48 protein-coding genes, 2 tRNA genes and 2 pseudogenes are annotated in these 52,355 nt (G+C 68.1%); 18 read left to right on the plus strand and 34 right to left on the minus strand.

Translation table 11 applies throughout. From position 1 onward, the window contains the following. Positions 1-176: pseudogene (locus tag DQP57_RS16305) on the minus strand (DAK2 domain-containing protein); the annotation flags it as partial. A gap of 178 nt (positions 177-354) precedes the next feature. Next, a complete protein-coding gene (locus DQP57_RS16310) occupies positions 355-1,017 on the minus strand; it encodes a hypothetical protein (RefSeq protein WP_240631784.1) in 663 nt (220 codons plus the stop codon). A gap of 461 nt (positions 1,018-1,478) precedes the next feature. Between DQP57_RS16310 and rpmB the strand changes: the two genes are divergently transcribed. After that, positions 1,479-1,673 (plus strand): 50S ribosomal protein L28, encoded by a 195-nt coding sequence (gene rpmB, locus DQP57_RS16315; protein WP_046185726.1) that lies wholly within the window; start codon positions 1,479-1,481, stop codon positions 1,671-1,673. Positions 1,674-1,760: 87 nt separating this feature from the next. Here the strand turns inward: rpmB and DQP57_RS16320 are convergent, their stop codons facing one another. Next, positions 1,761-2,582, minus strand: a complete 822-nt coding sequence (locus tag DQP57_RS16320) for a mycofactocin-coupled SDR family oxidoreductase (protein ID WP_112633888.1) — start codon at positions 2,580-2,582, stop codon at positions 1,761-1,763. 2 nt (positions 2,583-2,584) lie between these two features. Beyond that, the gene (locus tag DQP57_RS16325; RefSeq protein ID WP_112633889.1) at positions 2,585-3,475 is read right to left on the minus strand and encodes an SDR family NAD(P)-dependent oxidoreductase; all 891 of its coding nucleotides are present in this window, start codon (positions 3,473-3,475) and stop codon (positions 2,585-2,587) included. Between the two features lie 94 nt (positions 3,476-3,569). Here DQP57_RS16325 and DQP57_RS16330 point away from each other — a divergent pair, with 94 nt between their 5' ends. Genes DQP57_RS16330 through DQP57_RS16345 form a run of 4 tightly spaced genes read left to right on the plus strand, consistent with a single transcriptional unit; the run spans position 3,570 to position 7,283 of the window. Next, positions 3,570-4,013, plus strand: coding sequence for a nuclear transport factor 2 family protein (locus tag DQP57_RS16330; RefSeq protein WP_112633890.1), 444 nt, complete (start codon positions 3,570-3,572; stop codon positions 4,011-4,013). A 3-nt stretch (positions 4,014-4,016) separates the two neighbouring features. Continuing rightward, positions 4,017-5,213 carry a sulfotransferase family protein gene (locus tag DQP57_RS16335; RefSeq protein ID WP_112633891.1) on the plus strand — a complete coding sequence of 399 codons (1,197 nt, stop codon included), beginning with the start codon at positions 4,017-4,019 and terminating at the stop codon, positions 5,211-5,213. After that, positions 5,206-6,450: a DUF1214 domain-containing protein gene (locus DQP57_RS16340; RefSeq protein ID WP_112633892.1), complete on the plus strand. Its 1,245-nt coding sequence runs from the start codon at positions 5,206-5,208 to the stop codon at positions 6,448-6,450. The genes DQP57_RS16335 and DQP57_RS16340 overlap by 8 nt, the downstream gene beginning before the upstream one ends. Positions 6,451-6,452: 2 nt before the next feature. Continuing rightward, the gene (locus DQP57_RS16345; RefSeq protein WP_112633893.1) at positions 6,453-7,283 is read left to right on the plus strand and encodes an oxidoreductase; all 831 of its coding nucleotides are present in this window, start codon (positions 6,453-6,455) and stop codon (positions 7,281-7,283) included. Between the two features lie 6 nt (positions 7,284-7,289). On the opposite strand, the gene DQP57_RS16350 is transcribed toward DQP57_RS16345, so the two are convergent. Genes DQP57_RS16350 through DQP57_RS16360 form a run of 3 tightly spaced genes read right to left on the minus strand, consistent with a single transcriptional unit; the run spans position 7,290 to position 9,921 of the window. Then, a complete protein-coding gene (locus tag DQP57_RS16350; protein WP_112633930.1) occupies positions 7,290-8,222 on the minus strand; it encodes an NADP-dependent oxidoreductase in 933 nt (310 codons plus the stop codon). 5 nt (positions 8,223-8,227) lie between these two features. After that, complete coding sequence (locus DQP57_RS16355) at positions 8,228-8,911, minus strand: uracil-DNA glycosylase (protein ID WP_112633894.1); 684 nt, start codon at positions 8,909-8,911, stop codon at positions 8,228-8,230. A 41-nt stretch (positions 8,912-8,952) separates the two neighbouring features. After that, positions 8,953-9,921: a thiamine-phosphate kinase gene (locus DQP57_RS16360; RefSeq protein ID WP_112633895.1), complete on the minus strand. Its 969-nt coding sequence runs from the start codon at positions 9,919-9,921 to the stop codon at positions 8,953-8,955. A 96-nt stretch (positions 9,922-10,017) separates the two neighbouring features. Here DQP57_RS16360 and DQP57_RS16365 point away from each other — a divergent pair, with 96 nt between their 5' ends. Continuing rightward, positions 10,018-10,578: a DUF3515 domain-containing protein gene (locus DQP57_RS16365; RefSeq protein WP_112633896.1), complete on the plus strand. Its 561-nt coding sequence runs from the start codon at positions 10,018-10,020 to the stop codon at positions 10,576-10,578. A 159-nt stretch (positions 10,579-10,737) separates the two neighbouring features. Here the strand turns inward: DQP57_RS16365 and DQP57_RS16375 are convergent, their stop codons facing one another. Together DQP57_RS16375 and DQP57_RS16380 are read right to left on the minus strand one after the other, a co-directional pair. Then, positions 10,738-11,871 (minus strand): D-alanine--D-alanine ligase family protein, encoded by a 1,134-nt coding sequence (locus DQP57_RS16375; protein WP_112633897.1) that lies wholly within the window; start codon positions 11,869-11,871, stop codon positions 10,738-10,740. A gap of 62 nt (positions 11,872-11,933) precedes the next feature. Continuing rightward, positions 11,934-12,968 carry an NAD(P)H-dependent glycerol-3-phosphate dehydrogenase gene (locus DQP57_RS16380; protein WP_112633898.1) on the minus strand — a complete coding sequence of 345 codons (1,035 nt, stop codon included), beginning with the start codon at positions 12,966-12,968 and terminating at the stop codon, positions 11,934-11,936. 135 nt (positions 12,969-13,103) lie between these two features. Here DQP57_RS16380 and cofC point away from each other — a divergent pair, with 135 nt between their 5' ends. The 3 genes from cofC to DQP57_RS16395 all read left to right on the plus strand — a co-directional run bounded on the left by cofC (position 13,104) and on the right by DQP57_RS16395 (position 17,077). Continuing rightward, the gene (cofC, locus tag DQP57_RS16385; RefSeq protein ID WP_112633899.1) at positions 13,104-13,766 is read left to right on the plus strand and encodes a 2-phospho-L-lactate guanylyltransferase; all 663 of its coding nucleotides are present in this window, start codon (positions 13,104-13,106) and stop codon (positions 13,764-13,766) included. A gap of 87 nt (positions 13,767-13,853) precedes the next feature. After that, a complete protein-coding gene (locus DQP57_RS16390) occupies positions 13,854-16,043 on the plus strand; it encodes an RNA degradosome polyphosphate kinase (RefSeq protein ID WP_112633900.1) in 2,190 nt (729 codons plus the stop codon). Positions 16,044-16,129: 86 nt separating this feature from the next. Further along, positions 16,130-17,077, plus strand: coding sequence for an NUDIX hydrolase (locus tag DQP57_RS16395; RefSeq protein ID WP_112633901.1), 948 nt, complete (start codon positions 16,130-16,132; stop codon positions 17,075-17,077). 81 nt (positions 17,078-17,158) lie between these two features. Here the strand turns inward: DQP57_RS16395 and DQP57_RS16400 are convergent, their stop codons facing one another. From DQP57_RS16400 to leuC, 3 genes are all read right to left on the minus strand, one after another. Next, positions 17,159-17,803, minus strand: coding sequence for an HU family DNA-binding protein (locus DQP57_RS16400; protein ID WP_112633902.1), 645 nt, complete (start codon positions 17,801-17,803; stop codon positions 17,159-17,161). Between the two features lie 211 nt (positions 17,804-18,014). Further along, complete coding sequence (leuD, locus tag DQP57_RS16405; protein WP_112633903.1) at positions 18,015-18,611, minus strand: 3-isopropylmalate dehydratase small subunit; 597 nt, start codon at positions 18,609-18,611, stop codon at positions 18,015-18,017. A 26-nt stretch (positions 18,612-18,637) separates the two neighbouring features. After that, positions 18,638-20,077, minus strand: coding sequence for a 3-isopropylmalate dehydratase large subunit (gene leuC / locus DQP57_RS16410; RefSeq protein WP_112633931.1), 1,440 nt, complete (start codon positions 20,075-20,077; stop codon positions 18,638-18,640). A gap of 86 nt (positions 20,078-20,163) precedes the next feature. Between leuC and DQP57_RS16415 the strand changes: the two genes are divergently transcribed. Continuing rightward, positions 20,164-20,865 (plus strand): IclR family transcriptional regulator, encoded by a 702-nt coding sequence (locus tag DQP57_RS16415; protein ID WP_112633904.1) that lies wholly within the window; start codon positions 20,164-20,166, stop codon positions 20,863-20,865. A 47-nt stretch (positions 20,866-20,912) separates the two neighbouring features. After that, positions 20,913-21,425 carry a pyridoxamine 5'-phosphate oxidase family protein gene (locus tag DQP57_RS16420; RefSeq protein WP_112633905.1) on the plus strand — a complete coding sequence of 171 codons (513 nt, stop codon included), beginning with the start codon at positions 20,913-20,915 and terminating at the stop codon, positions 21,423-21,425. 12 nt (positions 21,426-21,437) lie between these two features. Here DQP57_RS16420 and DQP57_RS16425 read toward each other — a convergent pair. The 4 genes from DQP57_RS16425 to DQP57_RS16440 all read right to left on the minus strand — a co-directional run bounded on the left by DQP57_RS16425 (position 21,438) and on the right by DQP57_RS16440 (position 24,094). Beyond that, positions 21,438-21,510: transfer RNA gene (locus DQP57_RS16425), tRNA-Glu, on the minus strand. A 73-nt stretch (positions 21,511-21,583) separates the two neighbouring features. After that, positions 21,584-21,655, minus strand: a tRNA-Gln gene (locus DQP57_RS16430). 148 nt (positions 21,656-21,803) lie between these two features. Continuing rightward, positions 21,804-23,291, minus strand: coding sequence for a glutamate--tRNA ligase (gene gltX, locus DQP57_RS16435; protein ID WP_205869146.1), 1,488 nt, complete (start codon positions 23,289-23,291; stop codon positions 21,804-21,806). Next, positions 23,288-24,094, minus strand: a complete 807-nt coding sequence (locus DQP57_RS16440; RefSeq protein ID WP_112633906.1) for a fumarylacetoacetate hydrolase family protein — start codon at positions 24,092-24,094, stop codon at positions 23,288-23,290. Before DQP57_RS16440 ends, gltX begins: the two co-directional genes overlap by 4 nt. A gap of 221 nt (positions 24,095-24,315) precedes the next feature. Between DQP57_RS16440 and DQP57_RS16445 the strand changes: the two genes are divergently transcribed. Next, on the plus strand, positions 24,316-25,620 hold the full coding sequence (locus tag DQP57_RS16445; protein WP_112633907.1) for an MFS transporter: 1,305 nt from the start codon (positions 24,316-24,318) through the stop codon (positions 25,618-25,620). Here DQP57_RS16445 and DQP57_RS16450 read toward each other — a convergent pair. Continuing rightward, entirely contained in the window at positions 25,520-26,530 is a 1,011-nt protein-coding gene (locus DQP57_RS16450; RefSeq protein WP_112633908.1) for a 3-isopropylmalate dehydrogenase, read from the minus strand. The genes DQP57_RS16445 and DQP57_RS16450 overlap by 101 nt on opposite strands. Beyond that, complete coding sequence (gene serA / locus DQP57_RS16455) at positions 26,527-28,113, minus strand: phosphoglycerate dehydrogenase (RefSeq protein WP_112633909.1); 1,587 nt, start codon at positions 28,111-28,113, stop codon at positions 26,527-26,529. Before serA ends, DQP57_RS16450 begins: the two co-directional genes overlap by 4 nt. 29 nt (positions 28,114-28,142) lie before the next feature. Here serA and DQP57_RS16460 point away from each other — a divergent pair, with 29 nt between their 5' ends. Further along, positions 28,143-29,573, plus strand: a complete 1,431-nt coding sequence (locus DQP57_RS16460) for a phytoene desaturase family protein (RefSeq protein ID WP_112633910.1) — start codon at positions 28,143-28,145, stop codon at positions 29,571-29,573. Continuing rightward, positions 29,570-30,181: an NAD(P)H:quinone oxidoreductase gene (wrbA, locus tag DQP57_RS16465; RefSeq protein WP_112633911.1), complete on the plus strand. Its 612-nt coding sequence runs from the start codon at positions 29,570-29,572 to the stop codon at positions 30,179-30,181. Before DQP57_RS16460 ends, wrbA begins: the two co-directional genes overlap by 4 nt. 61 nt (positions 30,182-30,242) lie before the next feature. On the opposite strand, the gene ilvC is transcribed toward wrbA, so the two are convergent. From ilvC to DQP57_RS16480, 3 genes are all read right to left on the minus strand, one after another. After that, the gene (gene ilvC / locus DQP57_RS16470) at positions 30,243-31,244 is read right to left on the minus strand and encodes a ketol-acid reductoisomerase (RefSeq protein ID WP_112633912.1); all 1,002 of its coding nucleotides are present in this window, start codon (positions 31,242-31,244) and stop codon (positions 30,243-30,245) included. A gap of 62 nt (positions 31,245-31,306) precedes the next feature. Then, complete coding sequence (gene ilvN / locus DQP57_RS16475) at positions 31,307-31,807, minus strand: acetolactate synthase small subunit (RefSeq protein ID WP_112633913.1); 501 nt, start codon at positions 31,805-31,807, stop codon at positions 31,307-31,309. Further along, positions 31,807-33,675, minus strand: a complete 1,869-nt coding sequence (locus DQP57_RS16480; RefSeq protein ID WP_112633914.1) for an acetolactate synthase large subunit — start codon at positions 33,673-33,675, stop codon at positions 31,807-31,809. Before DQP57_RS16480 ends, ilvN begins: the two co-directional genes overlap by 1 nt. A 356-nt stretch (positions 33,676-34,031) precedes the next feature. Here DQP57_RS16480 and DQP57_RS16485 point away from each other — a divergent pair, with 356 nt between their 5' ends. Beyond that, positions 34,032-34,388, plus strand: a complete 357-nt coding sequence (locus DQP57_RS16485) for a PH domain-containing protein (RefSeq protein WP_112633915.1) — start codon at positions 34,032-34,034, stop codon at positions 34,386-34,388. Between the two features lie 9 nt (positions 34,389-34,397). Here DQP57_RS16485 and DQP57_RS16490 read toward each other — a convergent pair whose 3' ends face one another. After that, positions 34,398-35,258: a DoxX family protein gene (locus DQP57_RS16490; RefSeq protein ID WP_112633916.1), complete on the minus strand. Its 861-nt coding sequence runs from the start codon at positions 35,256-35,258 to the stop codon at positions 34,398-34,400. 251 nt (positions 35,259-35,509) lie between these two features. Here DQP57_RS16490 and DQP57_RS16495 point away from each other — a divergent pair, with 251 nt between their 5' ends. After that, a complete protein-coding gene (locus DQP57_RS16495; RefSeq protein WP_112633917.1) occupies positions 35,510-36,640 on the plus strand; it encodes a PQQ-dependent sugar dehydrogenase in 1,131 nt (376 codons plus the stop codon). 85 nt (positions 36,641-36,725) lie between these two features. On the opposite strand, the gene gatB is transcribed toward DQP57_RS16495, so the two are convergent. After that, positions 36,726-38,240 (minus strand): Asp-tRNA(Asn)/Glu-tRNA(Gln) amidotransferase subunit GatB, encoded by a 1,515-nt coding sequence (gatB, locus tag DQP57_RS16500; RefSeq protein ID WP_112633918.1) that lies wholly within the window; start codon positions 38,238-38,240, stop codon positions 36,726-36,728. Between gatB and DQP57_RS27445 the strand changes: the two genes are divergently transcribed. After that, positions 38,239-38,469, plus strand: a complete 231-nt coding sequence (locus DQP57_RS27445) for a 2-isopropylmalate synthase (RefSeq protein ID WP_276310840.1) — start codon at positions 38,239-38,241, stop codon at positions 38,467-38,469. The genes gatB and DQP57_RS27445 overlap by 2 nt on opposite strands. On the opposite strand, the gene DQP57_RS16510 is transcribed toward DQP57_RS27445, so the two are convergent. The 4 genes from DQP57_RS16510 to gatC all read right to left on the minus strand — a co-directional run bounded on the left by DQP57_RS16510 (position 38,466) and on the right by gatC (position 42,628). Then, the gene (locus DQP57_RS16510; protein ID WP_240631783.1) at positions 38,466-39,491 is read right to left on the minus strand and encodes a MinD/ParA family ATP-binding protein; all 1,026 of its coding nucleotides are present in this window, start codon (positions 39,489-39,491) and stop codon (positions 38,466-38,468) included. The two genes, DQP57_RS27445 and DQP57_RS16510, sit on opposite strands and share 4 nt — an antisense overlap. Positions 39,492-39,756: 265 nt before the next feature. Continuing rightward, entirely contained in the window at positions 39,757-40,788 is a 1,032-nt protein-coding gene (locus DQP57_RS16515; RefSeq protein ID WP_112633920.1) for an ATP-dependent 6-phosphofructokinase, read from the minus strand. A gap of 56 nt (positions 40,789-40,844) precedes the next feature. Next, positions 40,845-42,332, minus strand: coding sequence for an Asp-tRNA(Asn)/Glu-tRNA(Gln) amidotransferase subunit GatA (gatA, locus tag DQP57_RS16520; RefSeq protein ID WP_112633921.1), 1,488 nt, complete (start codon positions 42,330-42,332; stop codon positions 40,845-40,847). Next, positions 42,329-42,628 (minus strand): Asp-tRNA(Asn)/Glu-tRNA(Gln) amidotransferase subunit GatC, encoded by a 300-nt coding sequence (gatC, locus tag DQP57_RS16525; RefSeq protein ID WP_112633922.1) that lies wholly within the window; start codon positions 42,626-42,628, stop codon positions 42,329-42,331. The genes gatA and gatC overlap by 4 nt, the downstream gene beginning before the upstream one ends. Positions 42,629-42,737: 109 nt before the next feature. Between gatC and DQP57_RS16530 the strand changes: the two genes are divergently transcribed. After that, a complete protein-coding gene (locus tag DQP57_RS16530) occupies positions 42,738-43,394 on the plus strand; it encodes an amino acid-binding protein (protein ID WP_112633933.1) in 657 nt (218 codons plus the stop codon). A gap of 333 nt (positions 43,395-43,727) precedes the next feature. Here DQP57_RS16530 and DQP57_RS27010 read toward each other — a convergent pair. From DQP57_RS27010 to ligA, 7 genes and pseudogenes are all read right to left on the minus strand, one after another. Continuing rightward, positions 43,728-44,021, minus strand: a pseudogene (locus tag DQP57_RS27010) (DUF222 domain-containing protein); the annotation flags it as partial. Between the two features lie 162 nt (positions 44,022-44,183). Continuing rightward, complete coding sequence (locus tag DQP57_RS16545) at positions 44,184-44,618, minus strand: hypothetical protein (RefSeq protein ID WP_112633923.1); 435 nt, start codon at positions 44,616-44,618, stop codon at positions 44,184-44,186. 65 nt (positions 44,619-44,683) lie between these two features. Continuing rightward, positions 44,684-47,602 (minus strand): RND family transporter, encoded by a 2,919-nt coding sequence (locus DQP57_RS16550; RefSeq protein ID WP_112633924.1) that lies wholly within the window; start codon positions 47,600-47,602, stop codon positions 44,684-44,686. After that, complete coding sequence (locus DQP57_RS16555; RefSeq protein ID WP_205869147.1) at positions 47,599-48,045, minus strand: MmpS family transport accessory protein; 447 nt, start codon at positions 48,043-48,045, stop codon at positions 47,599-47,601. Before DQP57_RS16555 ends, DQP57_RS16550 begins: the two co-directional genes overlap by 4 nt. A gap of 173 nt (positions 48,046-48,218) precedes the next feature. Continuing rightward, positions 48,219-48,815, minus strand: a complete 597-nt coding sequence (locus tag DQP57_RS16560) for a TetR/AcrR family transcriptional regulator (protein WP_112633926.1) — start codon at positions 48,813-48,815, stop codon at positions 48,219-48,221. Between the two features lie 70 nt (positions 48,816-48,885). Then, positions 48,886-49,998: a cystathionine gamma-lyase gene (locus tag DQP57_RS16565; RefSeq protein ID WP_112633927.1), complete on the minus strand. Its 1,113-nt coding sequence runs from the start codon at positions 49,996-49,998 to the stop codon at positions 48,886-48,888. Further along, positions 49,995-52,082 carry an NAD-dependent DNA ligase LigA gene (gene ligA / locus DQP57_RS16570; RefSeq protein ID WP_112633928.1) on the minus strand — a complete coding sequence of 696 codons (2,088 nt, stop codon included), beginning with the start codon at positions 52,080-52,082 and terminating at the stop codon, positions 49,995-49,997. Before ligA ends, DQP57_RS16565 begins: the two co-directional genes overlap by 4 nt. Between the last annotated feature and the right edge of the window lie 273 nt (positions 52,083-52,355).

Genomic DNA, 52,355 nt, shown 5'->3' on the forward strand with positions numbered 1-52,355 from the left:
GCGGACCGCATGGTGAACAGCATGTTGGCCCCGGTGTCGGAGTCGGCGACGGGGAAGACGTTGAGCCGGTTGATCTCGTCGATGTGCGTGATCAGGTCGCTGACGGCGGTGTGCGCCCAGTCGCGCAGGGTGATCGCGTCCAGGAGACGTTCCTGCGACGTATCAGCAGTGCCCAGTCTGACCCACCTCCTCCGCACCAGTCCTCCGGTGGGCGCCAGCGTAGCCCGGCGTCGGAGCCGTTGCGCTCAGTTGCTCCGCGCCGTTGAGGAAGATCGGGCGGCCAGCATCAGACCCCCCGGGGGCGAGGTCATCACCGACGCCGTTGACCCCGGCAAGAATAAACCGTGGTCGCGCTTAATAACCCTGCCGGATACCGGGATTGGCCTGCCCCACGAGCATGCGCTGATTGCTGCCATCGCGGTTCACCCCGTAGCGGCTCATCTGGTAGTTCATCGACGCGCACGCGGTGGCCACCGGATCCCATGCCGAATTCGAAGTTCCCGCCTGGTGGAACATCGCGAACGTATCCGGCATCACCTGCCACGGACCCCGGGTTGCATGCAGCGGGCCGCCGTCGGGCTGGGGCGGTCCGTAGGCGTTGCTGTCCGAGAGGTTGATCGCGCCCGAGTGGAACTGCGCCTCATGATCGGCGATGGTCATCATGCCGTCGATCCAGCGGCCACGGGCCGGCGGCTCGGTAATGCCGATCCTGTCGAGCGCCTCCTCGAGGTAGCCGCGGATCGCCTCCGGTCCCTCCGGCCACGTGCCCCGGCCCTCGAAACCCACCTCCGACAGCTGGATCGGGCCCCGCGCGGCGGCCGCCGGCGGCACCGGAGCGAGAAGGGCGGGAGGCTGCCACCAGGAGGGCGCGGCACCGGCCGGGCCGGGCCACGACGCCTTCGGGCCCAGCCCGTCCTGGACCGTCGAGCTGACGCCGGCGGTGCTGCCGATGGCGAGGCTGCCGAGCGCCGTCACCACCACATACGCCGCCGCGACCCGGCGGACCCGCGAGACCAGCCGTCGTATCGCCGCCGGAACGCCCCGCCGATCGCCGGCGCGGGCGCAACCTCCGGTGTCTTCTGCGCGCGCAACCACCCCGCGCACTCCCCTCAAGCCTGCCGATGTTTGCTCCCCAGCCTCATCCGCAACTCCGCGCAGGCCGGCGCCGCCAGGAAAGGCCTTCAGCCGGCCCGGCGCACCGTCGCGTGCCCACAGGCAGCGACCGCGCCGACCATCGGCGGCGCTGTCATCCTAACGACCGGGCGTCCGAGGAGCCCGGATTTGCCCTGGTACTGTGATCGACTCGATGCTGACGGCTTCGGGGGGCGCGGCGCACACACCTGGGTGCGGCGTGACCCGGAGCTTGGCCGTTGACGTTTTGGTGGTTGCCAGCCCAGTCGGTATCCTGGTTGGGCCCGGGTGGACCCGGGCTGTCCCGGCCAGATTGCCGGACCCCCGAGATTTGAGGAGCTTGAACAATGGCCGCTGTGTGCGACATCTGCGGGAAAGGCCCCGGCTTCGGTAAGTCGGTGTCGCACTCCCACCGCCGCACCAGCCGCCGGTGGGACCCCAACGTTCAGACCGTGCACGTCGTCACCCGTCCGGGCGGCAACAAGCAGCGGCTGAACGTCTGCACGTCCTGCATCAAGGCCGGCAAGGTCGTTCGCGGCTAAGTGGCGATCGCAAGCGCGGCGTAGCCGACGCCGGGGGCACCTCCCGCTTGCGGGGGACGGGTCGCGACCATCGGCTAGACGCCGCAGCTACATGACGACGTGGCCGGCATCCACCGGGATCGACACGCCCGTCACATAGCGGGCTTTCGGGCCGGCCAGCCACAACACCGCTTCGGTAACATCCTGCGCTTCGACGAGCGGCACGTCCGGCAGCAGCATCTGCGAGACCGCCGGGTTCGGGTTCTCCAGCATCCGGTTGACGACGAAATCGTTGAGGATCATCGGCGTCATGACACCGGCCGGGTGGATCGAGTTGACCCGAATCTTGTGCGGCGCATAGGCATTCGCGGCCGAACGCATCAACCCGACCACGCCGTGTTTGGACGCGGCGTAGGCGAACATCGCGGCGCTGCCATCACCGCCGCGGCCGGTCAAACCCTGCGACGAGCTGATCATCACGATCGAGCCGCCGCGGCCCTTGCGGATGATCGACGGCACCGTCGCGAGCAGCGTGTGCCAGACCCCCTTGAGGTTCGTGTCCACGATCGAGTTGAACACCGGCTCGGAATGGACCTCGGTCTCCCCGATCGCGACCACTCCCGCGTTGGCGATGACGATGTCCACCTCACCGATCGCGTCGATCGCACCCTGCACCCCGGCCTCCAGCTGCGCCAGGTCGCGTACGTCGGCGACCACGGGCAGGGCCTTGCGACCCGCGGCTTCGACCAGGCGTACGGTCTCGGCGAGATCGGATTCGGTCCCCAGGGCGTAGGGAATCGCCTCGAGATCGGCGCAGATGTCGACGGCGATGACGTCGGCCCCCTGCTCGGCCAGCGCCACGGCGTGGCTGCGGCCCTGTCCGCGCGCGGCGCCGGTGATGACGGCGACCGTGTTGTCGAATTCGCCCATGACTACACCTCCAGTCTCGTGCCGGTCTCGCGTTCGGCGAAGTCCACCAGCCGCGCGGCCGTGTCGTAGTCGCAGGCCAGGGGCGTGCGGCCGATCAGCACCGGGCCGCCGCGCAGCCCGAACCTGCCGCTGACCCCCACGTAGCTGCCCGGCGGAATCGGCTCGCTGATGCAGTACAGCGTGGGCGCCGCGCCCTCGTCGATGTCGTTGGCCAACCGGTCGGCCACCACCTTGACCCCTTTGTGGGCCACCGCCTTTAGCGGCGAGTCCCCGAGGTTCGACAGGTTCGAGGCCACCCAGCCCGGGTGGGTGAGCTGCGCGACGATCGGCGATCCCGCCGCGCGCAGCCTGCGGTCCAGCTCCAGCCCCCACAGCATGACCGCGAGCTTCGACTGCGCGTAGGCGCCCAGCCTCGTCCACTTGTGCTGGCGCAGGTGCGGGTCGTCGAGCCGCAGCGTCGCCGACCGGTGCGCATCGGAGCCCACGTTGATGATCTGCGAACGCACCCTTTGCAGGAGCAGATTGGTCAGGGCGAACGGTCCGAGCAGGTTGGTGCCCAGCGTCATCTCGAAGCCGTCGGCCGTCTCGGTGCGCCGGTCCGTCAGGGCCCCGGCGTTGTTGATCAGGATGTCCACCGGTTCATCGATGAGGTCCGCGAAGGCGCGCACCGACGACAGGTCGGCGAGGTCGAGCTTGATGACGGCGGTCGAACCGCCCATTTGGGCGGCGCGCTGCTCGCCGAGTTCGGTGTTGCGCACCGCCAGGATCACGTGCGCCCCGGCTTTGGCGAGCGCACGCGCGGTGCCGAGCCCGACGCCGTTGGTCGCCCCGGTCACGATCACGCGTTTGCCGGTGAGGTTGCCGAGCCGGCTCGGCGTCCACGGTAAGGTCACGGCGATCCAGAGTAATGGTCGGTTCTATGTAAGTTGGACCGGTTCTGCCAACATTGTTGCGGAACGGTGCGGAAGACTCCCGAGGCGGTTCGACATGACTGGCAGCGCCACCGAGATCACCAACCTCATCTACACCTATGCGCAGCTTCTCGACGGCGGTGACCTGGACGGGGTGGCCCGGCTCTTCGAGCACGGCCGCATCTGCGGGGTCGAGGACGGGCCGCCGGAGACGGTGTTCGCCGGCTCGGCCCGGGTGCGCGAGATGTACGAGATGGCCACGCGCATCTACGACGACGGCACCCCGAAGACCAAACACAACACCACCAACGTGCAGCTCTACATCGACGAGGCGGCCGGGACCGCGCAGAGCACGTCCTATTACTGCGTCACGCAGGCCACCGACGACCTCCCCCTGCAGGTCATCGTGACGGGGCACTACAAGGACACCTTTCACCGGGTGGACGGGGCCTGGTGCTTTGACAGCCGCACCATGTTCGTCGACCAGGTCGGCGACGTCAGCCAGCACCTGAAGTTCTGACCCGTGCCTTCGGCGAGCGCGTTCTTCGACCCGGCCGCCGTCATGGCCGACGCGCAACGCAAGGAAGCGCTGACCGACTGGGGCCCGGGCGAATTCGAGGGCCCGCTGCGGGTGCTGCTGGCCGACTACGCGCGCGCCGACCTCAACGACATCGGCGTGCACATCCTGCGCTCGGGCATCGTGCACAGCCTGCGGATGCGGCTGCGCGCGCAGGAGTGGATCCGGCGCCACCCGGAGATCCTCGACGAGCGGGTGGCCGCGCCGATCGTCGTCGTGGGGATGATGCGCAGTGGCACCACGCTGCTGCAGCGGCTGCTGGCCGCCGACCCGCGCTTCGTCTGCGCTTATGGATGGGAGGTCGTCGAGGTCGCGCCGCGGCTGAACCATCGGTTCACCGACGCGCCCGATCCGCGCATCGCGATCAGCGAGGTCCGCGAAGCGAAATCCCGCGAACTGGCGCCGGAATTGTTCTCGATTCACCCGATGTACGCCAGGCAGGCCGAAGAGGAGATCGTCTTCCTGGCCGACGCGTTCTTGTCGCACGTTCCCGAGTCCGGGGCACACCTGCCGCGGTACCGGTCCTGGCTCAACGACCAGGACTTCTCCCCCGCCTACGGGTATCTGCACCGGATGCTGCAGTTCCTGCAGTGGCAGAAACGACAGTGCGGCATCACCGGACAGCGCTGGGTGCTCAAATCGCCTGCGCACCTTGGGTATTTGAACCTGCTGCGCGCCCAGTTTCCCGGCCTGCACATCGTGCACATGCATCGCGACCCGCGCACCACCATCGCGTCGGGCGCCAGCCTGAACGCGACCCTGCACGCGATGCACGCCGACACCGTCGACGTGCATCGGGTCGGCGCGCAGTGGCTGGAGCGGATGGGCTGGACCAACGACCGGGCGATGGCGATCCGCGGCGGCTGGACCGATCAGGATGCCGTGGTCACCGACATCGGGTTCGATGAGGCGGTGGCCGACCCGATCGGTCAGGTGGCCCGGGTGTACCACGCCATCGGCCTGCCGCTGACCGTGCAGGCCGAGGACGCGATGCGGCGCTGGCTGGCCCACCGTCCCCACGAGGTGCCGCGGCCGCCCTACGGGCTGGACAACTACGGCCTGCGTCCCGAGCAGGTCGACGAACGATTCACGTTGTACAACAAGCGTTTCGGACAGCACATCGGAGGAACAGCACATGCCTGACGACCCGGTCGCGACGGCGTCGCAGCACGAGCAGGAGCTGGCGGCCCTCGACCTGATCGAGCACCCTACCGTCAAGGCCGCCTACCGCACGGTCGCCGAGACCTGGCTCGGTCGCGCCAAGGCGTCCGACGCGATGCGCGAACGGTTCGACGACGCGTTCGCCGAAGTGATGTTCTCCGCGGCGGTGTGGTCGTCCAACCAGGACAAGCTGCGACCGAAGGTCAGCTGCATCACCCGGCTCGCGCATCCGGTGGACGGCCGCCGCATTCCCGGATCGCGGTGGGGCATCGACAATCCCGACAGCATCTACCGGGTGATCCCGATCTCGGGCGACGAACGCTACGAGATCCGCGGCCGCGTCGGCGAGCACCGCATGACCGAGAACTACTTCACGCTGTGGGACGCGCACATGGGCACCGTCGCCGTGCTGAACGGCCGCACCATGCAGGTCGACTCCGACGGCAGCTACACCATCACCGTCGACTCCGACCCGGCCGGCGGCCGGCCCAACCACGTGCAGACCTCGCCGCAAGCCCACGAGTTCTACATCCGCGACGTGCTGCTGGACTGGGGTCTCGACGACCCGAATCACATTGAGGTGCAACGCCTCGGCGGTCCTCCGGCCACGCCGGCGCGCACGCTCGACGAACAGGCGGAGGCCACCGCGACGATGATGGCTTACTTCGCCGACTTCACCGGCAAGCTCAGCCACGGTGTGTACAAGATGCCCGCCAACCACTTCAACCTGGCGTGGTCGGCGGACAAGGTCGGTGCGATGCGCAACCAGGTCTACGTGATGGGCCGGTTCGACCTCGCCCCCGACGAGGCGTTCGTCGTCGACCTGAACGACGGTGGGGCCGAATACTTCACGGTGCCGCTGAGCAACATCTGGGGCACCACCCTGAATCTCGTCGACCGCACCGGCAGCCTCAACAAGGCGCAGTCGGTGGCCAACGAGGACGGCAGCTACACCTATGTGATCTCGCCCGTCGACCCCGGCGTGGCGAACTGGATCGACTCCGACGGTCTGCGGGAGGCCATTTTGACGTTGCGGATGGCGGAGTTCGGTGCGGCCGGTCCGCGCGAAGACCTCGGGGCACGCGGCCGGGTGGTCAAGCTGGACCGGCTCGACGCCGAGGTGCCGCACTTGCCGCGGGTGAGTGAACAGCAGCGCGCGGCGGAGCTGGCGCAGCGGCGCGAGGCCTATCTGCGGCGCCTGCCGGAAGGGACGATCTGACCATGTCGCGCTGGCTGATCACGGGATGCTCCACGGGTTTCGGCCGCGAAATCGCGCGCGCCGCACTGGAAGCCGGACACAGCGTGGTGGTGACCGCGCGGCGGGCGGAGGCGGTGCGCGACATCGCCGACGAATTCGGCGATCGGGCCGTGGCCGTCGCGCTCGACGTGACCGACGCCGCCCAGATCGCGGCGGCGGTGTCGGCGGCGGACGAGGCGTTCGGCGGGATCGACGTCCTGGTCAACAACGCCGGCCACGGCTACCTGTCCTCGGTGGAAGAGGGGGAGGACGCCGAGGTCCGAAAGCTGTTCGACGTGAACTACTTCGGGGCGGTCGACATGATCAAGGCGGTGCTGCCGGCCATGCGCGCCCGCGGATCGGGGCACATCATCAACATCTCCTCGATGACCGGGCTGGTGGCCAACCCACCCAACGCCTACTACTCCTCGACCAAATTCGCGCTGGAAGCGGTCACCGAGGCGCTGGCCGCCGAGGTGCGCCCGCTGGGCATCAAGGTGACCGCGATCGAGCCCGGCGCGTTTCGCACCGACTGGGCCACGCGGTCGATGAAGGAGTCCGGCAGCCCGATCGCCGACTACGCCGACGTGGCCGCGCGCAAGGACCTGATCAAGCAGTTCGCCGATCACCTGCCCGGTGACCCGCGCAAGGTCGCCGAAGCGGTGCTGATGGTGACCACGCTCGACGAGCCGCCGCTGCGACTGCTGCTCGGTCGTGACGTGCTGAAAGCCATGCGGGACAAGCTCGCCGCGCTGTCGGCGTCGATCGAAGAATGGAAGGCCGTCACAAAGGACGTGAATTTCGCGGATTCGTGACGCCACTCAGTCCCGCACGACGAGGACCGTCTTGCCGGCGCGCCCCCGGCCGTGGTCGCGGCTTTCGAACGCCTCCCGGCCCTCGTCGAGCGCGAACGTCGCGGCGATCGCGACGTGCAACCGGTCGCTGTCGACCAGCGCGGCGAGTTCGTCGAGCTGATCCCGATTCGGCGTGACGATGAAAAAGGTTGCGGTGACGCCGAATTCCTCGGCTCGGCCCACCGGAGGCGGTGCGGACAGCGTGACCAGCCGGCCACCGCGGCGCAGCACCCCGAACGACCGCTCCAACGTCGGCCCGCCGACCGTGTCGATGACGACGTCGTAGCCGGCACCGGTTTCGTCGAATGCCTCGGTGCGCACGTCGATCACCCGCTGCGCGCCACACCCGCGCAGCAGGTTGGCGGTGTCGCTGCGCACGGTCGCGGTCACCCGCGCGCCCAGCATCGCGGCGAGCTGCACCGTCAGCAGGCCCACTCCCCCGGCACCGCCGTGCACGAGCACGCTCTCTCCCGGCTGCACGGCGGCGTGGTCGACCAGTGCCTGCAGGGCGGTCAGCCCGGCCAGCGGCAGCGCGGCGGCGACGGTGTGCGACACCGTCGCCGGCTTGCTCGCCAGGTCGGCGGCGGGCACGGCGACAAAATCGGCCGCCGCGCCGTCACGGTCGAACCCGATCAACCCATACACCTCGGCGCCCGGCGCGAAATCCGACACGTCGGCGGCGACCGCTTCGACCACACCCGACACCTCGTGGGAGGGGATCACCGGCACGCGGCTGACGCCGTCGCGGGTCCAGGTCTCCTCCCAAGTCAGCTCGTCGAACGTGATCCCGACCGCGTGTACCGCCACCAGCACTTCCCCGGGGGCCAACACCGGTCGCGGGGCCCGTTCGAGCACCAACTGCTCCGGGCCGCCCCGCCGGTGCGCCCGCAGCGCCGTCATCTCGGTCATGGCAGCCGCCAATCGATCGCGTCGGCGCCCATCCCGGTCAGCAACTCGTTGGCGCGGCTGAACGGGCGCGAACCGAAGAACCCGCGCGACGCCGACAGCGGGGACGGATGCGGGGACTCGATGGCCACGCAATTTCCTTGGGCGAGAATCGGTTTGAGGGTCGACGCGTCACGGCCCCATAGGATCGCCACCAGGGGCCGCGACCGCTCGGTCAGCGCCCGGATGGCGCATTCGGTCACCGCCTCCCAGCCCTTGCCGCGATGCGATGCCGGGTTGCTGGGGCGGACCGTGAGCACCCTGTTCAGCAGCAGCACACCGCGCTGCGCCCACGGCGTCAGGTCGCCGCAGGAGGGCGGCGGATGGCCGAGGTCCGCGGTGTACTCCTGAAAGATGTTGGCCAGGCTGCGGGGCAGCGGTCGTACCTCGGGCGCCACCGAAAAGCTCAGGCCCACAGCATGTCCGGGCGTCGGGTAGGGGTCCTGCCCGACAATCAGCACCCTGACGTCGTCGAAGGGATAGGTGAAGGCGCGCAACACATTCGGCCCGGCCGGCAGATATCTGCGCCCGGCCGCAACCTCTGCCCGCAGGAACTGTCCCATCTCAGCCACCTGGTCGGCCACCGGCTGCAGCGCACTCGCCCAACCCGGCTCGACCAGCTCCCCCAACGGACGCGCGGTCATCACCGGTTGCCCGCGATCGCGTAAACGGTCACCGCGTCACCCTAATACGATTGCCAGCCGGCGTGGCCGCTCCACTCCTGATCGTCGACGAGCACCCGCGCCGGCCCGTCGAGAACCCGCCCGATGATGCGCCAGCCGGCCGGCGCGGGACCGGCGAAACACGCCACCAGGGCATGGTCCTCGCCGCCGCCGAGCACCCAGTGCCACGGATCGGCGTCCGCGGCCGCCGCGGCGGCGGCGAGCGCGTCGCGGTCGGCGGCCAGCGCCGCCGTGGACAGATCCATGCCCACCCCCGACGCCTCGGCCACATGACGCAGGTCGGCGATCAGGCCGTCGGAGACGTCGATCATCGCGAGCGCACCCCCGGCCGCCGCCGCCGCTCCCTGTCCATAGGGTGGCTCCGGCACCAGATGCCGGCGCCGCAGCTCGTCGAAGTCGGCAATCCCGTTGCGCCACAAAGCCAATCCCGCAGCCGAGCGGCCCAAGTCACCTGCGACGGCGATCAGCGCACCGGGCTGCGCGCCCGATCGCCGCACCGGTGCGCGCCCGTCCAGGTCGCCCAGCACCGTCACCGAGATGACCCACTGCGGGCAGTGCACCAGGTCACCGCCGGCGATGCCGGCGCCGACCCGTTGCGCCTCGTCCCACATCCCGTCGACCAGCGCGTCCACCCGCGCCGCCGGTGTGTCACCGGGCGCCCCGAAGGCGACCACGAAGGCGGTCGGCCGCCCGCCCATCGCCTCGATGTCCGCGGCGTTCTGGGCGATCGCCTTGCGACCGATGTCGTGCGGCGTCGACCAGTCCAGCCGGAAGTGCCGATCCTGCACCAGCATGTCGGTCGACACCAGGCAGCTCCCAGCACCGGACGACACCAGCGCCGCGTCGTCTCCGGGCCCGAGCACGACCGCGGCGGGCTGCCGGCGACCCCGCACCAGGCGATCGATCACGGCGAACTCACCGAGTTGTCGCAGCGACGGGGACTCGCCCGGTTCGTCTTGCACGCCACCCACGATAGGGCTCCCGCCGTCGCTCGGACCGGCCGAGAATAAATTGGCGTGGACGTCGACGACGGCGATAGTGGTGAGCAGACAAGGAGGTGCGCGGCGGTGGCAACCCAACCGGACGCCGATGGCGGGCCGCCGCGTGCGCTGATCATCGCCGCGATCGTGCTGGCCGTCGCCACGATCGGGGTGATCCTGGCCATCGCGGCGACCCGGGAGGCGCCCCCGCGTGCGGTCGCCGTGCCCGCGGTCCCGGCGCCGCAGGCCGGCGGGTCCGGCTGCCGTGCGCTGATGGGTTCCCTGCCGCAGCGCCTCGGCGATTACCAGCGCGCGCCCCTCGAGCAGCCCGGCCCGCAGGGCGCCGCCGCCTGGCGCGCGGGGCCGGACAGCGACCCGGTGGTGCTGCGCTGCGGGCTGGACCGCCCGGCCGAATTCGTGCTCGGCGCCCCCATCCAGGTGGTCGACCGGGTGCAGTGGTTCCAGGTGAGTTCCGAACCGCAATCCGCCGGTGACGCGGGCAGGTCCACCTGGTACGCGGTGGATCGCGGGACCTACGTGGCGCTGACCCTGCCGAGCGGGTCGGGCCCGACGCCGATCCAGCGGATTTCTGAGGTCATCGATCGCAGCATGCCGGTCGCGCCCATCGACCCCGGGCAGCCCCGCTAACCGACCGTGGCGACCCCGGCGCCCGGCTACACCGCGCTTGCGATCCCCACACGCCCGACGGTGGCGACCCGCGGCGCCCGGCTACGCCGCGCTTGCGATCCCCACACGCCCGGCGGTGGCGACCCACGGCGCCCGGCTACGCCGCGCTTGCGATCACCACTAACGCAGGCCGACGCCGCGGGCCAACGCGGTCTCGACCATCGTCGCCAACAGGGTCCCGTAATCCACGCCGCTGGCCGCCCACATCCTCGGGAACATCGAGATCGTGGTGAATCCCGGCATGGTGTTGATCTCGTTGGGGACCGGCCCGTCCTCGGTGAGGAAGAAGTCCACCCGGGCCAGCCCCTGACAGTCGATGGCCTTGAACGCCCGGACCGCCAATTGCCGTATGGCGTCGGCGGTTTCGTCGTCCACCTTGGCGGGCACGTCCAATTCGGCAGCGTCGTCAAGGTATTTGGTGGAAAAGTCGTAGAACGAATCCTCGCGCCCACGCACCCCGGCCACCCGGATCTCGCCGAGCGTGCTGGCTTCGACTGTGCCGTCGGGCATTTCGAGCACGCCACACTCCAGCTCACGCCCGACGATGGCCGCCTCGACGATGACTTTGGGGTCATGGCGGCGTGCGGTGGCGACGGCGGCGTCCAGCTGATCCCAGCTCGACACCCGGCTGACCCCGATCGAGGAGCCGCCCCGCGCGGGTTTGACGAACACCGGCAGACCCAGCCGCTCGCACTCCTCGGGGCGCAGCCTCGAGCGCGACGGGCGCAGCACCGCGTAGTCACCGACCGGCAGTCCCTCGGCGGCGAACAGCTTCTTGGTGAACTCCTTGTCCATGCCGGCCGCGCTGGCCAGCACGCCGGCCCCCACATAGGGCACCCCGGCGAGTTCCAGCAGGCCCTGAATCGTGCCGTCCTCGCCGTAGGGGCCGTGCAGCACCGGGAAGACCACGTCGACCGCCGTCAAGACCTCGCTGGCGCCCGGCGACAGGGACACCAACTGGCCGCCGCGCTGGGGATCGGCCGGCAACGCCAGTTCGGTGCCCGATTCGGCGGTCACCTCGGGCAGGCGCCGGTCGGTGATCGCCAGCGCGGCCGGGTCGCCGTCGGTCAGCACCCACGAGCCTTCCGGGGTGATGCCGATCGCGACCACCTCGAACCGATTCGGGTCCAGGTTGCGCAGAATGCTGCCCGCCGAGACGCACGAGATGGCGTGCTCGTTGCTGCGCCCCCCGAAGACGACGGCGACGCGCACCCGTGAGCCGGGGTGCGGCGCCGACCGGTCGCTGGCATTCACAATCTGAAGAGGCTACCGGGTGGCGGCCGCCCCGGTAGGGTGGCGGCCCATCGGCCGGCCTGTTATTCGGGCTTGGTGCTGCGGCCCAGGAGCAGGGCGATCGCCTCGTCGACCGACAGTCCCTTGTGGCACACCCGGTGCACGGCGTCGGTCAGCGGCATCTCGACGTCGTAACTGGCGGCCAGCGCCAGCACCGACTCGCAGGACGTCACTCCCTCGACGACGTGCCCGTCGCCGCCGTCGGGCGTGCCGGCCAGCAGCGCCTGGATGGTCGCTCCCCGGCCGAGGCGTTCGCCCAGGGAACGGTTGCGCGACCGCGGCGAGCTGCAGGTGGCCACCAGATCGCCCACCCCGGCCAGCCCGGCCAGCGTCGCGCCCTTGGCGCCCAGCGCGATCCCCAGCCGCATGATCTCGGCGAGGCCGCGGGTGATGATCGCCGCCGTGGTGTTCTCGCCGAGCCCGACTCCGACCGCCATGCCGCAGGCGAGCGCGATGACGTTCTTGCAGGCCCCACCGACCTCGGTGCCCACCACATCGCTGTTGGTGTAGGGCCGGAAGTATCCGCTGTTCAGCATGCGTTGCAGGGCGACCGCCCGGCCCGAATCGCTGCACGCGACGACGGTGGCCGCGGGCTGGGATGCGGCGATCTCGCTGGCCAGGTTCGGCCCCGAGATCACCGCGACCTGAGCCGGGTCGACGCCGGTGACCGAGACGATCACCTGACTCATCCGCATCAAGGTACCCAGCTCGATGCCCTTGGCCAGGCTCACCAGCGTCGCACCCTCACGGATCAGCGGCGCCCAGCGCTCGAGGTTGCCGCGCATGGTCTGCGCCGGCACGCCGAGCAGCACCGTCGACGCGTCGCGCAGGGCCTCGGCGGGGTCGGCCGTGGCGCGGATGCCGGGCGGCAGCAGCGTGCCGGGCAGGTAGTCGGGGTTGTAGCGGGTGGTGTTGATCCGCTCGGCGATCTCGGGTCTGCGGGCCCACAGCGTGACCTGCGTTTCCGGTCCCCCGGCCTCGACCAGCACCTTGGCCAGCGCCGTGCCCCACGCGCCGGCACCCATGACCGCCACGGCACCCGGTGTTGTGCTGGTCATCTACCACCCCCCTATCCGTGGTCGGCGTTGCTCACGCGGCACTTGCAGCCGCTACACACTAGATCAGCGGCGGACCGGGCGTCACGCGAGCCAGCGTGTCCCGGCGGCGGGGCGTCGCTGGCAGGATGAGAACTCATGAGCGGCATACGAGCCGACGGTTCGGCCAACGGTGCGGGCGATGTCGCCCTGATCATCGCCGTCAAGAGGTTGGCCGCGGCCAAGACCCGGCTGGCCCCGGTCTTCTCGGCGCGCACCCGGGAAAGCGTGGTACTCGCCATGTTGGTGGACACCCTGACCGCCGCCGGGCGGGTCCGCTCGCTGGGCTCGATCACCGTGATCACGCCCGACGACGCGGCGGCCGCCGCGGCCACCGAGCTGGGCGCCGACGTGCTGGCCGACCCCACACCCGAGGGTCACCCCGATCCGCTGAACAACGCCATCGCCACCGCGGAGCGCGCGGTGTCCGGTTCCTTCGCCAATGTCGTTGCGCTGCAAGGAGATTTACCCGCGCTGCAGACTCAGGAGCTGAACGAGGCGATCGCCGCCGCGCGCCAGCACCGGCGCAGCTTCGTCGCCGACCGGCTGGCGACGGGCACCGCCGCGCTGTTCGCGTTCGGAAGCCCGCTCGAGCCGCGTTTCGGCTCCGATTCCTCGGCGCGGCACCGCAGTTCGGGTGCGATCGAGCTGACCGGCGCCTGGCCCGGCCTGCGCTGTGACGTCGACACGCCCACCGACCTCGCCGCCGCCCGTCGCCTCGGGGTGGGGGCGGCGACCGCCCGGGCCATCGCGACGCACTGATTTCGATCACTGTCGTTTGTCTGTCCGACGGGTGAACTCCGTCCCAACGGCGAATGGATGTCCCGCGAGCGCTAGCAGCACCCACGCGTGATGAGCAATGATCGCAGGGTGACTGAAATCGAAGCTGAGACGCGACCCGACGAGAACTTGTGGCATTCGGGCGACTCGGCAGTGACAGCACCACCGGCTGCGACCCAGGCCGCGCTGACCGATCTGCCGGAGGACCGTTACCTCAACCGGGAACTGAGCTGGCTGGACTTCAACGCCCGCGTGCTGGCGCTGGCCGACGACAACTCGTTGCCGCTGCTGGAACGCGCCAAGTTCCTGGCGATCTTCGCCTCCAACCTCGACGAGTTCTATATGGTGCGCGTCGCCGGCCTCAAACGCCGCGACGAGATGGGATTGTCGGTCCGCTCGGCCGACGGCCTGACGCCGCGTAAGCAGCTCGCCCTCATCGGGGAACAGACTCAGCGCATCGCGACACGGCACGCGCGGGTGTTCCTCGATTCGGTGCGGCCGGCGCTCGCCGAGGAAGGCATCCACATCGTCACGTGGGCCGATCTCGATCAGGCCGAGCGCGACGAATTGTCGACCTATTTCACCGAACAGGTCTTCCCGGTCCTGACCCCGCTGGCCGTCGACCCCGCGCACCCGTTCCCGTTCGTCAGCGGCCTGAGCCTGAACCTGGCGGTGATGGTGCGCCAGCCCGAGGACGGCGGCCAGCATTTCGCGCGAGTCAAGGTGCCCAACAACGTCGATCGCTTCGTCGAACTCCCCACCATCGACAACCCCGACGGCTCCGGGCGGGGCATCGTCCGCTACCTGCCCACCGAGGAACTGATCGCCGCCTTCCTTCCTCTTCTGTTCCCGGGCATGGACATCGTGGAACATCACGCTTTCCGCATCACCCGCAACGCCGACATGGAGGTCGAAGAAGACCGCGACGAGGATCTGCTGCAAGCGCTGGAACGGGAATTGGCGCGCCGGCGGTTCGGCCCGCCGGTGCGGCTCGAGATCGCCGACGACATGACCGAGGGCATGCTGGAACTGCTGTTGCGCGAACTCGACGTGCATCCCGGTGACGTCATCGAAGTTCCAGGGCTGCTCGATCTTTCGTCGCTGTGGCAGATCTACGGACTGGACCGGCCGGCGCTCAAGGACCCGGCGTTCGTCCCGGATACCCACCCCGCCTTCGCCGATCGCGAATCCCCCAAGAGCATCTTCGCGACGCTGCGCGAGGGCGACGTCCTGGTGCACCACCCGTACGACTCCTTCTCCACCAGCGTGCAGCGCTTCATTCAGCAGGCCGCCGCGGACCCCAATGTCCTGGCGATCAAACAAACGCTGTACCGCACCTCCGGTGATTCGCCGATCGTGCGGGCGCTCATCGAAGCCGCCGAGGCCGGAAAGCAGGCCGTGGCGCTCGTGGAGATCAAGGCGCGCTTCGACGAACAGGCCAACATCCGTTGGGCGCGCGCACTCGAGCAGGCGGGCGTGCACGTGGTCTACGGCCTCGTCGGGCTCAAGACGCACTGCAAGACCTGCCTGGTGGTGCGCCGCGAAGGGTCGGCGATCCGGCGGTACTGCCACATCGGAACCGGCAACTACAACAGCAAGACCGCCCGCCTGTATGAGGATGTCGGCCTGTTGACGGCGAGCCCGGACATCGGTGCGGACCTCACCGATTTGTTCAATTCGCTTACCGGCTATTCGCGTAAGGTCTCCTACCGCAATCTGCTGGTGGCCCCGCACGGAATTCGCACCGGCATCATCGACCGGGTGGAACGCGAGATCGCCGCACACCGCGAACGAGGTAACGGACGAATACGTCTCAAGATGAACGCGCTGGTGGACGAGCAGGTGATCGACGCGCTCTACCGGGCGTCGCAGGCGGGAGTGCGCGTCGAGGTCGTGGTGCGCGGCATCTGCGCGTTGCGCCCGGGCGCCGAGGGCTACTCCGAAAACATCGTCGTGCGCTCCATTCTCGGCCGCTTCCTCGAGCATTCGCGGATCATCCATTTCGGCAACATCAACGAATTCTGGATCGGCAGCGCCGACATGATGCACCGCAACCTCGATCGGCGCGTGGAGGTGCTGGTCCAGGTGAAGGATCCCAAGCTCACCGGTCAGCTGGACGAATTGTTCGAATCCGCACTGGATCCGTCCACCCGGTGCTGGGAACTGGGACCCGAGGGGCAGTGGACCCCGTCGCCGCAAGAAGGCCATACCGTGCGCGACCACCAAGTATCGTTGATGGAGCGCCATCGCAGTCCCTAGCTCTGTGCGGTGACTTCGGAGTTGTTCTTCCGGTCCGCATCTCCTTGAGCGTGCGGCTCCGACCGAATTGATCTGCAGGAGTTGAGGTGCCGACCAATAATTCGTCCGCCGCTCGGCGCTCCGGAAGCCGAGTGGTCTATGCCGCCGGCGCGGTGCTGTGGCGACCAGGCGATGCCGACGCGGCCGACCACGACATCGAGGTCGCCGTCATTCACCGGCCGCGGTATGACGACTGGTCACTGCCCAAGGGCAAGGTGGACCCGGGCGAGACGGCCCCGGTGGCCGCCGTGCGCGAGGTGCTGGAGGAGACGGGTCAGCGCGCGGTCCTCGGCCGGCGGCTCGACCTGGTCAGCTATCCGATCGAGGCGGGCGTCAAAAAAGTCTTCTACTGGGCGGCGCGCGCCACCGGCGGCGAATTCGTGCCGAACCACGAGGTGGACGACTTGGTGTGGCTCCCGATCACGGAGGCGATGAAGAAGCTCGGCTACGCCCAAGACCGAAAAGTGTTGCGCCACTTCACTAAAAAGCCCGCCGACACCCACACCCTGTTGGTGGTCCGGCACGGCACGGCGGGGCGCAAATCGCGCTTCTCCGGCGATGACGCCAAGCGGCCGCTGGACAAACGCGGACGCGCGCAGGCCGAGGCGCTGGTTCCGCAGCTGCTCGCCTTTGGTGCGTCGCACGTGTACGCGGCCGACCGCGTCCGCTGCCACCAGACGGTGGAACCGCTTGCCGCGGAATTGGGCGTGCCCGTGCACAACGAGCCGGCCCTCACCGAGGAGGCCTACGCCCATCATGCGAAACGCGGCCGCCACCGAATGCTGGATATCGCCGAGCAGCACGGGACGGCGGTTGTCTGCACGCAGGGCAAGGTGATTCCGGACCTGATCGCGTGGTGGTGTGAGCGCGACGGCGTGCGGCCCGACAAATCGCGCAACCACAAGGGCAGCACCTGGGTGCTCTCGCTGTCAGACGGCCGGCTGGTGGCCGCCGACCACATCGGTGGCGCGCTGGCCGCCAACGTCCGGGCCTAGCGACCGCCGCTAAGCGCACGAATACCCTTCGGGGGCACCGCTGCCGCCCGAAGGGTACTCGTGTCTAGAACTTGACTGCGCTTACTTGCGACCGCGACGTGCGGTCGTCTTCTTGGCCGGGGCCTTGCGGGCCGGAGCCTTGCTCGCCGCCTTCTTGGCCGGAGCCTTGGTCGCGGCCTTCTTGGCCGGGGCCTTCTTGGCCGCAGCCTTCTTGGCCGGAGCCTTCTTGGCCGCAGCCTTGCGCACCGGGGCCTTGGTCGCGGCCTTCTTGGCCGGAGCCTTGGTCGCGGCCTTGCGGGCCGGAGCCTTCTTGGCCGCAGCCTTCTTGGCCGGAGCCTTCTTGGCCGCAGCCTTCTTGGCCGGAGCCTTCTTGGCGGCGGTCTTCTTGGCCGCACCACTTCCGGCTACCACACCGCGCTTGACGGCCGGGCCGTCCGACGGGAGGCGCTGTGCGCCAGACACAACCGCTTTGAACTGAGCACCGGGGCGGAACGCCGGAACGGACGTCGGCTTGACCTTCACCGTCTCACCGGTCCGCGGGTTGCGGGCCACCCGCGCTGCGCGGCGCCGCTGTTCGAAAACGCCGAACCCGGTGATGGTGACGCTGTCGCCCTTGTGTACCGCACGCACAATGGTGTCGACAACGTTCTCGACCGCAGCGGTCGCCTGTCGACGGTCCGTGTTCAATTTAGTTGTGAGCACATCAATGAGCTCTGCCTTGTTCATCAATCCCTCCGACACTAGTGGTCCTCGATTTGAACCGACTAGTGGACACGGTAAACCCTCACCCAGCAAATTTCCAAGAGCCACGCGCAATTTCACGGCAAGGCGTACGGCGTTTTCGCAATCTGGTTGGCGCCCTTGACCGGTGGAGGGACTTAAAAATCGGCTCGGATTAGTTAGCCGATCAAGCAGAAAATCGGCCGCGGCCGACCGCTCACGAGGTGGGCGTTGTGCGCGGCTTCCAGTCCGGATACGCCATCTCGAACGACTCGATTTTGTCGAGTTTCCGCAGCGTAAGGGCTATATCGTCAAGCCCTTCGAGCAATCGCCACGCGGTGTGGTCGTCAATCTTGAACGGCAGCACCGTCGTTCCCGCGGTGATATTTCGATCTTGAAGATTGACAGTGATTTCCAAGCCGGGACTCTGCTCGATGAGCTTCCAGAGCAGCTCCACGCCGTCCTGAGAAACTTCGGCCGCCACCAGCCCGGCCTTGCCGGCGTTGCCCCGGAAAATGTCACCGAATCGAGACGAGATGACCACCCGGAACCCGTAGTCCATCAGCGCCCACACCGCATGCTCGCGCGAGGATCCCGTCCCGAAATCGGGTCCCGCCACGAGCACTGACCCCCGGTCAAAGGGGCTGAGGTTTAGTACGAATGACGGATCCGTTCGCCAACTGGCGAACAGGCCGTCCTCGAAACCGGTTCGGGTGACGCGCTTCAAATACACCGCCGGAATGATCTGATCGGTGTCGACATTGGAGCGCCGCAGCGGCACACCGATACCGGTGTGGGTGTGAAATGCTTCCATGCTCAATCCCTTCGCAGTCGAATCCGTCAGCTCAAATCGGCGGGAGCAGACAATGTGCCGCGAACCGCCGTCGCGGCGGCAACGGCCGGAGACACCAAATGCGTGCGGCCGCCTTTACCCTGGCGCCCTTCGAAGTTGCGGTTGGACGTCGCCGCACACCGCTCCCCCGGTGCAAGCTGGTCGGGATTCATCCCCAGGCACATCGAGCAGCCCGCCTGGCGCCATTCCGCGCCGGCGGCGGTGAAAACCTCGCCCAGCCCTTCGGCTTCGGCCTGCGCACGCACCCGCATCGAGCCCGGCACGACGAGCATCCGCACCCCGGGCGCGACCTTGCGACCGCGCAGCACGTCGGCGACGAGGCGCAAGTCCTCGATACGACCGTTGGTACAAGAGCCCACGAACACCGTGTCGACGGCGATGTCACGCATCGGCGTGCCGGGTCGAAGGTCCATATATGCCAAGGCTTTCTCGGCCGCCTGGCGCTGTCCGTCATCGGTCATCAGCTCCGGGTCCGGAACGGCGTCGGCCAGCGGCACGCCCTGGCCGGGGTTCGTCCCCCACGTCACGAACGGGCTCAGCGACGCGGCATCGAGGTAGACCTCGGTGTCGAATTCCGCTCCGGGGTCGGTGTGCAGCTGCTGCCAATAGCGCATCGCCGCATCCCATTGCGCCCCTTGCGGCGCGTGCGGGCGGTCCCGCAGAAAATCGAATGTGGTGTCGTCCGGAGCCACCATCCCCGCCCGGGCACCGGCTTCGATGCTCATATTGCAGACGGTCATCCGCCCTTCCATCGACAGCGATTCGATGGCGCTGCCGCGGTATTCGATGACATGGCCCTGCCCACCGCCGGTGCCGATCTTGGCGATCAGCGCCAAAATGATGTCCTTGGCCGTCACGCCGGCGGGCAGTTGCCCATCGACATTGACCGCCATCGTCTTGAACGGCCGCAGCGGCAACGTCTGGGTGGCGAGCACATGTTCGACTTCCGAGGTGCCAATTCCCATGGCCAGTGCGCCGAAAGCGCCGTGGGTCGAGGTGTGACTGTCCCCACAAACGATCGTCATCCCGGGCTGGGTGAGGCCCAGCTGCGGCCCGACCACGTGCACGATGCCCTGCTCGACGTTGCCCATTGGGTATAGCCGCACACCGAATTCGGCACAATTTCGCCGCAATGTCTCGACCTGGGTCCGCGACACCGGGTCGGCGATCGGCTTGTCGATATCGATGGTCGGGACGTTGTGATCCTCGGTCGCCAGCGTGAGATCGGGACGGCGCACCGGCCGGCCGGCCAGGCGCAGGCCGTCGAAGGCCTGCGGGCTGGTGACTTCGTGCACCAGGTGCAGGTCGATGTAGATCAGGTCGGGCTCGCTGGCGCCACCGGACACCACAACGTGGTCATCCCAGACCTTTTCGGCCAGAGTGCGCGGTGTGGTGGCGGCCGCCGCCGTCGCTTGGTCGGTTCCCATCTCGAACTCGCCTCGATTCGCCTCACGTAGCGGCTCGCCGAGCATCCGGGCTGTGATCTCAGAATGCGAGACGCTAATATCTCCTTATGAGACAGCATAGCGGTATCGGCGTCCTGGACAAAGCCGTGGGTCTCTTGCACGCGGTCGCCCAATCACCCTGTGGATTAGCGGAACTGTGTGAGCGGACGGCGTTACCTCGTGCCACGGCGTACCGGCTGGCGGCCGCCCTCGAAGTCCATCGCCTGCTCGCCCGCGACGACGAAGGACGCTGGCTGCTCGGCCCGGCCGTCACCGAACTCGCCGCCCATGTCAACGATCCGCTGCTGGCCGCCAGCAGCGCGGTGCTCCCACTGTTGCGTGAGACCACCGGCGAAAGCGTGCAGCTGTACCGCCGCGAGGGCACCGACCGGGTCTGCGTCGCCGCGCTGGAACCCGCTGCCGGCCTTCGCGATACGGTTCCGATCGGCGCGCGGCTGCCGATGACGGCCGGCTCAGGCGCCAAAGTGCTGCTGGCCCATAGCGACGCGGCCACTCAGAAAGCGGTGCTCGCGACGGCGAAATTCACCGAACGAACGCTGGCCGAAGTGCGGCGGCGCGGCTGGGCCCAGAGCGTGGCCGAGCGCGAGCCGGGGGTGGCGAGCGTGTCGGCGCCGGTGCGCGACAGCCGCGGTGCCGTCGTCGCGGCGATCTCGGTATCGGGGCCCATCGACCGGATCGGCCGGCGCCCGGGGGCGCGCTGGGCCGCCGATCTGCTGTCCGCCGCCGACGCGCTCACCCGTCGTCTCTGAGCCACCGGCGCACACCGGATCACAGCCGGCCTGACAGACTGACCGGCATGGGAACCAATCAGCGCGCGAGCATCGTCATGTCCGAAGACGAGGTCGCCGAGTTCGTCGTCAAAAGCCGCACCGGCACGCTGGCCACCATCGGCGCCGACGGCCAGCCTCACCTGACCGCCATGTGGTACGCCGTCGTCGACGGCGAGATCTGGCTGGAGACCAAGGCCAAGTCGCAGAAGGCCGTCAACCTCAAGCGCGACCCGCGGGTGAGCTTCCTGATCGAGGACGGTCACACCTACGACACGCTGCGCGGGGTGTCCTTCGAGGGCGTCGCCGAGATCGTCGACGATCCCGACGTCTCACACCGCGTGGGGGTCAGCGTCTGGGAGCGCTACACGGGTCCCTACACCGACGACATGAAGCCGTTCGTCGAGCAGATGATGAACAAGCGGGTTTGCGTTCGCATCGTGGCCCGGCGGGCTCGCTCATGGGATCACCGCAAACTCGGCCTGGCGGCCATGCCGTTGGGTGGATCGACAGCACCGGCGGTCCTGGGGACCGACCAGTAGCCGCGATATTTGTAGCCCCGATGGGATTCGAACCCACGCTACCGCCGTGAGAGGGCGGCGTCCTAGGCCGCTAGACGACGGGGCCAGAAACGATCCGAGCAGTCAGCATAGCTCACCCCGCTAGGCCCACCTAATCGCTTGAGGCGGAGCGAGTTTTGCTGGGGTACCAGGACTCGAACCTAGAATGGCTGAACCAGAATCAGCTGTGTTGCCAATTACACCATACCCCATTGGCCGCCTAAAACCGCTGGTCAGCGTCGATTGCGGACTTTCATAACCTCTGTGGAGTCCGCCTCCGCCAGCCGTCGTCGGCTTTCGTAAACCGCAGTGCAGACTACCAAAGTCTGGCCGCGCCCTGCGCCGCGTGGTCCCGCTCGCTCAGGCGGGGTCCCGCCCGGCCGTCTCGCGCGCCGCCCGCAGCCGCGCCACGCTGCGGTCGCGGCCGAGCAGCTCCAGCGACTCGAACAACGGCGGACTGATCGTCGTGCCGGTGGCCCCCACCCGGATCGGGCCAAACGCCTTGCGCGGTTTGAGCCCCAGCTCGTCGATGAGGGCAGTCTTGAGCGCGGCCTCGAGCTGGGGCGCCGTCCAGTCCGTCACGCCGTCCAGCGCGGGCAGCGCCGCGTCCAGGACCGCGGCACCGTCGGGTCCCAGCTCTTTGGCGGCCGCCTTGGGGTCGATGGCGTACTCGTCGTCGTTCAGGAACTTCAGCAGGGACCAGGCGTCACCGAGCACCACGATCCGGGTCTGCACCAACTCGGCGGCGGTGGCGAAGCCGGCGTCGTCCAATTCGAGGCGATGACCGTGCGCGTCGAAATAGTCGCGCAGCCTGGCGGTGAAATCGTCGACGGTCAGCAGCCGGATGTGCTCGGCGTTGAGCGCGTCGGCCTTCTTCTGGTCGAAGCGGGCGGGATTGGAGTTGACGTTGACCACATCGAACGCGGCGACCATCTCGTCGAGGCTGAACACGTCGTGGTCGTCGGCGATGGCCCAGCCGAGGAGCGCGAGATAGTTGAGCAGACCCTCGGGGATGAAGCCCCGGTCGCGGTGGGCGAACAGGTTGGATTGCGGATCGCGCTTGGACAGTTTTTTGGTGCCCTCCCCCAATACCGTTGGAAGGTGGGCGAACTGCGGAGTGCGCTCTGCCACGCCGATCCGTATCAGCGCCTGATACAGCGCCAGCTGGCGCGGGGTCGAGGGCAGCAGGTCCTCGCCGCGCAGCACGTGCGTGATTTTCATCAGCGCGTCGTCACACGGGTTGACCAACGTATACAACGGATCTCCGTTGGCGCGGGTCAACGCGAAATCGGGGACGGACCCGGCCGCGAAGCTGGTGGTCCCGCGCACCAGGTCGTCCCAGGCGAGATCTTCGTCGGGCATCCGCAGCCGCACCACCGGCTTTCGGCCCTCCGCCAAAAACGCGGCGCGCTGGGAATCGGTCAGCTGGCGGTCGAAATTGTCGTAGCCCAGCTTGGGATTACGGCCCGCGGCGACATGGCGCGCCTCGACTTCCTCTGGCGTCGAAAAGGCGTAATAGGCCTCACCCGCTTCGAGCAGCTTGGCCACCACGTCGTGATAGATCTCACTGCGCAGCGATTGGCGGTAGGGGCCGTAGGGACCACCGACCTCGGGTCCCTCGTCCCAATCAAGGCCGAGCCAGCGCAGTGCGTCGAGCAGCGCCAGATAGCTTTCCTCGCTGTCGCGCTGCGCATCGGTGTCCTCGATGCGAAAGACGAAGGTACCCCCGGTGTGTCGTGCGTAGGCCCAGTTGAACAGCGCCGTGCGGACCATGCCGACGTGCGGGGTGCCGGTGGGCGAGGGACAGAATCGAACCCGGACCAGGTCTGGTTGTGCGGGTGCAGTCACGATTTTCCTTTGCGGACCACGGGATTGGTGAGGGTGCCGATGCCCTCGATGGTGATCGAGACGGTGTCGCCGTCCTCGATGGGGCCGACACCGGCCGGCGTGCCGGTGAGGATGATGTCGCCGGGCAGCAGGGTCATCACGGCCGAGATCCACTCGACGATGGCGCCGATGTCGTGGATGAGTAGCGAGGTCCGGCTGTTCTGCTTGACCTCGCCGTTGACCTCGGTGCGCAATTCCAGATCGCCCGGGTCGAGCGGTGTGAGATCGGTGACGATCCACGGGCCGACCGGGCAGAAGGTGTCATGCCCCTTGGCCCGGGTCCACTGGCCATCGGATTTTTGTTGATCGCGCGCCGACACATCGTTACCGATGGTGTAGCCGAGGATGTTCTCCGCGGCCTGGGCGGCCGAGACGTCCTTGCAGGGCCGGCCGATCACCACCGCCAGCTCGCCCTCGAAGTGCACCGGTGAAGCGTTGGCGGGCAACCGAATCGGCACGTTGGGCCCGATGATCGCGGTGTTGGGTTTGAGGAAGATCACCGGATCCACCGGGGCCGGCCCGGTCATCTCCTTCATCTCGGCGATGTGATCGGCGTAGTTCTTCCCGATGCACACCACCTTGCTGGCCAGTATCGGGGCGAGCAGCCGGACGTCGGCCAGCGGCCATGATCGGCCGGTGAAGTTCGGGGTGCCGAATGGATGTTCGGCGATCTCCCGCGCGATCATCTCGGCTGGGTCGTTGAGATCGCCTTCGATGCTGACGAAGGCGACACCGTCCGGGCTGGCGATTCGACCAAGGCGCATTCGGTTGAGCCTAGTGACGGTCGCGAGCGCGGCGTAGCCGGGCGTGGCGGGCCGTCACCATCCGAGCTTGCTTCTGGCGACGATTCGGGCCGGGACGGCCCGAGGAGGAGCCAGACGATCCGGCCTAGTGACGGTCGCGAGCGCGGCGTGGCGGGCCCCAAATGGCGAGCAACGGCACCAGTCCTACCCCTAAAATTCGCGCCGGTATGCAAGCATGGGGAATGCAGACCGAGCCCGCCGCGACGCCCGAAATCGGCACGGCCGCGCGCTGGTCGATCATGATCGTTTCGCTGCTGGCGACCGCGAGTTCGTTCCTCTTCATCAACGGCGTCGCGTTCCTCATCCCGTCGCTGCAGGGCGCGCGCGGGATCCGGCTCGACGAAGCCGGCCTGCTGGCCTCGATGCCCAGCTGGGGCATGGTGTGCACGCTGGTGCTCTGGGGGTATGTGCTGGACCGGGTCGGCGAGCGGGCGGTGATGGCCACCGGCTCGGCGCTGACCGCCATCGCGGCCTACGCCGCCGCGTCGGCGCATTCGATGGTGCTGATCGCCGTCTATCTATTTCTCGGTGGGATGGCCGCGGCCAGTTGCAACACGGCCGGCGGGCGGCTGGTGTCCGCGTGGTTCCCGCCCCATCAGCGCGGGCTGGCCATGGGCATCCGCCAGACCGCCCAGCCCCTGGGAATCGCCTTGGGCGCGATGATAATTCCCGAGCTCGCCGAACACGGGCCACAGGCCGGGCTTCGGTTCACCGCGCTGGCGTGCACGCTCGGGGCGGTCGTGAGCGTGGTCGGCATCGTCGACCCCCCGCGCAAGCCCCGTGCCAGCGCGAGCCATCAGGAACTGGCCAGCCCATACCGAGGGTCGTTGACGCTGTGGCGAATTCACGCGGTGGCGGGCCTGATGATGATGCCGCAGACGGTCACCGTGACGTTCATGCTGGTGTGGCTGATCAAGAACCTGCACTGGTCGGTCGCGGTCGCCGGCGGATTGGTCACCCTGTCGCAGCTGCTCGGCGCGCTCGGCCGGGTGGCCGTAGGCCGCTGGTCGGATCGGCTGGGTTCACGCATGCGGCCGGTGCGCTACATCGCCGCCGCCGCGGTGCTGACCCTGCTGCTGCTGGCGTGGGCCGATTACATGAACACCCGGTGGCAGGCGGTGCTGATGGTCGCCATCTCGGTGATCGCGGTGCTCGACAACGGCCTGGAAGCCACCGCCATCACCGAATTCGCCGGCCCGTACTGGAGCGGCCGGGCCCTGGGCATCCAGAACACCACCCAGCGGATGATGGCGGCCGCCGGTCCCCCGCTGTTCGGTGCCTTGATCTCGGCCGCGAAATATCCGCCGGCATGGATGCTGTGCGCGTTGTTCCCCTTGGCGGCAATGCCGTTGGTGCCGACCCGGTTGCTGCCGCCCGGCTTGGAAACTAGAGCCCGGCGGCAATCCGTTCGCCGACTTCGGTGGTGGCGCGCCGTTCGTTCCCACGCGTTGCCAGATACTGCTCGACGGCCCGGTCCACCCGCTTAGCGGCGGCGTCCTCGCCCAGATGGGCCAGCAGCAGCGCCACCGACATGATGGCGGCGGTCGGATCGGCGATGCCCTGGCCGGCGATGTCGGGCGCGCTGCCGTGGACGGGCTCGAACATCGACGGATTGGTGCGGGTGCCGTCGATATTTCCACTGGCCGCCAGGCCGATTCCGCCGCACACCGCCGCCGACAGATCGGTGATGATGTCGCCGAACAGGTTGTCGGTGACGATCACGTCGAACCGGCCGGGGTCGGTGACCATGAAGATGGTCGCGGCGTCGATGTGTTGGTAGGCCACCTCGACGTCGGGATAGTCCCGGCCGACCTCGGCCACGACGCGCGACCACAGCCTGCCGGCGAAGGTCAGGACGTTGGTTTTGTGCACCAGCGTCAAGTGCTTTCGGCGGCGCTGCGCCCGCTCGAACGCGTCGGTCACCACGCGGCGCACACCGAACGCCGTGTTCTGGCTTACCTCGGTGGCGACCTCGTTGGGCGTTCCGACGCGGATGGCGCCGCCGGTGCCGGTGTAGGGCCCTTCGGTTCCCTCGCGCACCACCACGAAGTCGATCTCGGGGTTGCCGGCCAGCGGGCTGTTCACGCCCGGGTACAGCCGGCCCGGCCGCAGGTTGATGTGGTGGTCCAGCTCGAAACGCAAGCGCAGCAACAAGCCTCGCTCCAGGGCGCCGCTGGGCACCGAGGGGTCACCGATGGCCCCGAGCAGAATGGCATCGTGCGCGCGCAGTTCGTCGACGACGGAGTCCGGCAGTAGCTCGCCGGTGGCGTGGTATCGCCGCGCACCCAGGTCGTAGCTGGTCTTGTCCACCCCGGGCAGCACCGCGTCGAGCACCTTGACGGCCTCGGCCACCACCTCTGGGCCGATGCCGTCACCTTCGATGATGGCGAGCTTCACGAAAGATCAACCACCTCAAGCTTGTTGGCGCCCACGGCGGCGCCGATTTCGGCCCGCACGTCGCCCGGCACGTCGCGGTCCAGCCGCAGCAGGATCGTCGCGCTCGAGCCCTCGGCGTCCTCGGACAGTTGCGCGGCCTGGATGTTCACCCCGGCCGAACCGAGCAGGGTGCCGATCTTGCCCAGCGCACCGGGCTGGTCGACATAGTTGATCACCAGGTTGATACCGCGGGCACGGAGATCGAAGTTGCGGCCGTTGATCTGCACGAGCTTCTCCACCAGCTGCGGCCCGGACAGGGTGCCCGCGACGTTGACCGCGGTGCCGTCGGGCGCCACCGCGCGCACGTCGACCACGCTGCGGTGGTTCGGGCTCTCCGAAGCGGTGCCGATTTCGGCGGTGATGCCGCGCTCTTCGGCCAGTGCCGGCGCGTTGACGAAGGTGACCGGGCCCTCGACGACGGCGGAGAACAACCCCCGCAGGGCCGAAAGCTTAAGCACCTCAACATCTTCGGAGGCAAGCTCGCCGCGCACCTGCACCGACAGCGAGACCGGCGGGCCGTCGGACAGCGTGGCGGCCAGCACCCCGAGCTTGCGCACCAGGTCCAGCCAGGGCGCGACCTCCTCGTTGACCACCCCGCCGCCGACGTTGACCGCGTCGGGAACGAATTCCCCGGCCAGAGCGAGCTTCACGCTCGCCGCCACGTCGGTGCCGGCCCGGTCCTGCGCCTCTTCGGTCGACGCCCCCAGGTGCGGGGTGACCACCACCTGCGGCAGCTCGAACAGCGGGCTGTCGGTGCAGGGTTCCTTGGAGAAGACGTCGAGACCGGCCGCGCGCACGTGGCCGCTGCGCACCGCGTCCGCGAGCGCCGCCTCGTCGACCAGACCACCGCGGGCCGCGTTGACGATGATGACGCCCGGCTTGGTCTTGGCCAGCGCATCCTTGTCGATCAGACCCGCGGTCTCGGGCGTCTTCGGCAGGTGCACCGAGATGAAGTCGGCGCGGCCCAGCAGCTCGTCCAGCGTCAGCAGTTCGATGCCCAACTGCGCGGCCCGCGCCGGCGACACGTAGGGATCGTAGGCGATCAGGTGAGTGCCGAAGGCGCTGAGCCGCTGGGCAACCAGCTGGCCGATCCGGCCCAGCCCCACCACGCCGACCGTCTTGCCGAAGATCTCGGTGCCCGAGAACGACGACCGCTTCCAGGCGTGCTCGCGCAGCGAGGCGTCGGCGGCCGGCACCTGGCGGGCCGCGGACAGCAACAGCGCCAGCGCGTGCTCGGCGGCGCTGTGGATGTTCGACGTCGGCGCGTTGACCACCAGCACGCCGCGCTCGGTGGCGGCGTCGACGTCGACGTTGTCCAGCCCGACCCCGGCGCGGGCGACGATCTTCAGCTTGGGCGCCGCCGCCAGCACCTCGGCGTCGACCGTCGTGGCCGAACGCACCAGCAGCGCATCGGCCTCCGGCACGGCCGCCAGCAGCTTCTCCCGGTCGGGGCCGTCCACCCAGCGCACCTCGACCTGGTCGCCCAGGGCGGCGACGGTGGATTCGGCGAGCTTGTCGGCAATGAGTACAACAGGCAGATTCACCCGGCCAGCCTATCGGCTGTAATTGACGCGTGGACGTCACCATCGTCGGCAGCGGACCCAACGGGCTGGCCGCTGCCGTAATCTGCGCCCGGGCCGGCCTGAAAGTGCAGGTCGTCGAAGCTCAGCCGACGTTTGGCGGGGGCGCGCGCACCGCCCCCGACCCAGATTGTGCGGGAGTCTTGCACGACATCTGCTCCGCGGTGCACCCGCTGGCGCTGGCGTCGCCGTTCTTCGCCGAATTCGACCTGCCCGCCCGCGGCGTGCGGCTGGCGGTGCCGGAGATCTCCTACGCCAACCCGCTGCCCGGACGTCCGGCGGCCATCGCCTACCGCGACCTGGACCGCACCTGCGCCGAACTCGAGCACGGTGCGTCGTTCAGACGCCTGCTGGGTCCGCTGGTCGAGCGGTCCGACGACGTGGTGGCCCTGCTGCTGGGTGACAAACGGTCGATCCCGAACTCGCTGCCCTCGGCGGTGCGGCTGGGGCTGCGGATGCTGGCCCAGGGCACCCCGGCGTGGGGGACGCTGGCCGGCGAGGACGCCCGCGCGCTGTTCACCGGCGTTGCCGCCCATATCATTTCGCGGATGCCGTCGCTGACCGCGGCGGGTGCCGGGATGATGCTGGCCACCCTCGCGCATTCGGTCGGCTGGCCGATCCCGGTGGGCGGCAGCCAGGCCATCACCGACACGCTGATCGCCGACCTGCGCGCGCACGGTGGCGAGCTCACGGCGGGCACGGAGGTCACCGAACCGCCGGGTGGCGTCGTCGCCTTCGACACCGCGCCGACCGCGCTGCTGCGCATCTACGGTGACGCCCTGCCCGCCCGCTACTCGAAAGCGTTGCGCCGCTATACGTTTGGCCCGGGCGTCGCGAAGGTGGACTTCGTGCTGGGCGACGAGATCCCGTGGCAGGACGAGCGGCTGCGGCAAGCCCCGACGCTGCACCTCGGCGGCAGCCGAACCCAGATGGCCCGCGCCGAGGCCGACATCGCCGCCGGCCGGCACGCGCAGTGGCCCATGGTGCTGGCGGCGTCACCGCACGTCGCCGACCCCGGCCGCGTCGACGCCGCCGGCCGCCGCCCGTTTTGGACCTATGCCCACGTGCCGTCGGGGTCCACCGTCGACGCGACCGAGGCGGTGACGGCGGTGGTCGAGCGCTTTGCTCCCGGTTTCCGCGACGTGGTGGTGGCGGCGCGCGCGGTGCCGGCCGCGCGGTTGTGCGACCACAACGCGAACTACGTCGGCGGTGACATCGGGATCGGCGGCAACTCCGCCTGGCGGGCGATCGCCGGGCCCACACCGCGGTTAAACCCTTGGCGCACACCGATTCCCAAGGTTTACCTGTGTTCTGCGGCCACCCCGCCGGGCGGCGGTGTGCACGGCATGGCCGGCTACTACGCGGCGCGCACGCTGTTGAAACGCGAATTCGGCATCGTCGAGCTGCCTAAGCTGGCGCCATGACGAAACTCGCGGTCATCTACTACTCGGCCACCGGCCATAACACCACGATGGCGCGGCGCGTTGCCGCCGCCGCCGAGGAGGCGGGGGCCGACGTGCGCCTGCGGCACGTCGCCGAAACACAGGATCCCGAAACCTTCGCCCACAACCCGGCCTGGACGGCGAACTACGAGGCCACCAAGGACCTTCCGGCGGCCACCGGCGACGACATTGTCTGGGCCGACGCGGTGATCTTCGGTTCACCGACCCGCTTCGGCTCCCCGGCAGCGCAATTGCGGGCGTTCCTCGACTCGCTGGGCGGGCTGTGGGCGCAGGGCAAGCTCGCCGACAAGGTGTACGCGGCGTTCACGTCGTCCAACACCGTGCACGGCGGTCAGGAAACCACCCTGCTCTCGCTGTACATCACGCTGATGCATTTCGGCGGCATCATCGTGCCGCCGGGATACACCGACCCGTGCAAGTTCGTCGACGGCAACCCCTATGGGGTCAGCCTGGTCTCCACCCACGACAACATCAGCGAATTCGACGAACCCACCGAGAAGGCCCTCGAGCATCTGGCCCGCCGCGTGGTCGAGACGGCCGACCGGCTGGGTTCTGCGCCGCGACACTGAAACTACGCACACGACACGCCGCGGCGGGTGTGCGTAGTTTCAGTCTCGACGCATCAGGGAGTTAGGCCGTTTCGGTGATCGGCCGGTCGACCCAGCTCATCAGGTCGCGCAGCTTCTTGCCGGTGACCTCGATGGGGTGCTCGGCGTTCTCCTTGCGAAGCTGCTCGAGTTGCTTGTTGCCGCCCTCGACGTTGGCCACCAGCTTCTTGGTGAACTCACCACTTTGGATGTCGCGCAGGATCTCTCGCATCCGCTCCTTGGTGCCGGCGTCGATGACCCGCGGGCCGGACAGGTAGCCGCCGAATTCCGCGGTGTCGGACACCGAGTAGTTCATCCGGGCGATGCCGCCCTCGTACATCAGGTCGACGATCAGCTTGAGCTCGTGCAGCACCTCGAAGTAGGCCATCTCCGGCGGGTAGCCCGCCTCGACCATCACGTCGAAACCGGTCTTCACCAATTCCTCTGTGCCACCGCACAACACGGCCTGCTCACCGAACAGGTCGGTCTCGGTCTCGTCCTTGAAGGTGGTCTTGATGACACCGGCGCGGGTGCCGCCGATGGCCTTGGCGTAGGACAGGGCCAGCGCCTCGCCCTCGCCGTTCGGGTCCTGGTCGACGGCGATCAGCGCGGGCACACCCTTGCCGTCGACGAACTGGCGACGCACCAGGTGCCCCGGGCCCTTGGGTGCCACCATGGCGACGGTGACGTTGGCCGGCGGCTTGATCAGGTCGAAGTGGATGTTGAGCCCGTGGCCGAAGAACAACGCGTCGCCATCGGAGAGGTTGGGTTCGATGTCGTTCTTGAAGATGTCGGCCTGCGCGGTGTCGGGCGCCAGCAGCATGATGACGTCGGCCCACTTGGCGACCTCGGCGGGGGTGTCGACGTCCAGGCCCTGCTCTTGCACCTTGGCCCGCGACTTCGACCCCTCCTTGAGGCCCACCTTCACCTGCACGCCGGAGTCGCGCAGGCTCAGCGAGTGCGCGTGCCCCTGGCTGCCGTATCCGATGACCCCGACCTTGCGACCCTGGATGATCGTCAGGTCCGCATCGTCGTCGTAGAACATCGGCAATGTCTCCCCAGACGGGTTAGCCACTTCACTATCTCCTTCTCGTTTGCACTGAAAACTTATTTGGCCGTGCCGATTCCGCGTGGACCGCGGGACAACGACACCACCCCGGACTGGACGATTTCGCGGATCCCGAAGGGTTCCAGGACCCGCAGCAGCGCCTCGATCTTGCCGCGGTCACCCGTGGCCTCGATCGTCAGCGCCTCCGGCGACACGTCGATCACCTTGGCGCGGAACAGGTTCACCGCTTCGATCACCTGACTGCGGATGCCCGCGTCGGCGCGCACCTTGATCAGCGAAAGTTCCCGCGACACCGAGTTGTCGTCGTCGAGCTCGACGATCTTGATGACGTTGATCAGCTTGTTGAGCTGCTTGGTGATCTGTTCGAGCGGGGTCTCCTCGGCGGAGACCACGATCGTCATGCGCGACATGTCCTTCTGCTCGGTGGCGCCGACGGCCAGCGATTCGATGTTGAAGCCGCGCCGGCTGAACAGCGCCGCCACCCGGGCGAGCACGCCGGGCTTGTCCTCGACCAACACCGACAGGGTGTGTGTGTGCATCAGGCGTGCCCTTCGCTCTCGTCGTCGAACAGCGGGCGGATGCCGCGGGCCGCCTGAATCTCGTCGTTGCTGGTGCCGGCGGCCACCATCGGCCACACCTGCGCGTCGGCGCCGACGATGAAGTCGATCACCACCGGGCGGTCGTTGATCGCACGCGCCGCGTTGATCACGTCCTCGACGTCTTCCTCACGCTCGCACCGCAATCCGACGCAGCCCAGCGCCTCGGCCAGCTTCACGAAGTCCGGGATGCGATGCGAGTGCGTGGCCAGATCGGTCTGCGAGTAGCGCTCCTCGTAGAACAGCGTCTGCCACTGGCGCACCATGCCCAGGTTGCCGTTGTTGATCAGCGCCACCTTAATCGGGACGCCCTCGATCGCGCAGGTGGCCAGCTCCTGGTTGGTCATCTGGAAGCAGCCGTCGCCGTCGATCGCCCACACCTCGGCCTCCGGGCGTGCCATCTTGGCGCCCATCGCCGCCGGGATGGCGAAGCCCATGGTGCCCAGCCCGCCCGAGTTCAGCCAGGTGCGCGGCTTCTCATACGAGATGAATTGGGCCGCCCACATCTGGTGCTGGCCCACGCCGGCGACGTACAGGGCGTCCGGACCGGCGATCTGGCCAAGCTTTTCGATGACGTATTCCGGGCCGAGGCTGCCGTCGCTCTGCGGCCCGTAACTCAGCGGATAGGTGGACTGAACCTCGTTGAGGTAGGCCCACCACTCGGTCATGTCGAGCTTGCCGGGGATCCCGTCCTGGCGCAGCAACTCGAGCAGCTCGATGATGACGGCCTTGACGTCGCCGACGATCGGCACGTCGGCGTGGCGGTTCTTGCCGATCTCGGCGGGGTCGATGTCGGCGTGAATGACCTTGGCCTCCGGGGCGAAGGTGTCCAGCTTCCCGGTCACCCGGTCATCGAAGCGGGTTCCCAGCGCGATCAGCAGGTCGCTGCGCTGCAGGGCCGCCACCGCGGCGACGGTGCCGTGCATGCCGGGCATGCCCATGTGCTGCGGGTGGCTGTCCGGGAAGGCGCCGCGCGCCATCAGCGTGGTCACCACGGGGATGCCGGTCAGCTCGGCCAGCTCGCGTAGCTGCTCGGTCGCTTCCCCGCGGATGACGCCGCCGCCCACGTAGAGCACGGGCTTGCGGGCGGCCGCGATCAGCTTGGCGGCCTCGCGGATCTGCCGGCTGTGCGGTTTGGTGTTCGGCTTGTATCCGGGCAGGTCCAGACGCGGCGGCCAGCTGAACGTGCACTGGCCCTGCAGCACGTCCTTGGGGATGTCGACCAGCACCGCGCCGGGGCGACCCGAGGATGCGATGTGGAACGCCTCGGCCATCACCTGCGGGATCTCGTTGCCCGAGCGGACCAGGAAGTTGTGCTTGGTGATCGGCATCGTGATGCCCGAGATGTCGGCCTCCTGGAAGGCGTCGGTGCCGATCAGCGAGCGTCCGACCTGGCCGGTGACGGCCACGACGGGAATCGAGTCCATCTGGGCGTCGGCCAGCGGGGTCACCAGGTTGGTGGCGCCCGGCCCGGAGGTCGCCATGCAGACACCGACCTTGCCGGTGGCGTGGGCGTAGCCGCTGGCGGCGTGGCCGGCGCCCTGCTCGTGGCGGACCAGCACGTGGCGCAGCTTCTTCGAGTCGAACAGCGGGTCATAGACCGGCAGGACCGCGCCGCCGGGAATGCCGAAGATAACCTCTACGCCGAGTTCCTCCAGCGAACGGATCACCGATTGGGCGCCGGTAACTTGTTCGGGCCCAATGCGTTTCGGCTTACCGGCCGCGGACTTCGCGGCGGGCTTGGCCGCGTCCGTGGCGATGTCGGCAGCGTCCGGTGTCGCGGGGGCGTGCTGCCTGATGGGAGCGCTCACTGTCGTTCAGTCCTTATTCATGTCCGGGAATCTCGCTGGGGCAACAAAAAACCCCCGACAGCTCATCTGCTGCACGAGGGTTGCGCGTTGGTGCTGGATTGCTTCAAATGCTCAAACGCAAGTCAGCCGCCAACGCGCCGACCAATTACTACGAGCATTCCGGGCTTTCCGGCGGTATCCATAGCGTCCGACGGTAGCCTTCGCACAGCTCAGCAGTCAAATCCGTGACCGGTCACCGGGCGGGCGGCCGCCGCGGGCCCGGGTGAACGCACGCGGAACCGGCCGCGGGCGTGGGGTGAAAGGATGGTGGGGTGGCTAGCGGTTCGTCTCCCCAAACCCCGTCCCAGGCGCCCGTCGTGATCAAGGTGTCGCCGATAGCGCACCTGGCCGTCGGGTTCTTGACCCTCGGGTTGCTGATCCCGGTGATGCTCTGGCCGCCGTCCCTGCCGCTGCTGATCCTGCCGATGCTGCTGTCGGCGTTGATCATCCGGCTACGCACCGTCGCCGACGACCGGGGCGTGACCGTTCGGACGCTGTTGGGCAGCCGACGGGTGCGCTGGGACGACATCGACGGGTTGCGTTTCCATCGCGGTTCGTGGGGTCGCGCGCGCCTCAAGAACGGTGAGGAACTGCGGTTGCCCGCGGTCACGTTCTCTACGCTGCCGCAGCTGACGGAGGCCAGCGCGGGACGGGTCCCCAACCCCTACCAGTGAAGTGGCTGGTCAGCCGATCGGATTCACGCCGTTGAGCGCCACCCACACCCCGACGCCCGCGGCGATGCCGGCCAGCAGCGCGACGAAGGAGCCGATGAAGGGCCGGTGGGCCCAGCCGCGGCGCGCGTCCAGTCCGTAGCGGCCGGGTCCGCACAGGATGACCGCGGCGGCGAGCACGATCAGGGTGATCTGGTATTCGTGGCCCTCGGGCAGGAAGTACGAGAAGTTGCGGGTGTGCGGGCGCACCGAGACGCTGGCCAGCAGGCCGTTGATCAGGAACGCCAGCGCGCCCGCCGCGGCTACCGGCGTGAACAAGCCCAGTATCAGCAGCACGCCCGCCACGGCCTCACCGCCGGCGCTCACGTAGGCCAGGATGTCGGCGTGCTGGTAGCCGACATCGGACAGTGAGTTCTTGAAGCCCGCCACGCCCGAGCCACCCCACCAGCCGAACAGCTTCTGCAGCCCGTGCGCGCCGAGCACCACGCCCAGCCCGACGCGCAGCAGCAGCAAACCGAGATGCTGCGTCCCGCGCCGGCCGACGTCCTGCAATCGGTCGTGGTGTTCGTCGTCGTCGAGGTCGGTGGTCTCGGGGGCCGCGTGCCGGGCCGCCGAGTGCGGCTGGACGTAGGGCAGGGGTTCCTGCTGTTCGAGCAGGTTGTAACCCCCGGCAGCGGAGCCGGCGACCGCGGCGGCGCCGCCGTACGGGATGACCGTGGTGGTGCCGGTGGACGGGTTGAAGTCGCCGGGGTAGCCGACGGGCGTCAGATCATCTTCGGGATCGACCAGCCGCGCCGAGGCGGGGCGTCCCGGGGTCGGCTCCGGGGATTCGCCGGGGCGCTGCCAATGTGCGTCATTCGGTTGACTGGTCACGGGTGTCAGGGTAAGGGCATTCCGGCCTGAATTGGGGATTTGAGCGGCGCTTTCGCCTGGCAATCGGTGGTTTGCCCGCCAAAGGGGGCCGGATCGGCCCGAAATCGCCGTCCGAGCCCGTTTCGGCGGCCCGCGACGGGGATCTCGGGTGGGGCAGGCCGGCCCCTTGGCCGGACCCAATCGGGTCTTCGGCGGCCGGCACCAGGGACGTGTGTGGCGGCGTCGCGGGCACTGTCCGTAGCCTGACGGTCATGCGACTAGGGCGAGCGGGACGGTCGGTTCGGCGCGGGTTCGCCGCGCTGTGCGCCCTCGTGCTGGTGACGAGCGGGTGCGCGCGCTTCAATGACGCACAATCGCAACCGTTCACCACCGCGCCCGAACTCAAGCCGCAACCCAGCTCGACGCCTCCCCCGCCGCCGCCGCTGCCGCCCACGCCGTTCCCCAAGGCCTGCCCCGCCCCCGGCGTGATGCAGGGCTGCCTGGAGAGCACCAGCGGCCTGATCATGGGTCCGGACAGCAAAACCGCGCTGGTCGCCGAGCGCACCACCGGGGCGGTCAAGGAGATCGCGGTCAACGCCGAGCCGAAGGTGAAGACGGTGATCCCGGTCGACCCGTCCGGCGACGGCGGCCTGATGGACATCGTCATGTCGCCGACCTACACCCAGGACCGCCTGATGTACGCCTACATCAGCACGCCCACCGACAATCGGGTGATCCGGGTGGCCGACGGTGACATCCCCAAGGACATCCTGACCGGGATTCCCAAGGGCGCCACCGGAAACACCGGGGCATTGATCTTCACCAGCCCCACCACGCTGGTCGTGATGACCGGCGACGCGGGCAATCCGGCGCTGGCCGCCGATCCCAAGTCGCTGGCCGGCAAGGTGCTGCGGATCGAGCAGCCCACCACCGTGGGCCAGGCGCCGCCGACGACGGCGCTGTCCGGCGTGGGCGCCGGCGGCGGCCTGTGCACCGACCCCGTCGACGGCTCGCTCTACGTCGCCGACCGCACCCCGACGGCGGATCGGTTGCAGCGCATCACCAAAACGTCCGACGTCTCGACGGTGTGGACCTGGCCGGACAAGCCCGGCGTGGCCGGCTGCGCGGCGATGGACGGGACCGTGCTGGTCAACCTGATCAACACCAAGCTGACGGTCGCGGTCCGGCTGGCGCCGGCCACCGGCGCGGTCACCGGTGAACCCGACGTCGTCCGCAAGGACACCCACGCGCACGCCTGGGCGCTGCGCATGTCACCGGATGGAAACGTCTGGGGCGCAACGGTCAACAAGACGGCCGGGGATGCCGAGAAGCTGGACGACGTGGTGTTCCCGCTCTTCCCGCAGGGCGGCGGGTTCCCGCGCAACAGCGACGACAAGAGCTAGATCGGCGCCACTGCGCCGAGTGTGAACTCACGACGCCGTACCGGCGTGTCGCGTCGTGGAATGCACCGTCGGCAGCGGCCGGCGGCTAGCCCTGGCCGCAGGCGGCCAACACCAGTTCGCGCACCCGGGCGGCGTCGGCCTGGCCGCGGGTTGCCTTCATCACCGCGCCGACGATCGCGCCGGCCGCGGCCACCTTGCCGCCGCGAATCTTTTCTGCCACATCGGGATTGGCGGCCAGCGCCTCGTCGACGGCCGCCTGGGTCACCGAGTCGTCGCGCACCAGCGCCAGACCGCGGGCGGTCATCACCTCTTCGGGCTCGCCCTCCCCGGCCAGCACGCCCTCGACGACCTGACGGGCCAGCTTGGTCGACAGCTTGCCCTCGTCGACCAGGGCCACCACGGCGGCGACCTGGGCGGGGGTGATGGCCAGCTCGTCCAGCGCCACGTTGGCCTCGTTGGCCTTCTGCATCAGGAAGTTTCCCCACCAGGCGCGGGCCTGCTCGCTGGACGCGCCATGTGCGATGGTCGCGGTGACCAAATCGATCGCCCCCGCGTTGACCAGGTCGCGCATCACCTCGTCGGAGATTCCCCATTCGTCCTGAATACGCTTGCGGCTCAACCACGGCAGCTCGGGGATGGTCGCGCGCAGCTGCTCGACCAGTTCGCGGCTGGGCGCGACGGGCTCCAGGTCCGGCTCGGGGAAATACCGGTAGTCCTCGGCCGTTTCCTTGGTGCGGCCCGGGCTCGTGTAACCGCCAGCCTCGTGAAAGTGCCTGGTTTCCTGGATGATCCGACCCCCCGAGGCCAGAACCGCGCCCTGGCGCTGCATTTCGTAGCGCACCGCCACCTCGACGCTTTTGAGCGAGTTGACGTTCTTGGTCTCGGTCCGGGTGCCGAACTCGGTCGCACCGGTGGGTTTGAGCGACACATTGGAATCACAACGCATAGAGCCCTGGTCCATGCGGACGTCGGATACCCCCAAGGCGCGCAACAGGTCTCGCAACGCCGTGACGTAGGCGCGGGCGATCTGCGGCGCCCGGGCCCCGGCGCCCTCGATGGGCTTGGTGACGATTTCGATCAGCGGCACACCGGCGCGGTTGTAGTCGATCAGCGACGTGGTCGCGCCGTGGATGCGGCCCGTCTCGCTGCCGATGTGGGTGAGCTTGCCGGTGTCTTCCTCCATGTGCGCGCGCTCGATCTCGACCCGCCAGGTGGTGCCGTCGTCCAGCGGCGCCTCCAGATAGCCGTTGATGGCGATCGGCTCGTCGTACTGCGAAATCTGGTAGTTCTTCGGCTGGTCGGGGTAGAAGTAGTTCTTCCGGGCGAAGCGGCACCACGGCACGATCTCGCAGTTCAGCGCCAGCCCGATGCGAATGGCCGACTCGACCGCGCTCTGGTTGAGCACGGGCAGCGAGCCGGGCAGGCCCAGGCACACCGGACACACCTGGGTGTTGGGTTCGGCGCCGAAAGCGGTGGTGCAACCGCAGAACATCTTGGTGACGGTGGACAATTCCACGTGTACCTCGAGGCCGAGTACCGGATCGAAACGCGCGATGACGTCGTCGAAGTCCATCAGATCGGCGCTGGCGGCAACACTCATGCGCTCGATCCTAGTGGTGATCGCGAGCGCGGCGGAGCCGGGCGAAGCGGGTCACCACCCCGACGGTCTAGTGGTGATCGCGAGCGCGGCGGAGCCGGGCGAAGCGGGTCACCACCCCGACGGTCTAGTGGTGGCGGAGCCGGGCGAAGCGGGTCACCACCCCGACGGTCTAGTGGTGATCGCGAGCGCGGCGGAGCCGGGCGAAGCGGGTCACCACCCGACGGTCTAGTGGTGGACGCGAAGGGGCTCCCCTCCCCTGCCCGGGAACATCTCGGCCAGCACGGCCGCCATCTGCAGATAACTGCGCCGGCTCTCCTTGCTCAACCGGTCCAGCGCGATCTTTCGTCCATCGTGCACGTGGCGATCGAACGGCAGCACCACCGTGGCGCCGACGCGGGCGGACAACCGGTCGAGTTCGGTGACGGCCACGCCGTCGACCTTGGCCGGCTCGACGTGGTTGATGGCCAGCACCGTCCACTGCATCAAGGACTGATAACCGTTGTGGCACAACCACTCCAGCGTCGCCCGGGTTTTACGTACCGCATCGATGGCGGGGCTGGTGACCACGACCAGGGCGCGCGATTCCGGCAGAACCGCGTCCATCACAGCGGAATTGAGCGTTTTGACGCAGTCGACCAGCACCACCGAATACTGGTTTCGCAGCATCGAGAAGGCCCGCAGCATGTCGTGGCGCTCCAGGCGCCAGTCGCTGTCCGGCAGCCCCAGCACTTCCAGCCCGAAGCCGTTCATGTACGTCAGCGCGCGGATGTCCTCGTACTGCGGCGCGGGGTTGCCGCGCAGCAGGTCGGCGATGCTGTGCGGGCTGTGCTGACCGTGGCGCTCCGCCAGGTCCCCGGCGTCGATATCGAGGGCGAGCACCCGGTCGTCGCGCACCGCCGCGAACGTCGACCCGAGCGCCTCCACCACGGTGGTCTTACCGACCCCGCCCTTGAGGTTGAGCACGGCGATCGGAAAGGCGCCGCCGACGGTGGCGCGGATGCGCTGCCGCAGCTCGTTCTCGTACGCCGTGTCCTTGCCCGGGCCAAGTTCGATGCCCGTCACGCGATGCAGCAACTGTCGCCAATCGAACCTGTTGGCGGCGGTGTCGTGCGTGTCGAAGCGGTCCAGCGCCGTCGCCCCCAGCATCGGTTCGGGACGCGCCGGCGCCGGCCGGGGCGGTGGCCGCAGGGGCAAGGGCGGGGGTGGCGGCGGTCCGGTCGGCTGGCGATGCGGTCCGCGGGACTGCGGCACGGTGGCCGCCGCGGAGTCGACGCCGGCGCGGCGCCTGGGCGGCGGGCCCGGCCTATGGTTCGGCGGAACCGGTGGTCCCCCCGCTGCTGCGGATTGCTGAACGACTCCGCGAATCGCACCGCGGTGGCTCATACCCCCGGTATAACCCCTGAGGACCGGTCCGGAAACCACAAAATGCGGCGATCGCGAACCACTCGGATCATTGGCGGGCAAATTCAGGCCACGGCTCACTGAGATCCACCGGATGTTCGCCCAGCGGGGGCGTCTAACCGAAGAAGGCCGCGGCGTCGTCGTAGCGGCTATCGGGGACCAGCTTGAGCTGGCGCACCGCGTCGGCCAGCGGAACCCGGCCGATATCCTGCCCGCGCAACGACACCATCTGCCCGTATTCCCCCGCGTGCGCGGCGTCGGCCGCATTCACCCCGAACCGCGTGGCCAGCACCCGGTCGTAGGCCGTCGGGGTGCCGCCGCGCTGGACGTGACCCAGCACGGTCACCCGGACGTCCTTGTTGATCCGCTTCTCCACCTCGGCACCGAGCTGGGCGGCCACGCCGGTGAACTTCTCGTGGCCGAATTCGTCAATCCCGCCCTCCCGCAACGCGATCGAACCGGGGATGGGCTTGGCGCCCTCGGCGACCACGCAGATGAAGTGCGAATCTCCGCGCTGGAAGCGCCTTTTCACGAGCCGGCAGACCTCTTCGACGTCGAAGGGCTGCTCGGGAATCAGGGTCATGTGCGCGCCCGAAGCCAGGCCGGCGTTCAGCGCGATCCAGCCGGCGTGGCGGCCCATCACCTCGACCAGCATCACCCGCTGGTGCGATTCGGCGGTGCTGTGCAGCCGGTCGATCGCGTCGGTGGCGACGGTCAACGCGGTGTCGTGGCCGAAAGTCACGTCGGTGCAATCGATGTCGTTGTCGATGGTCTTGGGGACACCGACCACCGGCACGTTCTCCTCCGAGAGCCAGTGCGCGGCCGTGAGCGTGCCCTCCCCGCCGATGGGAATCAGGACGTCGATCCCGTTGTCGTCGAGGGTCTGCTTGATCTGGTTGAGCCCGGCCCGCAATTTGTCGGGGTGCACCCGGGCGGTGCCCAGCATGGTTCCACCCTTGGCCAACAGACGGTCGTTGCGGTCGTCGTTCTGCAGCTGAATGCGCCGGTTCTCCAGCAATCCGCGCCAGCCGTCCTGGAATCCGACCACCGACGAGCCGTACCGGGAGTCGCAGGTTCGCACCACTGCCCGGATGACCGCGTTGAGCCCGGGGCAGTCGCCGCCTCCGGTGAGCACTCCGATCCGCATGATCTCATCTTGCCTGGGCCGGCGGGGTTATGGCGCGATTAGCCCGCGACAGCCCGCTAGACGGTGGGCGCCGCGGGCAGCGGCCCCCGGGCCGCCTCGTAGGCGGCGCCGACCCGGTAGAGCCGATCGTCAGCCAGCGCGGGCGCCATGATCTGCAGGCCGACGGGCAGCTCGTCATCCGGCGACAGACCGGCCGGCACCGACATGCCGCAGTGTCCGGCCAGATTCAGCGGCAGCGTGCACAGGTCGAACAGATACATCGCCAGCGGATCGTCGACCTTCTCGCCCAGCCGGAACGCCGTGGTCGGGGTCGCGGGCGACACCACAACGTCCACCGAGCGGTAGGCCTCGTCCAGGTCGCGGGCGATCAGGGTGCGCACCTTCTGGGCCTGGTTGTAGTACGCGTCGTAATAACCGGCCGACAGCGCGTACGTGCCGATCATGATGCGGCGCTTGACCTCCGGCCCGAAGCCGGCGGCCCGCGTCAACGCCATCACCTCCTCGGCGCTGTGGCTGCCGTCGTCGCCGACGCGCAACCCGTAACGCATCGCGTCGAAGCGGGCCAGGTTGCTCGACACCTCCGACGGCAGGATCAGGTAGTAGGCCGCCAGCGCGTACTCGAAGTGCGGGCAGTCGACCTCGCTCACGTCGGCGCCCAGGGCGGTCAGCTGCTCGACGGCGGCCCCGAAAGCGCTCAGCACGCCGGGCTGATAGCCCTCGCCGCGCAGCTGCTTGACCACCCCGACGCGCACGCCCTTGAGGTCGCCGGCCGCGCCGGCCCGCGCAGCGCCCACGACGTCGGGCACCGCCGCGTCCACCGACGTGGAGTCGCGGGGGTCGTGCCCGGCGATCACCTGATGCAGCAGCGCGGTGTCGAGCACCGTTCGCGCACACGGCCCGCCCTGATCCAGCGACGACGCGCACGCCACCAGGCCGTAGCGCGACACCGTGCCGTAGGTCGGCTTGACGCCCACCGTCGCGGTGAGCGCGGCGGGCTGCCGGATGGACCCGCCGGTGTCGGATCCGATCGCCAGCGGCGCCTGGAACGCGGCCAACGCCGCCGCGCTGCCGCCGCCGGAGCCGCCCGGCACCCGGTCGACATCCCAGGGGTTGCGGGTGGGCCCGAAGGCGGAGTTCTCCGTCGAGCTGCCCATCGCGAACTCGTCCATGTTGGTCTTGCCCAAGATCGGGATCCCGGCGGCGCGCAGCCGCGAGGTGACGGTGGCGTCGTAGGGCGAACGCCAGCCCTCGAGGATTTTGGACCCGCAGGTGGTCGGCATGTCGACGGTGGTGAAGACGTCCTTGAGCGCCAGCGGGACACCGGCCAGCGGGGACGGCAACCGCTCCCCGGCGGCCACCGCCTCGTCGACCGCCGCCGCCGCGCCCAGCGCCTCGTCGGCCGCCACGTGCAGGAAGGCGTGGTAGCGCTCGTCGGTCGCGGCGATCTGGTCCAGGCATGCCTGGGTGACCTCGACCGAAGACACCTCTTTGGCGGCGATGCGGGCGGCCAGCGTGGCGGCGTCGGAGCGGACGATGTCGTTCACTCGCTGTCCCCCAGGATCTGCGGGACGCCGAAGCGGCCGTCGACGGCTTCGGGCGCCTCGGCCAGCGCCTCGGCCTGGGTGAGGCAGGGGGCCGGCTCGTCCGGGCGGGTGACGTTGACGTCCTTGAGCGGGTTGTCGGTGGCCTCGACGCCGGTGACGTCCACCGCCTGGACCTGGCTGACATGGGTAAGGATCGCGCCGAGCTGGCCGGCGAAGCTGTCGAGTTCGCTGTCGGTCAGCGCCAGCCGGGACAGCCGGGCCAGGTGCGCTACCTCGTCGCGGGAGATCTGGGACACGATCCGAAAGCCTAGCCGCGGGCGCGGGGCCCGCTGCACGCCGTTGCCGATCGCGCGGCCGGATCGAGCCGAAATGCCAGCGACACATCCTTATGTCACAGTGTTGGCCGTGCCCTCCTATCTGTTGCGCATCGAGCTCGTCGACCGGCCAGGCAGCCTGGGGTCGCTGGCGGTCGCGCTCGGTTCGGTGGGAGCCGACATTCTGTCGCTCGACGTCGTGGATCGCAGCGCGGGCTACGCGACCGACGACCTGGTGATCGAACTGCCGCCGGGGGCCATGCCGGACAGGCTGATCACCGCGGCCGAGTCCCTGTCCGGTGTCCGCGTGGATAGCGTGCGCCCGCACACCGGCCTGCTGGAGGCGCACCGCGAGCTGGAGTTGCTCGACCACGTCGCGGCGGCCGACGGCAACGCGGCGCGACTGCGGGTTCTGGCCAACGAGGCGCCCAAGGTGCTGCGCGTCAGTTGGTGCACGGTGCTGCGCAGTTCGGGCGGCGAGCTCGAGCGCCTGGCCGGCAGTCCGGGCGCCCCGGAGACCAAGGCGGACTCGGCGCCCTGGCTGCCGATCGAGCGGGCGGTGACGCTGGACAGCAGCGCCGAATGGGTGCCGAAGGCATGGCGCGATATGGACGTCACGATGGTCGCGGCCCCGTTGGGTGACCCGCACACCGCGGTGGTGCTCGGCCGCCCCGGCCCGGAATTCCGGCCCTCGGAGGTGGCCCGGTTGGGCTACCTCGCCGGGATCGTCGCCACCATGCTGCGCTAGCGCGACGGGTTGACTTGAGCCTGTAGCGAGAGCGAATTTCCTTTATGCCCCAGTATGTTTGGGCTTCGATGCATGACCGGCATGACGGGTGCCGCATCAAGTTAGTTGGTTGTCGGTGGCGGTTGGGGGTTGGAAGGGTATGTACCACCGCCAGTCGGCGCGTTACGGCCCCACCGCGGGCGAGGGTTTAGTCGGGGGCGCGCCAGGCTCGGCCCTCGGCCGGCGTCGTCGCTGACCACAAGTGCGCCTGCGGGTCCGGTGATGGTGATGGCGCCACGATGGCGCAGCCGGTGATGATAAGGGCACAACAGCACCAGGTTGACCAACTCGTGGGCCCACCATCTTCCCGGTGCCGAAACGCGGGAACTCGCCAGCCGGCCGGCGATGGCGGTGAGCGTGTGCGCGTTCGCCGGCGAGCAGGCCGTCTTCCCAAGCCACCAACGCCGGCACCGACCGCGCGCCGGTCACCCCACAGAGCGCGTCGCGATCGATCTCGGCCACGATCTCCACGATGCGCCCATCAATCGCATTACGCCGCCCGGCCAACTCCGCCAACTCCTCGAACAACACCTCAAGACGCTCACCAGGACCCACCATCACAGCGCCAACAGATGCGGTCGAAGACATGGCCCCGTCATCGCAGCCACCACCGACAAAAACGGGCCCCCGAGCCCCAGCCCGCGGCAGTTACCACAAATCCCGGTGCCTTAACCAAGTCCGGTCGTGCCAGGTCGGCGCGCGACGGGAATTTCCATCGAGTTACGTTCGGCTACAACAGCTTTCGCTTGGTCAACGATGCGCGGAGAGTTCCCCCGTGGCATCGGGTAGACGACGTTTCAAGGCGGCGATTCTGAGTAGCTGGATGGTTAAGTTCGTGGCTCCCAGCATGGGGAAAAGCCCGATATATATCCGAAGGGATTTGATGCTGTGCAGTTCAATAGTACTGAACACAATAAAACATCCGATGGTGAAAACAGCGGCCGGGATCGAGTAAGCGATAAGGGAGCTGCGATCGGCGATGATTTGTGTCGCAAATTCTAATTCTTGTTCTGACATCGGTTCGCCTTTACGTAATTTCCTCATAACTTTTCTGATACCACCGACTTCTTCACCAACCGGCACAGGTGGTCGCTCGAGGAGTCGCTTCACGAAAGTGAAGACGCAGGCGGCGAACACCAACTCGGCCACGCCGGCTAGCACCGCCAGATAACCAAACAGGCCCAAATTTGTTCACTCCTTCATCGACCAAGACACCGTGGGGTCGCCGACGAACCGCTTGTCGCGCCCTTTCAGGCGTGGGAACGCCTTGCATTTGAAGGCGATTCGGATGTCGCTACGGGGTCTCCGTCTTCCCAGAGCAGCAGTTGTCGAACCGCTTGGCGTGACCCGTACGGGCGGAGCATCGTGCTGGCCGGGCGGGGTCTCACGCGTTGGGGCCACCAGAACCAGCGCCCGAGCAGCGCTGCGACGGACGGCGTCATGAATGAACGCACGATCAGGGTATCGAACAGCAGACCCAAGGCGATCGTGGTCCCGATTTGACCCAGCACCAGCAGGGAGGCGGACACGAAGGAGGCCATGGTGAAGGCGAACACCAGGCCGGCGGAGGTCACCACAGCCCCGCTGCCTGCCATGGCCCGGATAATGCCCGTATTCAGGCCGGCATGGATCTCTTCCTTGAACCGAGAGATCAACAGGAGGTTATAGTCGGATCCCACCGCTAGCAGGATGATCACCGAGAGCGCCAGGCAGATCCAGTAGAGCTTGATACCGAGGATGTCCTGCCAGACCAGAACGGAAAGCCCGAAAGAAGCGCCCAGCGAAAGCGCTACCGTGCCCACAATGACGATCGCTGCGACCAGACTTCGGGTAATGATCACCATGATGAGCAGAATGAGGCTCAACGCGGCTATTCCGGCGATCATGAGATCGTATTTGGCACCGTCGGCTATGTCCTTATAGGTTGCGGCCGTGCCGGCGAGATAGATGTTGGAATCCCCCAAGGGGGTGTTCTTCACAGCCTGCTTGGCCGCGTTCCTGATCGGTTCGATGTGCGAGATACCTTCAGGGGTCGCGGGATCACCCTCGTGGGAGATGATCATGCGCGCCGCCTTCCCGTCCGGCGAGAGAAATAATTTCAGGCCCCTTTTGAACTCGGGGTTGTTGAAAGCCTCGGGCGGCAGGTAGAAGGAATCGTCATTTTTGGCGGCGTCATACGCCTGACCCAGGGCCGTCGCGGTGTCGGTACTTGCCTTCGCCTGCTCGTTGATTCCCAAGTTGGTGGCGTAGTTGGACAGCGTGAGGCCGAGGTTCTTCTCCTGGTCGGCGATCTGAGGCGGTAACAGGGTCACCAATTTCTGCTGGCCCGCATCCAACTTGTCCAAGCTCGCGGTGAGCTTTTCAAACTGCGCACTGAGCTGATCGATACCGTCGAGCGCATCGAAGACAGATCTGAACGCGAAGCAGGCCGGAATGTCGAAGCAGTGTTTTTCCCAATAGAAATAACTGCGTACCGGCCTGAAAAAGTCGTCGAAATTCGCGATCTTATCCCGCAGGTCATTGATGATGGCGATCGTGTCGTGAAAGCTTTGGGTCTCGTCGTGCGTCGAGGCGGCGAGTTGTTTTTGCAGCCCGTACTGCTGGTTCAGAATCCCGATCGTATCTTTGAGATTGTCGGCCTGTTTCAACAAATCCTGGGCGCGCTCTTTCTGGTAGTGCAGGTTCTCGATGTTGCCGATGCTGCCCGCGCTGATCTGAAATGCCAACGAGGTGTGCTCGATCGGGGTCCCCAAGGGTCTGGTCATGGACTGGACTTGGGAGATGCCGGGCAGGTGGGCGATCGCTTTGGCAACCCTTTCCAGATTGATCATGTCGGCAGGATTACGCATATCGTGGTCGGTTTCGATCATCAACAATTCGGGGTTGAGCCGGGCCTGAGAAAAATGCCGCTCCGCGGCCGCATACCCCGTATTGGCCGGGGCGCTGGCTGGCATGTAGGCCCGAGCGTCATAGTTTGTCTTATATCCGGGCAAAGCGAGCAAACCGATGAGGGCGACCCCGGTCGCCACCACCAGGATGGGTCCGGGCCAGCGAACGATTGCGGTGCCGATGCGCCGCCAGCCCCGGGTCGCCAGCTGGCGTTTCGGATCGAACAGCCCGAAAAGGCTGCCAACGGTAATCACGGCTGGAGTCAGGCTGAGCGCGGCCGCCAGTGCGACCCCGATACCGATTGCGGCGGGAATGCCCAGGCTTTGGAAATAATTGAGCCTGGTAAAGCGCAGGCAGAGCACCGCACCGGCGACGGTCAGACCGGAACCCAGTACCACGTGGGTCGTCCCGCGATACATGGTGTAGTAGGCGGTTTCGCGGTTCTGCCCGTCGTGCCGCGCCTCGTGGTAGCGGCCGACAAAGAAGATCGCGTAGTCGGTGCCGGCGGCGATGACGAGCAAGGTGAGTAGATTCGTCGCATACGTCGAAAGCCCGATCAACCCGATGCTTCCCAGAAACGCGACAATACCCCTGGCGGCCGCCATTTCGACGATGACCGTGACCAGCACGAAAACCGCTGTGACGGAACGGTAGACCCATAACAACATCGCCAAGATCACCAACACGGTGACCACGGTGACCTTGAAGATGCCGTTGCTGCCTACTTCGAACTGATCGGTGACCAGCGGCGCCGCGCCGGTCACGTAGGCCTTCACCCCCCGTGGTGGGGGCGTGTGCGCCACGATCTGGCGGATGGCGTCGACCGACGCGTTGGCCAATGCATCGCCCTGGTTGCCGGCAAGATACACCTGCACGTAGGCGGCCTTGCCGTCCTTGCTTTGCGAGCCTGCCGCCGTCAGCGGATCCCCCCAGAAATCCTGGACGTGCTCCACGTGCTTGGTGTCGTGCTCGAGCTTGCGGACCAGAACGTCGTAAAACCGGTGGGCGTCATCGCCTAGGGGCTTGTCGCCTTCAAGGACGATCATGGCCGCACTGTCGGAATCGAACTCGTGAAACACCTTGCCTATGTGTTGCATCGCCTGAAACGACGGCGCATCCGGGGTGTTCAGAGAGACGTTGTGCGCTTTGGCCACGTCCTCCAAATTCGGTACGGCGATATTGGAGATAGCCGCCAGACCCACCCACAGCAGCAGGATAGGCACCGCAAACCGACGAATACCTTGCGCTACGGCGGACCTCGGGGCGTGATCGTCGCTCATGCGGACTTCACCAGGCAGAAGGTATAGGCGTTCACTTGGTTGACGATCCTTTCGTCCTTGACGTCACCATCCACCGTGATGCGGCAGCCCAGGGAATCGCTATTGCCCTGCGCGACAAGGTTGCTGAAGGCTCCGGGCTGTGTCGTCACCATAGTCAGCGACCACGGCAGGGGCGCGTTCAACACTTGCTGCGGCTGCACATTGATGTCAACATAATTGATGGTCGCCACCGCTCCAGCGTCACCAAAAACCTCAAGGGTGATGTGCTTGGGACTGAACGGTTCGGTCTGATCGGAGATACCACCGGCAGCCGACGTGTTGTTGTGCGAGCCGAAGTTCCCGTGGAGCCGGAACACGCAGAACCCCGCGACAGCCACCACCACCACGGCGACGATCACCATCCACCCGCGTCTAACCAGGGATGTTATCGAAAAGCCTTTCACCCGTTAGCCTTTCGAGTATCGGGCGACAGAACCACGCCCGGGGCCGGGCGTGGTTGCCAAAACATCATAAGCGTCGTCAACAGGTAAGACGGTACGGTACGGGACCGTACCCGTACAAGAGACGCGCGCGTATATATTTTTCAACAGGCGGCTATCCCCGAATGCCGGCTTAACTACCCGGTGCGCCTGGTCAGGCCCGGGATGAGAAACCCGTCGACGAACTCCTGCACGGTGCGACGAGTCGGCGGCCGACTTTGAACGATCGACCGAAAGATGAGATAGCCGGGCAACAGGTCCCACAGTTCGTCGGTGATGACGTCCTCGGCGATCTCGCCCCGGTCCACCGCCTGGTGCAGCAGGTGCTGGATCACGGCTTTGCGCTGGTCGAGGAATTGATGCTGCATCGCCTCGTTGAGCGCCGGGTGGCGCGACACCTCGACCATGACCGCGCGGATGGTGCTGGCGTGGCGCCCACTCTCCTGGCTGATCGTCTCCCCCAGGCTCAGCAGGTCGCCGCGCAGCGAGCCGGTATTCGGCGGGACGGCCACCTGGCGGACGCCTTCGGTGAAGGCGGCCAGCACCAGTTCGGCCTTGGAGGGCCAGCGCCGGTAGACCGTGGCTTTGCTGGCGCGCGCGGCGGCAGCCACCGCGTCCACCGTCAGGTGGTCATAGCCGTGTTCCTGCAGCAACGCCAGCGTCACGGCCAGTATCTCGGCCTCGCGCGGCGACCACGGTGATGCGTGCTCGCACCGATCGGCCGTCTGGGTCATAGAGCCCACGATAGAGCCGCTCGGGCGATGCGGACCAATTTCGGTGCAGTCGGGCCCGACGGATGTCGTGTCAGCGCGAGGGCATCATCGCGCGTTCGATGTCGGCGAGCAGGTCGTCGGTGTCCTCGATACCCAGTGAGATGCGCGCGAAGCCGTCGGCGACCGGGTCTCCCCAGCGCGCCCGGCGGTCCACCGAGGTGTGCAGGCCCCCGAAACTGGTGGAGGCGATCAGCAGTTCGCTGCGGTCCACCAGGGCGTGCACCGCGGCCGCATCGGCCAATTCGACCGACACCAGCGCCCCGAATCGGCGCATCTGCGCCATGGCCACCGGATGCGCCGGGTCGTCGGCCAAACCCGGATATCGCACCGCCCGCACCGCGGGGTGACGGGCCAGCATGGTCGCCACCGCCCGGGCGTTCTGGCATTGGCGTTCGAAGCGCAATCCGGCAGTTCCCATGCTGCGCAACAGAAGCCACGCCTCGAACCCGCCCAGCACCGCACCGGCGAGCAGCCTGTGCCGCTCCACTCCGGCGAGCAGCTCCGGCTGGTTGCTGGCGACGTAGCCGGCCAGCAGGTCGCCGTGACCGGACAGGGCCTTCGTCGCGCTGGCCACCACCGCGTCGGCGCCCAGGGACAGCGGCTGCTGACCCAACGGCGTCGCGGCGGTGTTGTCGACGACCAACCGCGCGTCGCGGCCCCGGCAGACGGTGGCCAGCCGGTGCAGATCGATCACGTCCAGCGCCGGGTTGGTGGGCGTCTCGGCCAGCACCACGTCGGCCTGGGCGGCCGCGTCATAGATCTGCGCGCACGACGCCTCGATGACCGTCACGCCCGCGGGCACCAGGTCCTCACGGGCGTAGCGGCGCACCTGGTAATAGCCGTCGGCAGGCACCACCACCGTCGATCCGGGCGTCGCGAGCGTGCGTAGCACGGCGGTGATGGCCGCCATGCCCGAGCCGAACACCAGCGCCCCGCCGGCCGCCTCGAGCTCGGCGAGCGCGGATTCCAGTTGCCGCCAGGTCGGATTGGAGCCGCGGCCGTAGCTGTCCAGCGCGGCCGTTTCGTCGCCGGACAGGTGGTAGGTGGCGGCCAGCACCGCCTGCGGTGCCACCGGCTGTCCCGAAACGGCTTGCCCGTCAATGGCTTTGAGGCTGCGGGTGGAATCCCCGTACCGACCGGTCATGCTCCGTCGGCCGGTGTTTCGGTCGGCCCTTCGGCCAGCAGTTTCCGGAAGCCGTCCTCGTCGAGGACGGGCACCCCCAGCTCGATCGCCTTGTCGTACTTGGAACCCGGCGAATCGCCGGCCACGACGTAATCGGTCTTCTTCGACACCGAGCCGGCGGCCTTGCCCCCGCGGGCCAGGATCGCCTCCTTGGCGTCGTCGCGGGAGAAGCCGGCCAGCGACCCGGTGACCACAACCGTCAGCCCCTCCAGGGTGCGCGGCACGCTGGCGTCGCGCTCGTCGGCCATCCGCACGCCGGCGGCCCGCCACTTCTCGACGATCGCGCGGTGCCAGTCGACGGTGAACCACTCGGTGAGCGCCGCCGCGATCGTCGGCCCGACGCCTTCCACCGCGGCCAGCCGCTCGGTGGATGCCGACATGATCGCGTCCAGGTCACCGAACTCGGTCGCCAGGGCCCGCGCGGCCGTCGGCCCGACATGCCGGATCGACAACGCCACCAGCACCCGCCACAGCGCCACCGCCTTGGCCTTGTCCAAATTGTCCAGCAGCCGTTTGCCGTTCGCGGACAGGGAACCGGCCTTGGTCCGGAACAGCTCGGTGCGCAGCAGGTCGTCCTCGGTGAGGGTGAACAGATCACCCTCGTCGGCGATCACGCCGGCCTTGAGCAGCGCAATGGCCGCCTCGTAGCCGAGGCCCTCGATGTCGAACGCGCCGCGCCCGGCGACGTGGAACACCCGCTCCCGCAACTGCGCCGGGCACGACCGGGCGTTGGGACAGCGGATGTCGGCGTCGCCCTCCTTGGCCGGCGCCAGCGGGGTGCCGCACTCGGGACATGTGGTGGGCATGTCGAATTCGCGTTCGGAGCCGTCGCGCAGGTCGACGACGGGGCCGAGCACCTCCGGGATCACGTCGCCGGCCTTGCGGATCATCACCGTGTCGCCGATCAGCACGCCCTTGCGCTTGACCTCGGCGGCGTTGTGCAGGGTGGCCAGCCCCACCGTCGACCCCGCCACCTTCACCGGTGTCATGAACGCGAACGGTGTGACGCGCCCGGTGCGCCCGACGTTGACGCGGATGTCGAGCAGCTTGGTCTGCGCTTCCTGCGGCGGGTACTTGTACGCGACGGCCCATCGCGGCGCGCGCGAGGTGGTCCCCAGCCGGCGCTGCAGGGCGACGTCGTCGACTTTGACCACCACACCGTCGATTTCGTGCTCGAGCTCGTAGCGGTGCTCACCCCAGTAGGCGATCCGCTCCTCCACGGCGGCCAGGCCCCGCACCCGCGCGGTCTGCGCGGCCACCGGCAGGCCCCAGGCGCTCAGCGCGGCGTAGGCCTCGTGCTGGCTGGTGGGCGCGAACCCCTCGGTGCGACCGATGCCGTGACAGATCATCCGCAGCTTGCGCCGGGCGGTCACGGCCGGGTTTTTCTGGCGCAGCGAGCCGGCGGCGCTGTTGCGCGGATTGGCGAACGGCGCCTTGCCGTCCTCGACCAGACTGGCGTTGAGCGCTTCGAAATCGGCGAGCAGGAAGAACACCTCGCCGCGCACCTCGAGCAGGGCCGGAACCGGGAAGTCCGTGGCCGCCGACAGCCGCTCGGGGACATCGTCGATGGTGCGCGCGTTGAGCGTCACGTCCTCACCGACCCGGCCGTCGCCGCGAGTCGCGGCCCGCTCCAACCGGCCGTCCCGATACACCAGCGACAGGGCCACGCCGTCGATCTTGAGTTCGCACAGGTAATGCGGCTCGGCGCCGACCTCGTTCTCGACGCGGTTGCTCCACGCCACCAGCTCGTCGCGATCAAAGACGTCGTCGAGGCTCAACATCCGTTCCAGGTGCGCCGCCTCGGCGAACTCGGTGGCAAACCCCGCGCCGCCGACCAGCTGCGTCGGGGAATCGGGCACCCGGAGCTCCGGATGCCGCTCCTCCAACGCCAGGAGTTCGTTGAACAGCGTGTCGAACTCCGCGTCCGAAATGATCGGCGCGTCCTTGATGTAGTAGCGGAACTGGTGTTCACGGACGGTCTCGGCCAGGTCGTGCCACTGCCGGCGCACCTCGGGGGTGACCGAATCAGCTTCTGCTGAGCTCACCTTGGCAGGCTATCCGAGGACACCGACGCAAAACCCCGGCGCGCTCAGTCCTGGACGTAAGACCGCAACCGGTCGAGCGCGGCATCCCACCGGCGGGACAGTTGGCTCAGATCGTCGCTGGCCGACGCCAGCGGCTGGGTCTGCACCGCCACACGCGCTCGCGGCCGCGTCGACGGCGCCCGTCATACCCGGGCGCGCAACCGTTTGATTGCCTATCCAATGGCGTCGGGGTCCTCCGCGAACATCTCGGCCGCCTTGCGGGCGAGCTCGATC

This window comes from Mycobacterium colombiense (genome assembly GCF_003284935.1).
Lineage (GTDB): Bacteria > Actinomycetota > Actinomycetes > Mycobacteriales > Mycobacteriaceae > Mycobacterium > Mycobacterium arosiense_A.

Bases quoted from the DNA above. Each gene is read 5' to 3' on its own strand.
- rpmB (WP_046185726.1), top strand. From the start codon at position 1,479: ATGGCCGCTGTGTGCGACATCTGCGGGAAAGGCCCCGGCTTCGGTAAG.
- DQP57_RS16320 (WP_112633888.1), bottom strand. From the start codon at position 2,582: ATGGGCGAATTCGACAACACGGTCGCCGTCATCACCGGCGCCGCGCGC.
- DQP57_RS16330 (WP_112633890.1), top strand. From the start codon at position 3,570: ATGACTGGCAGCGCCACCGAGATCACCAACCTCATCTACACCTATGCG.
- DQP57_RS16340 (WP_112633892.1), top strand. From the start codon at position 5,206: ATGCCTGACGACCCGGTCGCGACGGCGTCGCAGCACGAGCAGGAGCTG.
- DQP57_RS16345 (WP_112633893.1), top strand. From the start codon at position 6,453: ATGTCGCGCTGGCTGATCACGGGATGCTCCACGGGTTTCGGCCGCGAA.
- DQP57_RS16350 (WP_112633930.1), bottom strand. From the start codon at position 8,222: ATGACGGCGCTGCGGGCGCACCGGCGGGGCGGCCCGGAGCAGTTGGTG.
- DQP57_RS16355 (WP_112633894.1), bottom strand. From the start codon at position 8,911: ATGACCGCGCGTCCGTTGGGGGAGCTGGTCGAGCCGGGTTGGGCGAGT.
- DQP57_RS16380 (WP_112633898.1), bottom strand. From the start codon at position 12,968: ATGACCAGCACAACACCGGGTGCCGTGGCGGTCATGGGTGCCGGCGCG.
- cofC (WP_112633899.1), top strand. From the start codon at position 13,104: ATGAGCGGCATACGAGCCGACGGTTCGGCCAACGGTGCGGGCGATGTC.
- DQP57_RS16400 (WP_112633902.1), bottom strand. From the start codon at position 17,803: ATGAACAAGGCAGAGCTCATTGATGTGCTCACAACTAAATTGAACACG.
- leuD (WP_112633903.1), bottom strand. From the start codon at position 18,611: ATGGAAGCATTTCACACCCACACCGGTATCGGTGTGCCGCTGCGGCGC.
- leuC (WP_112633931.1), bottom strand. From the start codon at position 20,077: ATGGGAACCGACCAAGCGACGGCGGCGGCCGCCACCACACCGCGCACT.
- DQP57_RS16415 (WP_112633904.1), top strand. From the start codon at position 20,164: ATGAGACAGCATAGCGGTATCGGCGTCCTGGACAAAGCCGTGGGTCTC.
- DQP57_RS16420 (WP_112633905.1), top strand. From the start codon at position 20,913: ATGGGAACCAATCAGCGCGCGAGCATCGTCATGTCCGAAGACGAGGTC.
- DQP57_RS16440 (WP_112633906.1), bottom strand. From the start codon at position 24,094: ATGCGCCTTGGTCGAATCGCCAGCCCGGACGGTGTCGCCTTCGTCAGC.
- DQP57_RS16445 (WP_112633907.1), top strand. From the start codon at position 24,316: ATGCAGACCGAGCCCGCCGCGACGCCCGAAATCGGCACGGCCGCGCGC.
- wrbA (WP_112633911.1), top strand. From the start codon at position 29,570: ATGACGAAACTCGCGGTCATCTACTACTCGGCCACCGGCCATAACACC.
- ilvC (WP_112633912.1), bottom strand. From the start codon at position 31,244: ATGTTCTACGACGACGATGCGGACCTGACGATCATCCAGGGTCGCAAG.
- ilvN (WP_112633913.1), bottom strand. From the start codon at position 31,807: ATGCACACACACACCCTGTCGGTGTTGGTCGAGGACAAGCCCGGCGTG.
- DQP57_RS16495 (WP_112633917.1), top strand. From the start codon at position 35,510: ATGCGACTAGGGCGAGCGGGACGGTCGGTTCGGCGCGGGTTCGCCGCG.
- DQP57_RS27445 (WP_276310840.1), top strand. From the start codon at position 38,239: ATGCGCTCGATCCTAGTGGTGATCGCGAGCGCGGCGGAGCCGGGCGAA.
- gatB (WP_112633918.1), bottom strand. From the start codon at position 38,240: ATGAGTGTTGCCGCCAGCGCCGATCTGATGGACTTCGACGACGTCATC.
- DQP57_RS16515 (WP_112633920.1), bottom strand. From the start codon at position 40,788: ATGCGGATCGGAGTGCTCACCGGAGGCGGCGACTGCCCCGGGCTCAAC.
- DQP57_RS16550 (WP_112633924.1), bottom strand. From the start codon at position 47,602: ATGAGCGACGATCACGCCCCGAGGTCCGCCGTAGCGCAAGGTATTCGT.
- DQP57_RS16560 (WP_112633926.1), bottom strand. From the start codon at position 48,815: ATGACCCAGACGGCCGATCGGTGCGAGCACGCATCACCGTGGTCGCCG.
- DQP57_RS16565 (WP_112633927.1), bottom strand. From the start codon at position 49,998: ATGACCGGTCGGTACGGGGATTCCACCCGCAGCCTCAAAGCCATTGAC.